The organism is Brevibacillus brevis, from assembly GCF_022026395.1.
Lineage (GTDB): Bacteria > Bacillota > Bacilli > Brevibacillales > Brevibacillaceae > Brevibacillus.
Genome location: NZ_CP041767.1, coordinates 3,354,883 through 3,412,553 on the forward strand (window position 1 = coordinate 3,354,883; position 57,671 = coordinate 3,412,553).

Sequence of the window (57,671 nt, forward strand, 5' to 3'; positions counted from 1 at the left end):
TCCTCCAATGTATCCGTAAGCGTTCGACTGAGCCGAAGATGATAAGAAGAATAGCGCTGCTCTTTGTTACGATCCTCCCGCATATAGGGAAGCGGCGTAGGAGAGCTAATTCCTTGTAAAGAATCTTTCCAATACGATAACGATTGTTCATTCGAAGCTTCTTTGAGAAAACGCAGATACTCCTTGTATTTCGCCTTCTGCTTGATCGCAGGGGACTGTCCCGAGCACAATTGCCCATACGCTGTAAATATCTCTCTTAGGAGAATGCCGGAACTCCATCCGTCCATGAGAATGTGATGAAATGACCATATGACTTCATAACGATACAACTCCATCCTCACTACTTGAATGCGAATGGTATTGCCCAACTCAAGCGTAAAAGGTGTTTGCTTGTCCTGTGACAACAAAGCAGACAGTTTTCTTTCACGCGCTCCAGATGGTAACTCGCTCCAATCGAAATAAGGAATCTCCAATGTCTTTTGCTTGAGAATGAGCTGAACAGGGGCCTGAAGCCCCTCCCAGCGAAAAACCGTACGGAGCATTTCATTGGCCTCAAACGCCATTGTAACGGCCTGCGTAAACAACTCCAGCTGAAACTTGCCACGAAGGGTTAGCCGATGCTGTTCAAAATACAGATTGGAGTCCTTTTGGAGGCGGTAATAAAACAGCATGCCCTCTTGCGTCGGACTTAGCGGCAAAATGTCAGCTATATTGTTTTTGTCGATCTTGTTCATCACAATTTTTCTCTCCTGACTCCCTTACCGAACTGCTTCACTCGGCAGGTTTTCCACGATCTCCCCATCTGCATTCACGTACGGCAAGCCATTGTGTTCGAAGACATGGTCGAGGCAGTACATCTCTCCCTGTTTGTAGTCCAAAATCATCAGGTCTTCTGAACGAGTTGGAATTAATTCCTTCAACCGCGCTGGAAGATAGTCTGGTCCGACTGCTTGATGCCATTTCAAAACGATTTTTTCAGGGCGCTCGGCTGTCGGATAAAAGCCACAAATCTCTAATTTTCCAAAGTCGTGGGAAGTAAGAAGTACCCCTTTTTTCTCCAAGCCACCCAGATTGCGCTTGGACTCGGCCACATTCCGGAAAGCCTCGTCCAACGGAATGGCATACTGCTCGACTCCCCTGACTGGCATAAATACCGTCAAATAATACGAAATGATTCGATTATCCAAAAACTTGCGCTGCAAGTCGATCAAGGTCTCGACAGAATCGTTAACGCCACGAATGATGGCAGGCTGTCCGCGAATCTGGACACCGACGGATAGCAGTGCTTGCGTTGCTTGAATTGAAACGTCGCTTATTTCCCCAGGATGGTTAAACTGAGAAATTACACTTACCTGCTTGCCCGGCGTCTGTCTTACTTGGTCGAAAAACGCCAGCAGCTCTCCATCAAGAAAACGAGCAGGGTCATAGGCCAAAGCCTTGGTTGCAAAGCGAACGAGTCGAATACTCTTCACACTCAATAGCGTGCTGATCAGCTTGATTAAGTCAGAAGTTTTACGGAAGGAAGCAGGGTCTCCACCGGTAAAGAGAACATTATCGATGTACGGATGGGCTTCCAAATACTGCACTGCCCTTTCTGCTTTGTCCATAATATTGGTATATCCAATATCCTCATGGCGGATTTCATTCACTTTATAGCAGAACTGGCAGTTGGCAATACAAAAATCGTCGATGTGAAGCAACAACGTCTTCTTATACTTGTGTTGCAGAAAAGCTGTTTCATCCTGACGGTACGACTTGTTTCCATAGGGATCAAAACGGCCTTTATAGGGCTTTATTCCCGGTGGCGGAAGCACGATATTGATCATCTGGGTACGATAAGGCTCTGATTGACTCGCAATCAACTCGGCATAATAGCGAGTCACCTTGAATGGCATATAAGACTGCTCCAGTAATGCACTGCGTTCTTCCCTCTCAGCTTCTGTAAACCCGACAATTGTTGCGAACTCCTCAAATCCTTTTTTTCCCATTAATACCTTAACACTCAATGTAATCCCTCCTGTCATTCATTAAACACGCATGAGATTCGCTTGCTAACCAAACAGCAGATCCAGCTCTTTTTGCGACAATTCCACATCTTCAAAATCCGATGGAGTGAATTCAGGGACCTCCTGACGGCAACAATGATCAATGAGCTGCTCCAATTCATTGAAAAACAGCGCAAGTATCTTCTCCATGGTCTCCTCGCTATACTTGCGCAAGCTGTACGTAACAGAAACCTGAAGTTCTCCTTGACGAATGAGAGCAGCCACGTCAAGCAGTGCAGTCAAATGATTCCCCACCCCGGCATCAACTGCCAAGTTTCCTCCCATTAGTACCAGATCATCACTTAGTTGATTATCCACCGATCCCAGATAATTGAATCGAACTTGGGACTTTTCCACAGCCGCGAGCAGCTGAGGCTTTAGCCAGCCAAACCCAAGCCCACCCATCGGAATCTGGCGCAACTTCTCCTTTACCCCTTTTAGGTGATCGGTCCGATTGGATAGATTCGTTTCGAACAAAACAGGGTACATGCTGGTGAACCATCCTACTGTTCTGGTTATGTTCATCGTATGGATAGAAGACTCCCGCCCATGAGACTCCATTACCAGTAAGAGACGCTCCCTATCAAATACATCAGATAATGTCCGGGTAAGTGCTGCAACCAATAAGTCTTGGGGACCCGTATTGAACATTCGGTTGGCCGTCGTCAACAGTCGCGATGTCATCTCGGCTGAAAGTGTGCGCGTAGATGTAGCGCTGTATTCTACCAAATCTTCGCCAAAATCGAAGTCAGTCGGTAGTTTGTCTTCCGGGATGGAAAACATGTCCCAATATGCTTTTTCTTTGCTTGCCTGATCCGACTGGTAAAAGGCGGAGACTTCCTTGATCCACGCTTGCATCGAATGTGTTTTATCTGGCAAAACAATCGGCTCATTACGTTTCAGACTGGCCAAGGCACTCATCAAATCTTCCAGGAGAATCCTCCAGGAGACACCGTCCACTACAAGATGATGGGCCGTCAGAAACAATCGCTGAGGTCGATCAGGACCTAATTCAAAGAGACAACCGGTAAACAGCAAAGATTCTTCCAACTTGAAGCTAACAGCGCAAGCTCGCATCGCCTCAAGCATTCTACTCTCCTGTTCTTCTTGCGGTAAGGAATAAAGATCGACGCAAGTCACTGACACGCGATTGGTCAGGTGGCGCTCATTGTAAAAGAGCTTCCCATCTTTTGCAGAGTAATTGAGTCGCAGACAATCATGGTGGTTAACCAGTGCATACAGACTCGCTTCAAACTCTTCCAGCGTTACTTTTTCCTTGCTTTCAAGGAGCAATGACTGGTTCCAATGATCAGCATTGCGGAACTGTTGTGACAAAAACCAAGAAACGATGGGAGATGACGGCAACTCGCCAGTACACGGCTCTTGCGAGATCTGTTCCACTCCCCAGCTCCAGTCACTTCTCGCTTTTAGTTCTGCAATCGTGTCATAAATCAAGATGTCTCTTACGGGAATCTTGATTCCTCGCTGATGCAATCGATAGGAAACCTGAATCGCCTTGATCGAATCCCCGCCTAGTTGGGAAAATGGGTCATGTAGACCAAACGGCGAATGACCAAGCACGTCCTCATACACGTCAACCAATAGCTTGTCAAACTCGTCACGAGGACTGGTTTCATCCCCCACACCTTTTCGCTCCATGACAGGTTCGGGAAGTAGTCTTCGATCTACCTTGCCATTTGAGGTCAAAGGAAACTGTTCAAGCTGCACAATTTGCGAAGGGATCATGTATGCGGGCAATCGACTTGCCAGTTCTTCGCGGAGCTCATTTTCCCGGAAAGATGTTTCCGTGATCAAATAAGCACAAAGGTACTTACGCCCCCACGTATCCATGCGATCAATCACCACGGCCTCACGCACAGAAGAATAACCAAGTAGCTGTTGTTCAATTTCCCCCAATTCAATGCGGTAACCATGAATCTTTACCTGATAGTCAGCCCGCCCCAGATACTCCATGACTCCATTAGGCCGATAGCGAACCAGATCGCCCGTCTTGTACATCACTTTACCTGGCTGAAACGGATCAGGTAGGAAACGCTCTTGCGTCAATTCCTCGCGGTTGAGATACCCCCGTGCCACACTATCTCCCGAGATGAATAGCTCTCCCGTCGATCCGATTGGGATTGGGTTGCCATATGAATCCAAAATGTAGAGCTGCACGTTACTGATCGGATGTCCAATCGGTACAGATCCTTCGGTATCGATCACTGGATCGTATTGATAGATCATGCACCCAACTACTGTTTCGGTAGGGCCATACTCATTGAGAATTTCAATTTGTCCGTTCCATTTCGCATGAATTGCCTCAGCCAGACTCACCTTCAAGTCCTCGCCGCCCACTATCACTCTCTTTACCGTGGTACTAGGCAAAGCGATTTCTTGCAGCAAAAACAGATGGGCAGGTGTCAGCTTTACAACATGGGAGCGTCCATCGCTAAAGATTCGCGATAATACAAACTCTGAATCGGAGTGCGGATAGATAACCATCCGATTTCCCTTTACCAACGGGCAAAAAATGGACGTAACCGTCAAGTCAAATGCTAGGGAGGAATAGAAAGCGAACGCTTCTTCAGGACCGGAGAGATAGCGGTCTTTCGCCCACGAAATATAGTTGACCAGTCCTCGATGAGTAACCATGACTCCCTTCGGATTTCCAGTAGAGCCTGATGTATAAATGACATAGGCCAAATCATCCGGCTGACTAACCAATTCCAGTGTTGCGCCATCCTTTATATACAGGGACGAATCACCAAGCTCTAGGATTTTTTTGGACCACGAAATATCCTCTGTTCGCGAAGTGTGACGAAGCAACAGGTCCGCTCCAGAATCAGACAGCAGATATTCGATGCGCTGAGAAGGGAGTTGAGGATCAATCGGAAGGTAAGCCCCTCCAGCTTTTAGCACTGCCAACAGCCCGATGATCATCTCTGGCGAATGATCTGCCAGCAACGCCACAATTACGCCAGGGCCAACTCCTCGGTTTCGCAATGACTGAGCGAGTCGATTCACTTGATCCTGTAGTTCCTGAAATGTCAGCGTGCGCCCTTCTGACTCCAACGCAACTCCCTGTGGTGAGCGTATTACTTGCTCTTCAAACAACTGGACAACCGTCTTCTCGCTGGGATAGGAAGCAGCAGTATCATTCCACGTATGGAGTTGTAGTGCCAACTCTTCGTCAGCAAGGAAGTTCAAATTGGACAGCGGTACTTCTGGAATCGAGATCATCTGATGGAGAAGCCTTATGAGATGATCCGCTATTCGGTCAATATCCTCTTCCGTGTACTCGGCTATCTTATAGTCCAATTCCATTGTCAATTGTTCATCTGTTGCCCATTCTCTGATAATCACTTGGAGCGAATACAACTGGTGACCGTTGTAAAACTCCTCATTAGTCACGGGGTAGCCACCAAGAGTGAATGGCAACTGCGTGCTGTAATAATTTACACAAATCTGAAACAGGCTGTCATAGCCATGTTTCTTCAGCTCCAGCTCTTGAGCCAGCAAATCGTAAGGATATTTCTGATGAAAATAACAGGAAGTGAGTTCCCTGTTGACATATTTAACATAATCGATAGCATCCATTTCCATCGGAACTGCCAGACGAAATGGCATAGTGCTGGTGAACATCCCGAATATTTTGCGCTCCACTTTGCCTGAACGGTTTAACAGCGGTGTACCGATCACGATTTCTTCTTGCCTCGTACAGCGCTGCAGGTAAAGACTCACGAGAGCCACAAACAAGGAATTTAGCGAGCATTTCATTTGGTCTGCAAACTGGCGTATTCTTGTCGAATCTTCGCGGTTGAATGCAAAAACTTTGCGCTTGCCTTCAGTAGTATCTGTCGCCTTTTGTAATGTCGTGATTACGGGCAAGCTATGAAACTTGTCCCGCCAGTATCGCTTGTCCTTTTCAAATCTGTCAGTCTGAGAATAGGCATGCTCCCTTTCGACAAGAGTTTGATAAGCGTGTTCATCTCCTACATGGACGGTACCGCCTGCCAACAACGTGTCATAATAGTGAGCAATTTGTTCTGTCATGATTGAAATAGACCAACCATCAGCAATCAAATGGTGCAGCTTTACAAAATACCCCGCTTCTTCGTCACTCAGTTGAATCAGACAAAAGTAGAACAGAGGCTCTTGTCCGATCGAAAACGGCTTTGTAAACAAATCTTGCAGAAATTGTCTGCACCGCTCTGGCGCATTCTGTTCCTGTCTGAAATCAAACACCTGCAATGGCTGCGGTTCGTACTCTCCAACAAACTGAAGGACTGTCTCTTCCTCCTGATAGTTGAGTCGCAAGGTATCGTTCTTTTGAATGAACAGGTGAATAGCGGCTTCCAGTACATCCAGCTTCACCTTTCCTTGCACCCTCACCATCCCCCCTAACGTATGGATAGGAAGCTGTGGATGTAATTTTTCCGTATACCAGATACGCTTTTGTGGATGACTTAAAGGATAACCGACCTTCCATTGCTTCTTATCCTGGCGCAAAGCATATCCCCCTTTCTGAATTGTGCAGATGTAACCACAATTCAGACATGGTAAAAAATCAAATCGATTACAAATACTTCCAATTTCAACTATATAGATGACTCTTCTGTAGTGTCAAATGAATTTTCCATAAATTGTTATTTCTGAAAATTACGGGAATTCCATTCCTTGTTCTCCTTCTCTAGCGCTGCATAAAATAGAAAAAAATTTGTGTACTCTATTGATTTTGGCTGTCTTTTCACGTAGGATAAAATGTAATATATTGGCAAAAAGCCCTCGGAAGGATGAATGTGATTAGATGTCTGTGACACTTCGTGAAGTAACTTTGGAAAACTGGGAAGAGTGTATTGAACTGGAACCTACTCCCGAACAGAGCGAGTTTGTTGCCCCGAACCTCTACTCCATCGCTGAATCAAAGTTTCAAACTACATTTGTTCCTTTGGCCATATACCATGATGACACCATGGTTGGCTTTGTCATGTATGGGCTTGACCCTGACGATGGCAACTACTGGATTTACAGACTCTTAATTGATGCGAAGTACCAACGACTAGGCTACGGACGTGCTGCGATTGCGCAAGTCATTGATATCTTGAAGGCAAAGGAAGATTGTCAAAAAATTGTCATTGGTTATGCTCCAGCCAACGTCGCAGCCGAAAACCTTTACTCCTCACTCGGATTTCAAAAAAATGGTATGGTTCTGTTTGGCGAGACGATTGCCGAATTAAATTTTTAGCGAGTTTTCGTTACCCAAAAAGGAAACAGCGGCGACCTAAGACCTGAAAACCAAGTCTTAGACTCGCCGCTGTTTGGATTGTTTCCCGTATGTATATTAAAAAAGCACACCTTCCATGTGTCTGTAAACATCATGGTTAGTGTGCATTCGTTTTGATATGGTGCCGGTGAAGGGACTTGAACCCCCACGGTTTCCCTCACGATTTTGAGTCGCGCGCGTCTGCCATTCCGCCACACCGGCAAGTGAAACTATGAATAAATTAGCACATCTTCGAAAGAAAATCAATGGTGGGGAGAGACGGATTCGAACCGCCGAACCCGGAGGGAGCAGATTTACAGTCTGCCGTGTTTAGCCACTTCACTATCTCCCCACAATATGTGCTGTCTATCTTCTGCGTCTACTCTCTTCAACCAGAAGCGACATTTATTAATTTATCATGAACTTTGTTTGACGTCAATATATTTATTTAAATTGACTATCTTTTTTCGCCAAAATCTCCTGTGCCCACTCGTGAAAGACACGCAATGCTTCGTCTACTTCTTGAAATGTTGCTTCTCCCTCACAGGAGTATTCCGGGAATTCTAGTATGCGGTTTTTGCGAATCTTGACATGCCCTTCTTCACATTTTATCTCCAAGAAGTAGGGAACGGCTTCATCGATCCCATAACTGTTTTCTAAAAACTCGTAGGTACGTACCCACTCCAGGATTCGAACTTCCGATGCTTTTAAGCGAAGCACCTGCTCCAAGGACATAATGGTTTCATTGCCGTAGTAATACATGAATATTCAGCCCTTCTGCATGAAAATGGACGGAGCCGGGACTCCGCCCTGTTTTTGATATGATCGTTAGATCGAGGAAAGTAGCTCTCTCAGTTCTTTGACAATCACTTGTTGATAGCCAGTGCCTTCTCCATACTGCTCAAGCATTTCGGCACGCGCTACCTTGATCTTGTCTTCATAATCCGTTGCGGTTCGGTCCGGGTTATCTTGTTTGAATGCCGTCATGACAGCTTGGACATGCTTTGGTCTCGGTCCCCATTTGGCAAGAACATGACCACCCGTGTCTGCGAAAATAACAACAGGGATCGCCCGACCTCCCATCGTAAGAAACTCATCCATCAGATCGAGGTGTTCTTCCATCACCATAATTTCCACTGGCATGTCCGTTTCTTTCAGGGCATGTAAGACGACTGGCAAGTTGCGAACGACGTCGCCACACCAATCTGCAGCCAAAATCAAACATCTGAGGTCATCACGATGCTGGAGAGAGGCAAAAAAAGCACGTTCTTGTTCATCCTCCCATGAAAATGCATCCGACCAGTTTTGGTATGTATCCTGATTTTTCGTCATGCTTTCCACAAACGCCTGTGGCTTAAGCCCCGTACGGAATTTATGTGCTACGTTTGCCCCCATCTTTTCTCCTCCTTTTGTATCGCTCGCCTATTCTTGGGTTTTATCCGTTGCTTCGTTTGCTTCCTTTTCTTGATTCGCCAGCTCCATCATTTTTTGCAACAAGATGTGCTGCGGCATGTGCATGAGACGCTCCAAGGGTACCTGAAGCGCTTCCGCCAGCTTGACAGCGGTCTCCGGTGATATTTGTAATGGACGCATGTTATTTTGCTCCTTTCCCTTGCTTTTATCAGTCCCTTCAGTATAATACACAGCCGTTAAACCTGCCAGCATACAAGCCTGGCACTTGAGAGCCTTTAACCTTTGTAACATGTTGGCTCTACTGATCCTCTCTTTCACATTTGCTCAGGCCAATTCTTAATGAAAAATTAAAAAAGAGCCACCCATAGGTAGCTCCAAAATGGAGTCAGGCTGTTTGATCCCTGCTCACCGTACGCGAAGGGACTATCTCGTGAACAGAATATCCCGCACAATGGAAAAGGACGAACTATGGCTTTTGCTTAGTAAGGATACATGGTACACCAAAGCCGATCGCGCCGGGCTGGGACATCTGCTCCATATATGCCAAACCTCGTGCACATTGCTGCTTGCATACTTGACATGTATGGGATGTTACGATTTTCATCTGTACTTGATTGGGGTGCTGTCGCGTATTCTTCTTCTTGATCTTTTTGCCCTTGGCCATCTGTTTTCCTCCCTTTGCCCTGGATCACTCCAGTCTATGAAGGAGAGAACCCCCGCTCTTTAGGCAAGCATACAAAATCAAGATATTCACCTGTAAAATGGGCCTTGTCATACATATCACAAATAGAAAAAGCCGCCGGAGAATTCTCTCCCAGCGACTTATGTGACTTCATTATGGCTTTGGACTTAACAACTGGCGCAGTTCCAGCTCCAGTGTAGAAGCATCCACCATGCCAATGATCTTCTTTCGTACGATCCCATCCGCGTCAATCAAGTAAGTCGTTGGGAATGCCATCACCTTGTAACGATTCGACACAGTTCCAGCTACGTCCATCGGTATCGGAAATGTCAGCTTGTAGTTGGTAACGAAGGCCATAGCTGCTTCCGGACTGTCATTGCTCGTGACGTTCACACCATACAGATCAACCTGTCCGCCGTATTTTTCATAGACTTTTTGTAAATCAGGCGCTTCCAGCTTGCATGGTCCACACCAGGAAGCCCAAAAATTCAAGACCAATGGTTTCGCCCTTTTTCCTTCTACCTTGTACGTCTGCTGATCCAGTCCGGTCAGTGTAAAATGAGGAGCCGCAAAGCCAACTTCCGGTTTTTGAACCTCTGCTACGATTGCGGCTGTTTCTTGAGGTTTTTCCCACACAGCAAGTCCGACGCCCAATAATACGATCACCGCGAGCAACAGCTTTTTCATTTTGTCACCTCTGCCCTACTGAGTTAGAATCCCGTAAAGCCTCCGTACATTTGAATGAGAACGCGTGTAATATCCGTCAGTTTATCTGTATACAGAAGAACACCGAACAAAATCATAATGGCTCCTCCGATTTTCATAAACAGGTCGGAATACTTCACAATCGCTTTCACCTTACTGATGAAGAACGTCATGACAAAAAACGGAATGGCGAAACCGAGTGTATACGCCAATGTGTAAGCCAAGGCGCTTGAAGGATTGGATACGCCCATGACGATAATGCCAGAAAGAATCGGTCCCACACAAGGTGTCCATCCAGCTGCATACGTCATTCCCACCAGTATGGACCCAGTATACCCCAATGGTCTCGATTTTAAATCGATTTTAAAAGAACGCATCATCCAATCCATTTTAAACACGCCAAGCATAACGAAACCAATAACAGCAAGCAAAATACCGCCCAATTGACGAATCAAGTCCTGCTGGTCGGTGAACAAGCTTCCGATCCATGATGTAGACAACCCAAGCGCAACGAAAATGATCGAAAACCCGACAATGAAGAAAAAGGTATGCAAGAAGGCTTGCTTTCGAAAAACCGCTCTCCCGTTCCTTACTTCATCAATCGTTACCCCAGTTATGTAAGACAAAAAGGACGGATAAAGCGGCAGGCAGCAAGGAGAAATAAACGAGAGAAAACCTGCTGCAAATGCCAAAAAGACAGTAATATCGCCAGTCATATGTACCTCCGGTGGGTATTTTATCCACTATCTTCTCATTGTATCGAATCTTTTCCCCCTTCAAAAGTAGCAAAGACACTTTGTCTTAAATCCGTGACATTTTCCTTTGTATAATAGCTCATTCAGATCCCCTTCATGAATACTTCCATTGTACACAAAAAAGAGGCGGATGTACTCCGCCCCTTTCCTGCTATTCTTTTTTTTCTTACTGAATCGTAACCTTACCGCCATCTTGAAGCAGTGTTTGCCCTTTTACCACGATCTTATCGCCGGCAGACAAGCCTGTCAAAATTTCGATCTGATCACTAGAAGATTTGCCTGTAGTGACCTCGACTTGTTTTGCAACGTCACCTTCCAGCTTGAATACATACTGTTTACCATCGCGATCAAAAACTGCACCGCGTGTTACAACGATCGATTTCGCTCCGCTTTCCCCAACCGATGGGAAGGTCACATTCACAACCATATCGGACTTCAGCTCATTGGATGGGTTTGGAATTGTAATCTCCACCGGGTATGCCTTGAGCTGTGAATCCATGACTGGACTCATCGCCGTTACTTTGGCATCAATCGTTTTTCCTGATGATTGTACGTTTACTTTTACAGTAGTCCCTACTTTTACTTTTGTGATATCAGCTTCTGACAGATTCGCTTTTACCAGAAGTGGATTCGTGTTAACGACAACCACAACTGGCTGCTGACCTGCCATTTGACCAACTGCGCCATTTACGCTGGAAATATATCCGTTGATCGGAGACGTCACAGTTGCATTCGCCAATTGCTCACGAGCATTTTGCAGACTCACTTGGGCTTGCTGCACAGAGGCTTCGGAAACTTGCACGCTCGTTTTTTGCCCAGCAGATTGTAAAGCCTGCTGTGCGTTATCATAAGAAGTCTGTGCCGTTGTCAGTTGGGAGTTTGCCTGTTCCATCTGCTGTGCGGAAATCGCTCCTTGAGAAAAGAGCTGTTGCATCCGCTGCTGGTTTACTTTGGCATCCTGAAGGGCAGTTTCTGCCTGCTTCAGGCTATTTTTTGCTTGAACCAAGCCTTGATCAGAGCTGCTGCCTGCTTGGTTTAAGCTGGCTTTTGATACGTTGTAAGCTGCTTCTGCTTGCTTGACACCGTTCACGAGATCTTTTTCATCGAGCTTGAACAATACTTGACCTTTTGTCACGTATTGGCCCAGTTTCACTGGCAGGGAAGAAATTTTCCCGCCCATTTTCGGGGAAACTTGCACTTCTTCACTCGGAGCCAGCTTTGCCGTGAGACCAGAATCTGATACTACTGTGCCTAAAGCAACCGTTTCAACCTGTACAGGGGTTGCTGCTTCCACCGTTTCCGTAGGCGGCGTTTCCGCTTGCGGGCTGGAGCACCCTGCCACTAGAGTGATGGCCAGCAATGCCAAAATGACGGGTTTTTTATTTAGTTTCATGTATGTCCCTCCTCTTCCCACAAACGTCTTACGATTCCAAAGCGGGATTGATTTTCTTTTGTTTCTTAGCAAGTTTCTTTTCGAGTTTCAACTGGCGCTTCAAGCGTCTCTTTTTCCCTGCGTCATCAAACCAGGAAGCAACGACAGGAACCAGAACCAGTGTAATCAAGGTAGAGAATCCAAGACCGAAAATAACCGTCACGGCCATTGGTGCGTTCGTTTCAGAACCAGCGCCGCCAGAGAATGCGAGTGGTCCAATCGCCAGAATAGTGGTAAGTGTCGTCATCAAAATCGGACGAAGACGAATCGGGCCAGCATGCAGGATCGCATCATACAGCTCCATACCTTTAGCACGCAATTGGTTCACGTAGTCGATCAATACAATCGCGTTGTTCACGACCAAACCGATCAACAAGATGTACCCGATCAAAACCCCAACGCTGATCGTTGTACCTGTCGCCAAAAGTCCAAGCAGAACACCTGTAACGGTTGGTGGCACGGAGAACATGATGATAAATGGGGTGTATAACGATTCAAACTGCGCTGCCATTACCATATAAAGCAACACGACAGACAGTACAATCGCGAGAGCAAGGCTGCTGAATGATTCCATCATTTCTTCACTTTGCCCGCCAAAATCGACTGTGTAGCCATCCGGGAGATTCAGCTTCGAAATTTTCTCTTGCACTTCCCGTGTGACAGAGCTCAGGTCACGCCCTGCCAAATCACTCGTTACTTGAACTTCACGGCTTGAGTTGGCACGGTTAATCGATACTGGCACATCTACCTTATTGATAGTCGCAACCGAGGTAAGCGCGATCTGTGCCCCACCAGGAGCGGAAATTCGCATATTGTTCAAGAAGTTGATGTCTTCCTGATACGATTTCGGCAGCTTGAGGTTGACGTCAATCTCATCATCCCCTGTGCGATAGTACGTTACCGTTTGACCTTGGAAGGAAGTGCGAACACTGGAGAGAATTTGTCCTGTCGTCAATCCGTACAGGCTCGCTTTCTCAGCATCGATCTTCACTTCCAGCTCTTGTCTTGATTCTTCCAAGCTGGTTGTTACGTTACTCGTACCAGGTACCTTCTCAATTTCACCTTTAATGATACCACTGATGTCTTTCAGTACGGCCAAGTCATCCCCGCTAACCTTCAGTTGAATGGGGGAACCGGTAGACATGCCGGCTGGTGCGCTTACCTTAATTTCCGGGCCAGCAATATGTTTCAGCTTTTCCTGGAGATCCATCACAATTTCATTGGAGGAACGAGTTCGCTCCTTGAGGTCTACCAGCATCAGGGTGATCGTCCCCTGATTGGAAGACAGGGTGCTAGCGATTGGTGAGGCATTGCTACCAACCGAAGTCGCAACAATGTCTTTCTCCGGAATCGTGTTGACAATTTCTTCAACTTGTCTCGTTACTTTTTCTGTTTCAGCCAGAACGGTACCATTTGGCATTTTGATAGAAATATTTACTTGACCTTGGTCCATGGCTGGAATAAACTCTGCCCCGATCATCGGTGTTAATGCGAGAGACCCCACCATCAGGACAACCGAAGAAATCATGACTGTTTTACGATGGCCCAATGACCATTTTAACAGTCTTTGGTAGCCTTTTTCTACTTTGCTAAATCCAATGTTGAACCAAGTAACCGGATTAATTCCACGATAGTTCTCATGATGTGTATGCGACGGAATTTTGTTTAAAATTCTCGAACTCAGCATCGGCACGAGCAAAATAGAGAATACCAGCGCCGCAATATGGGAGTAAACAACCGTCAATGCAAGTGGTCCAAACAACTCAGAAGCAATACCTTCCGTGAGGGCAATCGGCAAGAATACGCAAATTTGCGCCAAAGCCGAAGCCATTACTGCCGTACCTACTTCTTTGGAACCATCCAAGGCGGCTTCCATCATACCTTTTCCCTGTTCTCGATGACGGAAAACATTCTCGAGCATAACAACCGCAAAGTCAATCAATGATCCCAATCCCAATGTCAAACCGGAGAGGGAAATCAGGTTGATCGTTTGTCCAGACATATACATCAGCAAGAATGTAGCAACGATCGATACAGGAAGAACGATGACCGCAATTACCATGGATCGCAAGCTGCCCAAGAAGAAGAACAGCAAGATCATACCGATACCGCCACCCAACAGGGCATGTTCAGCGGTCGTATAAACGGAATCCTTAATGTAAGTGGATGTATCCAGAGTCGTAATGATTTTAACGCCTTCTGGCAGCTCGCCTTTGATTTTCTCCAGCTCAGCTTTTACATCATCTGCTACCTCAATGGTGTTTCCGCCAGAAGCTTTTGTCACTTTAATACCCAAACTCGGTGTTCCGTTGACGTAACTCAATTGCGTTACATCTTGATGCGTGTCTTTTACTTCGGCAATATCGCTGAGCCTGATGGAGTTTCCTCCAACAGAGATTGGTGTCAGCGAGATTTGATCGACATCGGCAAACTCACCTTGTACACGGATGTTGAGCTTGGCATCACCCTCGCGTACCGCTCCACCGGAACCTGACAAGTTGCTGCCCTGTAGAGCCTGCTGAACTTGGTCAAGGGACAATCCATACGCCGCCAGTTTGGCTGGATCGACGGTAACATCGATGATCCGGCTTTGTCCACCGCTGATGGAAGCAGATGCGACCCCATCAATACGCTCCAGGCGTGATTGGATCATATCCTCGGCCATCTTTTTCAATTTGTTGATATCTTGCTCACCCGTCACCGCAAACTCTATGATCGGTGTACTGTTCGGGTCAATGCGCAGTACACGTGGCGCTCTAGCTGAGTCAGGCAAAGAGCCACGAACCTGATCTACCTTCTCCCGCATGTCGAGAGTCGCCTGATCAAGGTCTGTCCCCCAGTTAAACATGAGGATAACCTGCGAAGCGCCTTCCATCGATACCGATTGTATACTATCTAAATCGGATACCGTTGCAAGTGCGTCCTCAATCGGCTTCGTTACCAGTTTTTCTACCTCACTTGGCGATCCGCCGTCAACGGAGGTAACTACGACAGCAACCGGGAAGTTCAGGTCCGGCATGAGATCAATCGCCAAGCGAGGCAGTGAGACGAAACCAAAAATCAGCATGGCCAGAGTCAACATAATCATGGTGACCGGGCGTTTAATCGATAGTTCAGAAAGATTCAATCCACTCACCTCTTCTTTATATATCTGCTAATTTTTTGTGAGAAATAGTTCGCATAACGAAATGAATAAGGTGAATCTCGTCGTGACATTTCGTTTAACGAAATATAAAGGGGTGAAACCGTTTTAAACGGTTTGTGAATTTCCCCATTTCACATCTCGCTGTTGGTATACACGCTCTGTCAGTGACACCCACACAACTCGTCGATCTGCTTGGTCGCGGAATCTTCGTACCAGGTTTTCCTGCTCCAACCGGTTAATGAGACCGGAAGTTGTGCTGTATGAAAGACCGACAGTCTTACTTATGTCCCCCATCGTTTTTGGCCCGTTTCCTAGCTGCTCCAGAATCAAGACCTGTTGCCAGGTTACATCGCTTGTATCCAGCTCTTGCTCAGAAATCGTGCTAAACAAAACACTGGCTTCTTGCAGGAGTTTTGCCAACTGAATCAGTTCTTTCATGAGAACCTCCCTTGCCATCCTTACTTAACCACTTCACACCCATAACTAATCGTTTATTTCCCAAAAATAATTCTACTGAAATCTATATGTAGTGAAGTCTACCCAGGGGTAGATTTCTGACAAGGATTTATCTATCTGGAGATAGACGACAACGCATGCTAGAATGAAGTTAAGTGATTATCCGGCAGAGAAAGAAGGACTTCTCATTGTTGAAGATAATGATGAAAGCCATACAAAAACGTTTGCTGATCATGTGGTTTTCCATCTTACTTGTATTAGCTTTGCTTCCTGATTCATTTAAACGGGAAACTCCATTGCAATTTTCCCTTACCATTGTACTATTTATTTGTTACCTTGTGGTATTTTGGACTTCCAAGAAAAAATGGAAGCCTTTCCAATTCGAATTAGTGGCAGTCGCGCTAGGAATCGTTTCCTTGCTAAAGTCCCTCATCTTGGGTGGAGAGGGCTTCGGCTTGATGCTCCCACTCGCTGTTTTTATCGGTTTTCACATTCATGGACGCCGAGCGTTGGCGTATGCTACTTTTTTTGGTACGTGCAGTACGCTTTTTTTATATTTTGAAGAAAACCTGAGATTCACGCACATCATCTCTTATATTCTTACGTATGTGGGCTGCTATATCGGCGCACGAGGCTATCGGATTCAAACAGAAGCATATGAAACCAACCAACAGCATCTGGAGCAGCTGCAAAAAGCACATACAGAGTTGCAAGAGGCACACTTACAGCTTCAAGAAGCAGCGCTTCATTCCCTTCAAGTAGCTGTTCTTGAGGAACGAACGAGAATTGCCCGTGATATTCACGATGCATTGGGTCATAGTTTGACTTCACTCATTGTCCAGCTACATGCCTTGAAGTATATGTTGCAGGATGGACCTGACAACGCACAAGAAGCCGTGCGCAACATGCTCGGTGTCGCCAAGCAAAGTCTGGAGGATATTCGCACGTCTGTCCATACACTTGCTCTGGATAAAACCTCCTTGGGACTTACGCCTCTGCGAGCTCTTTTGTCGCAGGCCCAAAAGCATACAGGTATTAAAATGGAACTGATATGCTCCGATTTGGACATCCCGCTCTCCCAGGAAATGACGATAACGTTTTATCGAATCTTGCAGGAAGCGATCACCAATTCCCTCCGTCACTCTGACGCAAAAGAAATTCTCGTCATCATTGAACAAAAGAAGGACATCCTTTTGTTGTCAATCCGAGACGATGGAAGCATCACGAGCGACCAAAAAATCAAACCTGGCTTTGGCCTAACTGGCATATCTGAGCGAATTCAATTATTGAACGGAACTCTCGCGTATCGCATTCGAGAGCCCCACGGATTCCAACTCGATTTCAGCTTTCCGATTCACCAGACTGAACCTGAAAGGAGCATGCGAACATGACCGGTAAACAAAAAGAAGGAGCCATTCGCGTGGTCCTAGTAGATGACCAAACCATGATTCGCCAAGGTTTAGGCTATGTCATTCAAATGCAATCCGATATGGAAGTAATCGGGGAAGCTTCCGATGGCGTAGAAGCAGTAGAACTTATTGGCGACCTCGCACCTGATGTCGTTTTAATGGATGTTCAGATGCCCAACAAGTCGGGTATTGAGGCCACAAGAGAAATCATGCTGCAGCATCCTCGCACGAAGGTATTGATTCTTACCACCTTTGATAACCACAATTATGTGGTGGAAGGGATTCGCGCCGGGGCTGTCGGCTATATGCTAAAAGATGCTGACTCTCAGGAAATGCTTGATCTGATTCGCAGAGCCCACCAGGGAGAAGCCCTCTTCCACACCGTGACAGCTGCAAAAGCCCTTGCCGAAGCTCTGCAAGGTCAACGTGAGACACCTGATTCGACGACCACCTCCCAATCAGTTTTGCTAGATGAACTTACGGATCGAGAGTTGGATGTACTCCAACAGATCGCAGATGGCTATCGAAATGATCAGATTGCGCAAAACTTGTTTATATCTGAAGGCACTGTAAAAACACACGTGCATCGGATCTTGCAAAAAATGGGTGTCGAGGATCGTACACAGGCAGTGGCAAAAGCACTGCGGCACAAAATCGTGAAATAAATCAGATAATTTCAGGCAGGAGGATTAAGTGGAATCAAGTTTCCATCCTCCTGCTTTATGCTGATAGAAAATCCTTCTGCCATCTGTGCGCTGGACATCGCTTCAAATACCGCAGCAGCCGCTTTCTTCGTATCGATCACCCGGCAAATCACTGCCAACGTCCTCTCACTGTCTTCCCCACCGTCGCTGTGCCCGTTCCCCGTCTTTCCCAAGCATTCGTCCAACAGCTGTTCGATCAAATAACGCATTTCAATCTCTGACTCACACAAATGGGGAAATCGAATGACCATCGGGTGGAAATCGTTCTCTTTCATGACCTGATATCCTTGTACTTTCATCTCTTCTGCCCAGCTCTGCAAAACCTCATCAGGCCTTCCCTCAATCTGCTCCGCCACTACAGCAAAATAGTCGCCAATTTCCCCTACATTTCCGTAATGAACGGTATAAAGGCGCTCTGATTCCTCATACCAAACCTCCCAGTAGCTCCACCTCGTTTCGTTTTTTTTCAGCATCCGAATCACAGTTGTTCAACTCCGTTCAAATTGTAACCGTTTTGTAAATTATTCCACTGATCGACAGACCTTGACAACAACTTACAAAAAGATTGATTCGAAAGACTTGCAACTTTTTCGCGAATAGGACTTTTCTCTTATGTGAACGTAAAAAAAGACGGATATTCGATCCGTCTACAGTCACAATCCTTTTTTGTTTTTTTAGGAAGTGGAAAGGGGTAAACGAATCTCAAAACGAGCTCCTTTCAATTTCGGAGAGTTTTCCGCATAGAGTTCGCCACCGTGATCCGCGATGATGCGTTGTGTCGTAGACAAACCTAACCCCGTTCCCTCTTGTTTGGTCGTATAAAAAGGAACGAACAAATTTTGCAGGCAAGAATCTGATAGACCAGGTCCGTTGTCTTCCACAACAATGATTACTTGATTGAGAGATGAGTACACTTTCACATGAACGAGGTTTCCTTGGGTCATCAATGCTTCAAGCGCATTTTTCAAGATATTCAAGATGGCTTGCTTGATTCGTGAACGATGACCAAACACATACCACTCGCCTTGTGCAATGTCCAGCTCAAGCTTGATTCCTCTTCGATTCGCTTCTGGCTCCAGTAAACGAATGACGCCATATAACTCGTCCATCACTAAGAAACGTTCCGATACGATTTTATCATCCCTGTACCGGGCCAAAACAAGAACATCGTTCAATAGCCCATCAATGCGTTCAATTTCCGTTAAGATTACAGAAAAATAAGATTCACTACGATTTGCTTCCCCTTGCTCCCGCAGCAACTGAATGAAGCCCTTGATGGCTGTCAGTGGATTCCGAATCTCATGTGCCATCCCAGCAGCCAGTTGCCCAACTGCTGCCAGTGCTTCACGCTTGCTCAACTCTTCTTCATATTTTTTGCTTTCCGTAACATTCCGAAGAACAGCGATCGCTCCCCACATCTCTCCACCGTAGTAAATGGGGCTCGTACTCACTGTCGTCCATTTGCCTCTGTATTCCGCAACATAATGGCCAGACTGCCCACGTTCAATCACCCACTGGACAAAACGCTCGCTTACATGAGGGCGGAGAGCATGATCAATGTTTTTACCAATGAGTTGATGCCGATCTACGCCAAATAAATGACAGACAGCGTAATTCGCTTCAATGACTCTTAACTGGCGGTCGATCATCAAGACGGCAATATCACTGGACTGCAGAACCAATTGGACAAGCTCCTGTTCAGCGAGCATTGAAACATCTTCTCCTTTGGCCGAACTTGTAGGAGAAGTTGTTGTTTTCTCAACCGGAAATGATTGCGAATTTTTGTTAAATACATCGTCCATTTGATGCAAAATGCAGTCCATCGACTGATAGAGGCGAATCTGTGCTTGCAAAAGCTCCACTCGCTCCATTTCCGTCGTGGCTAGAGAAAATGAGTTGTTATTCATTTCTTCAATAATAACGTCTCGACACTTGCGCAAAAATTGCTGCAAATACGTAAGATTCATTCCGAGCAGCGAAAATTTGTATGCAATTTCGCTCCATTCTCGCTCGAATGCATACGTGTCGACTACTTTTACTACTTCAATCCATTTCGTGATTTGCTGAACAAACAAAGCCTCTGTATTTTCGCGGTCTTCTAGAAGCAAAGCAGAGTAATGATGATCTGAAAGAAAGGAAAACGTCTTGGCCACCGCCGCAGGGACCAAATGAGTAAGATACTTACTTATTCGATTTTTCAAAACACTCTGGCTCCTTTTCTCCGTGCTTCATTGAGGCTATTTTTCCAAGTATGTATAGGCTCTATTATGGACGTAAATGAGACAAGATGTAAAGCGGCTTGATGATATCATGGTGCAGAGAATGACACCATCCAATCAGGTTCTCTTCTTATCCTTACAGACAAACAATCTCGGCCAGCATCCTATTATCGCGAGCTTTCACATTGCCTTTTTCGGACACCCTCACCTCCTGAACATGTTTGACTGAAAACGCTTTCCAACATTTTCTATCATATCACGATCGAGCATAAAAAGGTCAAGAATGTTTATTATTCAACCATCCAAAAAGCATTTGCCCCCGCAGAGACAAATGCTTTCGCTTTATGAATGGGATTTGACAGCGTAATTGCGCAAATCCGATTTTACCGGGCTATTCGGGTTGGTTCCTGTATGCGCGCGCTTGAAAGCCTCGCTTTCTGTCCAATTTTTGAACGATTCCTCATCTGTCCATTTCGTAAAAACGATGTATTCGTCACCTTCCGTAGGTGCCAGGAAAAGGAACTCCAAAAAACCAGGAACCTCCTTCATCCGTTCTCCCCCATTTCCAAATGCGCGTTCCAAATGGGATTGATAGTCTGCTGGTACAGTCAGTCTGTTCATGGATACAAACATGATGGTCACACGTCCTTTTCATTAGGTTCATCTACCAATTCCCATTATAAAGCTAAAAAACCGCAAACGCTATTCGCGCCTGCGGTTGATTTGTTGCTCGAGTATGATATCCATCAAGAGTGTATCCTGCAACGGATCTTTCGGGTCTACCGTCAACAGGGCAGCGACAGCAGCCATCGCACATCGAACGGATTGGTAGGAATAAAAGGCATCTCGCTCTGATTCACTGAACAAAGAAATATCTGATCGCTCTTGTGTCGGGTATGGGAAGTCAGTCTCGACACCAGCACGATCCAGAACAATGAGTGCCTGTTTAATCGCTATCAATGCCGCGCTGACACTAATGCCGTATTCTTGGCGTAGATCTTCCCACACCTGAAAAGCTGATTTTTCTACCCTTTCCTGATTGGGGCGGGTAATGATTCCTGTTTTGCGTCCTTCTTTCAATAACCAATCCACAAAAATATCGTTGCGTGGAGGAAAAGCGTATACTTGTAGCTTCATTTCCAATTCTGTCGGGTTATCCTTGGCAAAACGAGCGTGAGCCAACGACATTTCGTAACGTCTGGACGGATGCCCAGGAACCGTGACAAATACCGTATCTTGTCGCACAGCTGCGATTTGCAGCTTGGTTCGCGCTGGTATCCTGCCTTGAGGTGCCTTTTCCCTGCGAATATTACCAGGAATCAATTCTACTCCGAATTGATGGTACTCCAGCGGTGAATCTATCCAGGGAATAGGCTCTCTCGTCTGTATTTCATATAGCCCGTTAAATGTCACCCATTCGCCCGGGCGGCGCTGGCTGCGAACTAAAACAGCGTGAACTTCTTTTTCTGGTGGCAATTCCGTATCTTGATCCTCCGGTGGGGGTTGCATTCGCTTGTGTTCGATAAGAATGCAGTCGGTCATCAACAACCGCTCGAGCAATTCCCGCTTGCTCACCCATTCATATCCGATGCGGTAAATCCGATTTTTCATCGGCTTCACCTCCTTTTGATCGCCATTATTGCATCATCCTGGTTTGTTTCTATTACCCTACCATATGTAATCGTCGCTTTGTCCGTGCTAACGAGATCGTACAATCCGCTGTAACGCTTGCGCTGCTGCTTCAGGTGATTCGGCCTGGCTGATCGCACTGATAATCGCGACGCCATCGGCCCCCGCAGCAAGCACTTCAGAGGCATTTTCCAGTGTGATGCCACCAATACCGACGATAGGCAAATCATTCCCGACTGCCTTACGAATCTCCGCTAGCCCCACTGGTCCGATAGGCTCTCCAGCATCTGCCTTAGAACGGGTAGCGAACATCGCTCCTACACCAATACAATCGACGCCACCGTTTTGGGCAGCGAGCGCCTCTTCGACCGTACCTGCCGAAACCCCGATGTACATCTCGGAGCCAACTTTGGCTCGTACTTCTGACAATGCCATGTCATCTTGCCCGACATGGATGCCGTCTGCCTGCAAGCGAATCGCCAGATCCACATCGTCATTCACAAAAAATACGGTATCATGGTCACGACATAGCTGTTGCAATTCTCTACCCAACTCATATTGTTCCTGAGCAGTTAGCTTGCTTCCTTTATCACGTAGCTGAAGCGTGCCTACTCCTCCGCGTAATGCTGCTTCCACGGTTTGCACGGTCTTTTCGCTGGAATACCCACAGTCCTGCGTACCAATGACAAAGTATACACCCATTTTTTCCCGAAGTCTTTGTATATCACGCATGCTTTATTTTCCCTCCCAACGATCCAATGCCTCTCGATAAGCGCTGGCTGCTGACTTGGCATCAGTTGCATCTGTGATCCCTGATAAGACAGCAATGCCCGCACACCCAGCTTCCAAAACTTGCGCGGTCCGGTCCGGTGTGATACCACCGAGTCCGATAATCGGCACATGCCATCTTGCCGTCATTTGCGCAAGTTCGATTGTTCCTCTTGGTGCAAGACCTGGCTTCGAACCACTCGCAAAAATATGCCCGTAGAGCAAATAATCGACTTGTGCAGCAATGGCTTGCTGTGCTTCTTCCACGGAATGGACAGAACGCCCTATCCTTTGACCAGTCTTCAGTACCATTCTCGCGTCCGCAGGAGACAGGCTATGGTATGCCAGGTGAACACCAGCACAACCCGACGCAGCAGCCACATCCACCCGATCATTCACGATCAAGGACGAAAGGGGGATGACATTCGCCAATGCCTTTACCCAGTCCATGCATTCCTTTGCGGTACGCTGTTTTTCCCGTATGTGTAAAAAGTTCATACCACCTGCATAAGCAGCTTCTGCCATTCGCAATACCTCATCAAGCGAATGCCGTCCGCTTGTAATCACATGCAGCTCACGAGTGCTTGACATTAGGTTGGACACCGCCTCCAGCGAGTGCTGTCACACATTCCTGCAGCCATTGTGTCGTTCGGTCTTCTTTGTCCGTCGGCGACTGAGCCAACAGCTCAATTACAAGTCGACGCAAGAAAAAAGCTTGTTGCACGGTAAGTGGAAAAGTAAGATTTTTCGGCTTGGTTTCCTGTTTCTCCAACGTCTCTACGCCCGCCAGCAAAATATCACCGATGGACTCCACGAGTTCGCGAACCTGCTCATTTTGCTTCAATTCGTCATAGCAGCCATCATATAGTCTACACAAAAGTAAAAACGCCTGTGACGACAAGGTCACCGGCTGTACATTCTGCATCGGTTCCGTCATACGTTTCCCTCCACTCGCTAGAAAAACAAAATCTATTATATCACATCACGACCTGTATCCATGTAAAAAACCGCTGATTGCTCAGCGGTCTTTTGCAGTTCCTTCATTTCGATCATTATGATTCGATTGTCGCAAATTTGTGTTGCGATCATTTTCATCCAGCGTTTTACCACGATTTTTCCCGAGGTCTTTGCTGTTGTTATTCTTCCCCAATTGTTTCACCTCCTACGTCGTTCATAGGATAGCGTAACCAATTCGGGTCACTTTATTAGCTGGTTACGAGTAGTCTCTTGCGTTTGTAGATCGCATAGCCGATGGCAAACGGTACACGCCATCCGAACAAAAATGCCAGCGTAATGAAATAAGTCACACCTGCAAAAATAAGCGTAGTCGGTACACCAGTCCACAAGGAGCGGATCAGTAAGCCAATTGGTGCCGCTACTGTCCAAGTAATCAGTGCCGATAATAATTGTCTGCCCGCAGATTCATACGTTCGTTGTCCGTAGCTCTTGAAAAGTAGAATCGCGATAATCCATCCCACGAGGAAAGGGGCTAATGTTTCGATAATCCCCATGGTCGTGACAGGGTAGTTATGAATGATTTTTCCGTAATAAACAAAAAGCACAAAGGCGATCAGATCCCCGAGCAACAATAAATAGCCCGGCGTAGACAAACGCTGTCTCATGTATACCCTCTTTTCCGGGTCTTGTCAGAGTAAACCCTCTTGGTTCACCCCTATTGTACACATGCTCTGAACGCCCTTCAATCAATCCAAGCCTTTATTCACCAAACAGCAACAATTGCAGCTTTTGCTTGGCTTCTGGCCATTCACGGTCAAGTATGCTGAAGTATACCGAGTCGCGAATGTATCCATCTGGCATCACCATATGATTGCGCAGGACACCTTCTCGAATGCCACCTATTCGGGCAATGGCACGTTGCGAATTCAAATTGCGCGAATCTGTCTTGAGCTGTACGCGAATACATCCTAGCTGTTCAAAGCAGTGGCGCAAGAGAAGCCATTTACACTCTGTATTGACGCCCGTTTTCCAGACAGATGGGGTCAGCCATGTAAACCCGATTTCCAATCCGCGATCCTTTTTCGCTATCCCTAAAAATCTCGTGCTTCCGATGATTTGCTCATCTGCTTTGCGAATGATGGCGAATGGCAATTCTGTTTGGGCTTGTTCATTTTTTAAAGCCTGCAGGATAAAAGCCTGAGCATCCTCTCTTGTTCGAATGGCAATGGACATATGCGGCCAAATCTCTTCGTATGCGCCTGCTTCCCAGATTCCGTCCACATGGGCCATTCTGAGCGGCTCCAATCGGACCAGCTTGCCTTCCAAGATTACAGGTTCAATGGTTAACATGTCTGTCTCTCCTCTACTGTTCTGCTTCAATCATCAAACAGAACAGTTCCCCGAAATTTTTCCAATGATACGGGCTTGCGAGGACGCTGTCAAGATAAAGATTTGAGGTTACGCTTCTTCACTGATAATGACTTGCTTCCCTCTGCGCTTTAAGAAGATAGGGATCAGCAACCACAGAAGCGCACAAACCAGAAAAGCAGCAGAAAGCGGCTTTGTCAAAAAGATGGAAAAGTCACCATTCGAGGTGGTCAATGCTCTTCTCATGTTATTTTCAATCATCGGTCCCAACACAAGGCCGAGGACGAGCGGTGCCAGAGGAAAGTCGTTTTTCGTCAGGTAATAGCCAGCTACCCCACAAATCACAAGCAAAATCAAATCAAACGTACTAATTTGCACAGCGTACACTCCGAAAACGGAAATCGCGATAATGAGGGGAATCAGGAAATGGGACGGTGTTTCAATAATTTTGGCGAATACTTTAACTAAGGGCATATTCAAAACGAGCAGCATTACATTCCCGATAAACATACTCGCAATTAAACCCCAAGCAATTTGCGGATGATCAGCGAATAAGAGGGGTCCCGGTTGTACGTTATACATCAGCAATGCACCCATTAAAATCGCAGTCGTACCAGACCCCGGTATACCCAACGTCAACAGTGGAATCATCGCACCACCAGACGCAGCATTGTTTGCAGACTCCGGCGCTGCTACACCAGCAATCGCTCCTTTTCCAAAACGGCTAGGATCTTTGCTCAGCTTTTTCTCAAAAATATACGAGAAGAACGATGCCAGGGTAGCACCAGCACCAGGCAAAACACCAATGAAAAATCCGAGCAACGAACCGCGTGCAATCGGTCCGGCACTTTCTTTTAGGTCTTGCTTGGAGGGCAGTACCCGCCCCACTTTAATAATTTCCTTTGAGGATTGATCGTCTTCGATAATCGTCTTGAACACTTCTCCAAGGGCAAACAAACCAACTGCTATCGTGAGGAACTCCAAGCCTTGGTACAAATCGGGAATATCGTATGTAAACCGCGCCACACCCGAAACGGTGTCCATCCCAATTGTCGCAAGCAAGAGTCCCATGACTGTCATAATGAGGGCTTTGGTCATCGACTTCCCCCCCAGTCCGCTGACCGCACACAAGCCGAGAAGCATGAGGGAGAAATATTCAGCAGGGCCGAATTTCAAAGCGAGATCGGATAATGGATCAGCCAAAAACACAAGAGCAATCAACGCCACGAGCCCCGCGACAAAAGAACCGATCGCTGCAATCGACAACGCTGCACCAGCACGTCCCTGTTTGGCCATCTGATAGCCGTCCAATGTCGTAACGACAGAGGAGGATTCACCCGGTGTATTTAACAAAATGGATGTTGTGGAACCACCGTACATCGCGCCATAGTAAACGCCTGCCAACAAAATCAGTGCGCTAGCCGCCGCACTTTCAGGAGGTAAGCCAGAGGTCAAGGAAGCCGTAACGGGCATCAATAACGCGACTCCGCTCATTGGACCGATGCCGGGAAGGACCCCTACCGCAGTACCGATCAGAACGCCAATAAAGGCAAAAACAAGATTATGCCACTGTAGGGCAACGAGAAAACCATCCGCCAAAAATTGCAATGCACTCATGCTAATTTATCCCCTCCCTAGACGCCTAGCCAGGCAGGTAGTCCTGGAAGCGTACCTTTTAGCAAATGCACATAGATGACATAAACGCCTACTGAAAACAGCAAGGAAACGATTCCCGATTTCAGAACGCTTTTACTTCCCATCATGGTGAAGGCGAACATAAGGAAAGCAAAGCTCGAGATGACATAACCGAGTTTCTCCAACAACAATACATACAAGACTGTTGCTGCCAAAATCAATAAAAACCGCTTGTATCGCAGTGGACTCTGTGACTCGGATGAGGAAGCAGCCACGCCTTTCTTATAGGTCTCCCACAACAGTCGCAAGCTCAACAAGATCAGGATGATGCCAAGCCCAAATGGAAACATATTCGGCCCAACCTGACTGCCGTATGCACTAGACGAAATATTTTGACTTTCAGCGATAAAGAGTGCACCTACTAGCGCAAAAAACAGGCTGCCGATACGATCAAACATCAGGTTCATGTATACCTCCTAAGGTGTGGAAAAAGGAGGGGATGCCCCTCCTCTCCCTACTTCGACATACCCAGTGATGTCAACAGTTCTTTGACCTGCTTATCTTGTTCGTCCAGGAATGCCGAGAAAGCAGCAGCGTCCTTGTACTCGCTTTCCCAACCGTTTGCCGCCAATTCTTTTGTCCATGCCTCGTGCGTGGAAAGTTCTTTCAGCTTTGCATCCCAGTAGGCTTTTGCGTCTGCTGGCATATCAGCCGGTCCAAAGACCCCGCGCCAAATCGTGAACGTCGCATCTATGCCTTGCTCTTTTAACGTCGGAATCTCTTTCAAATCACCGCCGAGACGTTCATCAGAAGTAACGCCCAGTACACGGATTTTACCTGCTTTCAAATATTCACCCACGCTGGAAGCATCCGTTGCAATGATATCCGCATTACCGCCCAACAAGGCTGCCATTGCTTCTCCGCCGCCATCATAAGAGACGTACTTAACGCTTTTCGGATCAATTCCATACTTAGCTGCTGGCAATACCCCGATCAGATGATCCATCGATCCGGGAGCAGAGCCACCTGCCAGTGTAATTTTGCCTGGATCAGCCTTGATCGCGTCCAGCACGCTCTTGATGTCCTTGTGAGGTGAATCCGCTTTCACAACGAGGGTGCCGAAATCTTTCGTCATTTGCGCCAAGGGTGTGACATCTTTGTAGCCAAATGGGCTATTCCCCTCTTTTTTGTTATTGTTAATCAAGATAGGAGGAGAGCTCACGAATAATTTATAAGGATTGCCTTTGTCTTTGCTTACATACTCAGCCAAGAACACTGTTCCTCCGCCACCCGGCTTGTTTTCAACCGTGATGGTTTCTGTCACCAGTTTGCTTTCCGCCAATACCTTTGCTACCGAGCGAGCTGTCTTATCCCAGCCCCCACCCGCACCGGATGGAGCTACATATACGATCGGCTTTTCCGGGTATTTGGATGTCTCTGTGGCAGGCTGTGCTCCTGGACTTGCTGTTCCCGTATTTCCAGTACCTCCACCACAAGCAGCCAGTGCTAGTGTAAGAAAAGTGGACACTGTGATTAGCACTTTTTTTCTTTTCATCAAGCAAATATCCCCCTTAACCCGCTTATTTGTAAGCGCTATCACGCTTGAACATAATGTACCACCGCGGAAGCTAGGGGAATAGTTTTCGTGCATAAGGTCTATTTTGAAAATTAATCACTTTTTGTTCATATTGTTCATGGTACATTATGGAAGATAGCGATATTTTCTTTCCGGTCTGCCAACGGTGCCATAAATCAAGTCAGCACGCGCCTTTTTTTCCAGGACCAAGTATTCTAAATACCTTCTGGCCGTTGTTCGACTGGTTCCAATCTCGCGACCAATCTCCTCCGCCGAGACCCCCTTGTCTCCCGTCTGTCTGATCGCTTCGATTACTTTTTCCAGCGTTAGGAGGTCAATTCCTTTTGGGACGCTCACATCTCGATTTTTCGGAGTGACAAGTCTTCTGGTCAGCATTTGGTCAATGACTTCCTGATCTACCTCGACAGCTTCTCTCGTTCGAATGACATGCTCACGATAGCTTTCCAGCCGTTCACGAAAACGCTCGAAAACCAGCGGCTTGACAATGTAATCAAATACGCCGCCGCGCAGCGCTTCCTGTACCATTTCCATTTCCTTGGCTGCGGTGATCATAATCACGTCAACTTCGCGGTAATGTTGCCGAATATGCCAGACCAGCTCCGTTCCCAACATATCAGGCAGATACACATCCAACAAAACGAGCTCGGGGCGCGTACAAGACAGCAATTCTTTGGCATCCGTCCCATTCGTTGCTGTAGCAATGACTTCAAAACCTTCTATCTTGCTGACAAACCGCTTGTTGATATCGATAATTCGCATATCGTCCTCGACGATGAGAACCTCCAGCTTTCTCAAGACGCCACCTCCATTCTTTTGCGTAGGGATACTGTGAAAAGTGCGCCTCCTAGCTCGCTTTTGCCAACGAGAATATAGCCGTCCAATTCATTAATGATTCCATGCGCCTTGGCCAGACCAATTCCACGATCTTCACCTTTTTTCGTTGAGAAACCGTGTTCGAATATTTTTTCTCGCAGTTCTTCCCCAACTCCCGGTCCTGAGTCCTCGATTTCAAACATGATCTCATCGCCCGTGTCAGACAAATAACACTCCACTCGTTTATATTCGACACTTGGCTCATTGACGGCTTCCAACGCATTTTGGATCAGCGTCCCCAATAAAACCACGATCTGCTGCCGATTAATCGTCGGCGGGAGCTCCTTCAAGTGACTGTCGTGATGGATGACGAATTGTATTTTCAGCTCCTTGGCTCGATTGTGCATGCCTAACAGCAAAGCCCCTATTAACGGATCGGGAATTTGCTTCGCCAAAAACAAAATCATCTCTTGCTGTGCGGACGTTTCACTCGTAATCAACTCGACCGCTTCCTGAATCGAACCAAGCTGCAACAAACCGGAAATGGTATACAACAAATTGTGAAATTCATGTGTTTGGGCGCGAAGTACATCCGCATAACGCCTCGCCTGGGACAATTCTGAAGCTAGCTGGTCAATTTCCGATTTGGGACGAAAGCTGCTGACTACTCCTACCACCTTCCCACCGAACTTGATTGGAAGTCGATTCACAATGATTTCTTTTCCGCCCATAATCGACTCGCGATCTAATTGATGCTCGCCGGATTCCAGAACTTCTGGCATGCGACTGTCTGGTAGCACTTCCACTATTTCTTTGCGATGAAACCCTTCTTCCGGTAAGTTCAAAATACGAATGGCAGCCTTATTCATCATCGTGATGCGATTATTGCGGTCAATCGCCACGATGCCTTCGCGGACTGACTCTAGGACAGCATTTCGCTCTACGTACAAGGATGCGATCTCCTCCGGCTCCAATCCTAAAATTAAGCGCTTTAAATAGCGGCTGAGTGCAATGGCACCAGCAACACCGCACAACAAGGCGAGAAGAGTCAAAATCAATATGCGGTCTTGATAGAGGTCAATGGCCTCCTCGATATCTTCCAGCAGAAACCCAACGGATACGATCCCGATGATTTCCCCTTGATCATTTTTGATCGGCACCTTCCCTCGTAATGAAGGGCCCATACTGCCAACAGCTTTCGATATGTAAGATTGACCTTGCGAAAGTCCTGGCTCGTTATCTCCACCCACCATTTCCTTTCCAATCCGTTCCGGAATCGGATGCGCATACCGAATTCCCTCATGGTTTCCCACGACCACAAACTCTGCTCCGGTTTGCACACGGACGTTTTCAGCGATGGGTTGAATGAGTGAAGGAGGGTAATCGCTCGAAAATGCATTACGCAGCTCTGGATCGCTGGCAACAATCTTCGCCACACTCAATGCTTTTTTGCCTACTTGCTCTTCGATCGAAGACGCAACAATGGAAGAACACACCGCACCAACTGACGAAACAATCAGAATAATGACAATAGTAATCAATAAGATCATTCTGGTTTGCAAAGATATTCGGATTTTTCTTGTCGTCACAGCTTGCTCCCCCCTTGCTTCATCTTACCATCCCCATTAGGTAAAAAGGTAGAATCATTCCCATCGTCAATGACGAATCTTGTCGTTGTAGGCTGCGTTTTTACGACAAAAAATCAGGTATTAGGCCTTCTTTCCCCCAATATAATGTTACAACTTGTATTCAAGACAAACTAGGGCGCTTGTCCGAATACGAGACATCTTGAAAAGCAAAGGAGGGAAAGAAGTGAAGACGCAAACGGTATCAAATGGAATCGTTACCCTGACAAAAGAAGGCGAAGATGCAATCAAGAACAGTCCGCTTTATAATGAAGGGCTGCGGCCGACGAGGACAGCAGAGCACACATGGACATCTTACAACTTCGCCAGCTTGTGGATTGGTATGTCGATCTGTTTGCCGACGTATGCAATGGCGGCAGGGTTAATTTCCTTGGGTATGAACTGGTGGCAGGCCATTTTGACGATCATTCTCGGTAACTGTATTGTCCTTATTCCTATTCTTCTCAATTCTCATGCCGGGACGAAATTCGGCATTCCGTATCCTGTTTTTGCGCGCCTCTGGTTCGGCTCCAAAGGAGCGCACATCCCTGCTGTTGCACGCGGTTTGATTGGTGCTGGCTGGTTTGGCATCAACTGTTGGTTCGGAGGTGCTGCCATCGATACACTCCTCATGTCGATGACAGGCTGGGCAAATGTTCCCGGACATCTCTGGATATCCTTCTTTGGCTTTTGGCTGTTAAACGTATGGGTCGCGTATCGAGGTCCCGAAGCGATCAAAAAAATGGAGGCTTGGGCTGCTCCCGTCCTGATCATTATGAGTTTGGCTCTCCTCGTCTGGGCGCTTACGAAAGCAGGCGGATGGGGACCGATGCTCTCTGCCCCTTCGAAATTCACTACCACTGCAGAATTCCTGAAGGTTTTCTTCCCAGCATTGACGGGAGCGATTGCTTTTTGGGCAACAATGGCCCTCAACATTCCGGATTTCTGTCGGTATGCCAAAAGTCAAAAAGCCCAAGTCATCGGACAATCCTCTTCGTTGCCGACCACGATGGGTTTCTTCTCGTTCATCGGAGTTGCTGTCGCTTCTGCTACTGTCGTTATTTACGGAGAAGCGTTGTGGGATCCTGCTGCCGTGTTGGCTAAATTCTCGCCTTTCGCCATTTTCCTCGGAACAATTGGAATTATTCTTGCCACATTGACGACCAACGTAGCGGCCAATATCGTTGCTCCCGCCCGGGCAGTGGAGAATCTGGCCCCTCGCCGTCTCTCGTATGAAGCCGGTGCCGTCATCGCCGGGGTCGTGTCACTCTTGATGCAGCCTTGGTACATTTTAGAGAACTTCGGCAACTACATCTTTTTATGGCTCGGAACGTATGGAGCCTTGTTAGGCCCGATTGATGGAATAGCCATCGCCGACTATTGGCTCGTGCGCAAGCGGCGCATTCATTTAACAGAGTTGTACAAAACAAACGGGATCTACAACTACAAAACAGGCTTTAATGGCAGAGCCATCTGGGCAATGCTAATCGGGATTGCGATTCCTTTTATAAGTAAATACATTCCGGGCTTAACCATTATTTGGGACAATGCTTGGACTGTCGGACTACTGATCTCACTCATGATTTACACGTGGATAATGAAAAATGATGCTTCGATCTTGAGTGCCAACGATTACGAGAAAATCACGGCAAACAACAAACAAACGATTGCTTCCTAATAGCAAGCTACCAAAAAAGACTGGCTGCCCTCGTTGGGTTTGCCAGTCTTTCGTTTTCCTTACTTACATAAGTCGATAGTCACCGTCTCTTTCTCACACATCAAGCACAGATAGAATCGCAATCTCTTCAATTTGAACATCAGGCTCATAGCAAATATAATACGTTAGCTCCGGGCTGATCCGGTACCGAATCCCCCGGTATCCACAGGCAATCAAATACGCACGCACCTTATCCCCTGTCCATTTCAGCCACTCTTCATAGCCCATTCCGTTTTGTCTCTGTTCGAGTTCCTCTTCTGAAAAAGCAGCACGCAATGCATCGATGCGCAGTTCATTTTCCCCATAGCGCTCGTCCAAACAAACGAGACCCTGCAAATGAAGCCGCTGGCTCAGCACCACTGCCTTCTCCCCATTGGTTTCTGCATGACAAATCGCATACTGTGCGGCGATTTCGGGATTGCTCACCAAGTAAACACCTGCCCCAAACACTGCCTTTGCACTCGCACCGTTTGTAAAATGACGCCGTTCTGCCCTCTCATACTTTTGCGCTTTCACGACGCGAAGTCCCTCGCCATATTCGACCCCTCGATATACAGTCTGCCTCATCCCTGAACGCTCCTTTTGACTCTGATGGAATCCTTCCAATGATGTGAAAAGGAGGAAGGCGCGTTTCCAGCACCTCCCTCACTCTTTTATTAAGGTAATAGCTTTACCATATCTTCGTAAGTCTCCGGTCTGCGATCCCGGTAAAATTGCCACGTATCCCGCACCTCATGAATTTTGTTGCGATCCATTTCAGCGACAATAACCTCATCCTGATCCCTGCTCCCCATAGCGACAAATTGTCCGCGCGGATCGACCAAGTACGATTGTCCGTAAAACTCGCCCATGTTCCACGGTGCTTCAGTCCCTACCCGATTGATCGCAGCCACATAATAACCGTTGGCTACCGCATGAGCAGGCTGCTCGAGCTTCCACAAGTATTCGGATAAGCCCGCTACCGTCGCGGACGGATTAAAGACAATCTCTGCTCCGTTCAAGCCAAGCAATCGTGCGCCTTCTGGAAAATGACGGTCATAGCATATATAGACCCCGACCTTGGCAAAAGCGGTTTCAAAAACGGGATACCCGAGATTGCCGGGCTTAAAGTAATATTTCTCCCAAAATCCGCAGCCACTGCTGCCCACTCCGACATGCGGAATATGCTGCTTGCGATATTTGCCCAAATACGTGCCGTCCGCATCAATCACTGCGGCGGTGTTGTAATACGTACCGATCCCGACGCGTTCGTACACAGGTAAAATGAGTACGGTTCCTAACTCGCGAGCTAGGGAAGAGAAATGTTGCACAGTCGGCCCATTTGGGACTTCTTCTGCTGACTCATACCATTTCGGTTGCTGTTCGGCACAAAAATACGGGCCGTAGAAGATTTCTTGCAGACAGATGATTTGTGCCCCCTTGGCCGCAGCCTCCCGCACCATCCTCTCATGCTTCTCAATGGCTTTTTCTTTGTGCAAATGAACCGGTTCGTCTCCGTCGACATCGTTTTTCGATTGAATCAAGCCGATACGAATGATATCTGCCATAAACGCCCTCCTCGCCTTTTTACACTCTCCCTTATTACGGTCTTGCAAAGGTCGATCGTTTTACAAAGCGTCCAGCCCCGGCTTGCCCGACGAATTGCTGATCGCGAATGACAAAAGAGCCCCGCGAAAGTACCGAAATAATATCGCCGTTCACCACCATTCCTTCAAATGGATTGTAGTCGACATTCATGTGGTGAGTTTCAACGGAGATCGTTCGTTTCAAAGTTGGATCAAACAATACGATATCCGCGTCTGAGCCTACCGCAATCGTTCCTTTCTGCGGGAACATCCCGAACAGTTTGGCTACTTTTGTAGAGGTCATATCGACGAATTGATTGAGGCTGATCTTGTCCTTCGCTACCCCTTCCGAGAAAAGGAGGCGCATCCGATCCTCAATGATTGGTCCACCGTTCGGGATTTTCGTGAAATCCCCTAGCCCCAGCTCTTTTTGACCGGAGAAATTAAAGGCGCAATGGTCAGAGCCAACCGTTTGCAAGATGCCGTTTTTCAACGCGCTCCACAAGACGTCTTGATTCCACTTTTCCCGGAGCGGAGGGGACCAGACGTACTTCGCTCCTTCAAAGCCCGGCTTCTGTAGATCTGTAATATCGAGCACCAAATATTGCGGGCATGTCTCCCCGTACACATTCCACCCCTTTTCGCGAGCCTCTGCGATCCGGCGCACCGCTTCTGCACACGATACATGCACGACATACAGCTGGGCATCTGCCAGTGCAGTCAATGCAATCGCACGTCCTGTCGCTTCTCCTTCTGCTTCAGGTGGACGAGTGTAGGCGTGGTACACGGGGTCTGTCTGCCCTTTTGCAATCGCCTGCTTGATCAAATAATCCAGAACGTCTCCATTTTCTGCATGAACCTGTACCAGGGCACCTAGCTCCTTAGCCCGAACCAGCGTTTTAAATAGCGTCTCATCATCGGCCATCAGCACATTTTTGTAGGCCATGAATACCTTGAGCGAAGTTATCCCTTCATTTCGTACGACTGCTCCCAATTCCTCGAGCACTTGATCGTTCGCATCTGAAACCATCAAGTGGAAGCCATAGTCGATAACCGCTTTGCCCCTTGCTTTTTCGTGCCAGGTCGAAATAGATGAATGCAACGGCTCTCCTTTATTCGTCAGGCAAAAATCGATGATGCTCGTTGTCCCTCCAAATGCCGCTGCCTTCGTGCCTGTATAAAAATTGTCGGAAGTAACCGTTCCGCCAAAAGGCATATCAAGATGGGTATGTGGGTCAATCCCTCCTGGGAAAACATAGTATCCGGTAGCATCGATCATTTCGGCATCTTTCCCATCCAGATTGGAGCCGATTGCAACTATTTTTTCCCCTTCGATCAAAATGTCCGCCTGATACGTGTCTGACGCTGTCACGACTGTGCCATTTCGAATCCATTTTTTCATCCGATGATCATCTCCCCTTCAACCCGTCACCGAGTAGACATGCCTTCTCTTGTACACGCTATGCACCCCACGCCGAAAACATGACTACACTACAGCTCACAACTGCCACCCGCAGCCAAAGCAGCCTGTCGCTGATTCCAGCTAAGAGGGGCTTTGTCGCTCGGGATTTCGACCATCTCGATCGTTCCTTCCACTGGGCAAACGATGGAGCACAAATTACAGCCTACACAATCCTCTTCTCGTACAACCAAACGCTCTTTGCCAGTCGATGGATCAGGAACAATGTCAATGCATTGATGCGAGGTGTCCTCACAAGCGATATGACACTTGTTGCAATTGATACAGGTCTCTTCATGAATGCGCGCCACGACCTTGTAATTCAGATTCAGATGTCCCCAATCCGAGTACGTATGCACGGCTTTTCCGACAATGTCCATCACGGAGGCAATTCCGCGCTGATCCAGGTAATTATTAAGCCCATCAATCATGTCTTCCACGATCCGGAATCCATGATGCATGGCGGCTGTACATACTTGAACACCCGTTGCACCCATCAGCAAAAATTCAACGGTATCGTGCCAATCCGAGATACCTCCAATGCCAGAGATCGGGATACCAACCTTGGGATCGCGTGCACATTCTGCGACCATGTTCAGAGCGATTGGTTTGACTGCTGGTCCACAATAGCCGCCGTGTGCCCCTTTTCCATCCACATGTGGGATCGGCAGCCATTTGTCGAGATCAACCCCCATCAAGCTGTTAATTGTGTTGATCATGCTAATGGCATCGGCTCCTCCCTGACTCGCGGCCCGTGCAGTAAAGCGAATGTCCGTAATATTTGGGGTGAGCTTGACGATGACAGGGGTTTGGGCGACTTCTTTTACCCATTCGACCTGTTGCCTGATCAAATCTGGATGCTGACCGACCGCAGAGCCCATCCCGCGTTCTGCCATGCCGTGCGGACAGCCGAAATTCAGCTCCAGACCGTCTACACCAATTGCCTCCACCTTTTTGACAATCTCGTGCCATGCTTCCTGTTTATGTTCAACCATGAGCGAAGCAATCAACGTGTGCTTCGGAAAGCGACGCTTCGTTTCATCCATTTCCTTCAAATTGACCTCAAGCGGTTTGTCCGTAATCAGTTCAATGTTGTTGAAACCAAAGACGCGCTGTCCCCCGAAGTTCAGACCGGCAAAGCGAGAAGTGACGTTGATGATCGGCTCTCCGAGTGTCTTCCAGACCGCGCCACCCCAGCCCGCTTCAAAGGCACGCTGTACTTGGTAGCCTGAATTGGTCGGTGGTGCAGAGGCCAACCAGAATGGATTCGGGGACTGGATTCCCGCCAGATTAATGCTGAGATCTGCCATGATAGGTCTCCTCCTTTATACTGGCTGTTTTTGATCACGGAGCGATTGGTGGATGGCATAAGCCGCTCGTTTCCCGTGATTGGCTGCATCGACTACCATCGCATCTGTTTTGCCTCCACCAAAAATGACATCGCCCGCTGCGTAAACTTTGACATGGGAGGTTCGATAGGTGCCTTCCTCGACCTCAACAATCCCATTGCGATGCTGGAGCCCGAATGCTTCAATCAATGACAAATGTCTGTTTTGTCCGATCGCCTTCACGACATAATCTACTTCGATGACAAAATGACTGCCCGGAATTTCTACTGGACGCTTTCTACCTTTCTCATCCGGCTCACCTAGCTCCATTCGCACGAGTTCCAGTCCCTTCACTCGGCCGTTTTCCTCGATTACACGGGTTGGGGCAACGAGCCAGCGGAATTCTACGCCATCCTGCTTGGCGAATTCGTATTCAAACTGATAACAGGACATCTCTTGAACGGTCCGCCGATACAAAATCTGAACATTGTCTGCACCCAGCCGTTTGGAACAGGTGGCAGCGTCAATCGCCGTATTGCCCGCACCAATAATGACGACTTTTTTGCCGAGCATCTCGTCTGACAGTGGTTTAGTCTTGGTCTCCTCCACGAGTGCAATGGCATCGAGGACACCTTCCACTTCTTCTCCCGGGATATGAAGCTGAGGGACATTGCCCATACCGACTGCCAACAGAATAGAATCATACTGGTCCAATAGCTCCTCTGTCCCTACATCCACGCCGATTCGCGTATTCGTACGTATCTCTACCCCCAATGCCTCTACTTGCTCTACTTCCCATAGCGAAATTTCCTGTGGCAGCCGGAACGACACGATGCCGTACGTGTTCAATCCTCCCGCTTTTTCCTTTGCTTCAAAAACCGTAACCGTGTAGCCGAGACGCGCAAGCTCACGCGCTGCTGATAATCCCGCCGGGCCTGCTCCGACGATGGCTACCCGTTTACCATTTGTTTCGCCTTTTGAAAAAAGCGTTGCTTGATTTTCGATTGCCCAGTCTGTCGCATGACGCTGGAGAAGGCCGATCATGATGGGCTTGGAGGCCGAATTGAGTACACAGGCCCCTTCACACAGCTCCTCTGTTGGACATACGCGCGCGCAGCTCGCCCCGACGGGATTCGATTCCATGATCGTCCGGGCTGATCCGAACAAATTTCCGGTCGCAATTTTTTTGATGAAGGAAGGGATGTCAATCGACGTGGGACAAGCCTTGATACAGGGTGCGTCGTAGCAATACAGGCAGCGATTCGCCTCATGGATGGCTTCCATCGGTTTTAGGGCAGGCACGACTTCCGCGAAATTTTTCGCGAGCTCATTCGATATGCTCATCGGTCCACAACCTCCTCACCAGATCTAAACATGCTTGCTATTAATCAATGTGCGAAATCGCTTTTTTATGATTGTTACATTTCGTATTTGCCTAGTGAGGAAACGAAATCAATCTGCTGGAATTGACATGAATGATTTCATGATCGAATAGGATAAAAACAAACAAGGAAGAAAGGGCCGTCCCGTATGAAGGATTACGATCTGGAGATCAAGGTAGTGAAACAAAAAATCGCGGAAGCACAAGCGCTTCTCAGCCACTTGGAAACCGAGCGCCAAAACTACCTGATGCAACTCGAAAGGCGCAGAGCGTTTCTCTCTTCACGCGAAATACTCGACATCCTGGAGACAAAGACTGGCCGTATCGGCAGTATGGCTACCGTCAAACGCTGGGCAGATCAAGGCTATTTAGGGGATTGTATAGACGAACGGGAGACCTTCCCCCTTTTGGTCAGTAAACAAGGAAACAAACGATTTCTTTTTCCTCGTGAATCCGTGCTCAATTATCTATATAAAAAAGGGTATCTTCGCCCGAGCTATGAAGTTTTGGATCGTGTCCAGCTCACAAAAGATAGCACTTGCTGCTGGGGAATCATCACCTCCGTCGAGCGAAGCGATCAGCACTTCACCTACCAAGTCCAATTGGAAAAAACGGGAGAAGTATTGTTGTCGGTACCGGAAGAAGAACTGCTCATCCCGTAAGGAGGCACTATGGAACTGGCCGTAATCACGCTGGAAAATACAGTTGCCAATCAAGAGAGATCACGACAAATCCGCGACTTGCATAAAAAAAAGGGCCAGACCCTCGCTATTCGATTTAGCGAAGAACTGACCCATATTATTTTAGAAGCACCATGCTTGTTTATACCCGACCAGGAATGGTTGGACGAAGCTGTTGTCTTCGAAGGAATCGTAAAAAAATCAACGGAGTACTACGAGCTGCACCCACGAACCAAAGGGAAAACTGTCAACCTTCACCTTGATTCAGAATTGGTAGCTGAGCTGGAGCTCATTCGCTCTCTCGTCAGCAGCAAAACGCAGCAGGAAATCCTTCGTGAGTTGTTTGTTCGAGGCATGCGCTCGTATTTGGCTGAAAAGGAAGCAGCCAGCTCACCCATCAGCGCAAAAAAAGAACGCTAATCCCTATTCTCTACCAGGAGAACGTGATTTTGTCACCCGTGATTTGATAGCGAACCGTGAAAGTCTGTTTCTTCTCTTTCATGCTGACCTCAAACACAATTGCTTTTTTCGTCAGATCAGGCTTGACTGCATTGACATCCAGCATATCAAAAGGCTCGTTTGCCTTTTTCTCCATCCCTACAATTTCTATCTTTTCATGTGTTGTGACATGATAAACTCCCACACCCATCATTGTCTGATACAAGACCCAGTTGTTGTCCAACCATGTTACTTCATCGATAAAATAACCTGGAAACAGTTGAGCTTGCGGTGTGTAATCCGGCTGGTAGAAACGAATATTCGCGGTATTGTACAAATTGTCTGAATCAATCACTGCGATTTTTTTCTTGTCTGGTGAAGGGATTCCAGCTTTTTTCGCCAATTCGATTTTTTCTTTTTCCGTTTCGATTCTCAGTTTTTCGATCAAGAACAGGGAATCTTCTTTGGAAAAGACGATGTTCTTTACGTTTTTCAAATCTGCGAGCGTGTCTTTGCTCGAAAAATTACTGTAGATGGTTAGCGTTGCATCCTCTGGCATACCATCGTAGGCGATGCCTCTGGATGGATACTCCCACGCATATGTACCGATTCCCCTGAGATGATACGTAAAATCCGGCTTACCCCAAGCACCAAAGATAGAAAAATCAGCATATTCGGCGGGTGCCCCTAATTTCTCACCATCGTCTTGTAAATTTTTTGCCATATCAACAAGCGCTTTCGTATCGGTGATCTGATCACGCCGATAAATAGAAATGGCTTTTACTTTATCCTGCGCAAACGTGAAAAACAAGTAATAGCCCTGTTCTGCATAGCCAATCAACGCAAGCTTTTCATCGGAAAAATGTGGTTTACCCAAGACTCGGACGATCTCGTCTTTTCTTTTGGAGGTCGTAATCCCTTTGACAACTTCGCCTTTATAGGAAGGTTCAACGAGAACGGCAAACGCTTGCTTGTTTTCGTCCCACTTCATGCTGATTCCTTGTGGATAATACACATAATCATCAAATTCTTTCACGGATTTTCCCAGTAGCTTCGTAAGCGAATCTTGTTTCCACTGATGGGAAGTGAAGGTATTCACGAGCAGCCCTTTTGACAAATCTGCTGGTGCCTGCACGGATGTTCCAGTACCGCTTTGCGGTGTGATTGGCATTGTCGTTGATGCGCTTGCTGCGAATGCTGTCGAAGCGAACAAACAGCAGGACAACAGTAGCATTATCGCTTTCTTTTCCACTTCATTCCCTCCCAAACTATCAGCATGACTATACAACCATCGCCATAAAACAACGGTTATCCCTAAATTATACCAGAAATAGACAAAATCCGCTAAAAAGTTTTTTATCCATTATCAATGTAACAGAATAAAGCGTCCTTTCCCCCATTTTTTGAAGGGAAGGACGCTTTTCAATGCACTTGATTTACTTCGATTCACCGTTGAGATAATTGAAGAACGGTTGATCTACCCAAAACTTGTATGTCTCTACCTTTACCTTGTCATTCAGCTTATGGAAGCCTTCCACAACTTTTGGAGATTCTTCATTCAGCGAGAAAGACTGCACGACATAACGACTATCTTTTAACACGTTGTTCGTAATGACAGCATAATCTGCCAGCTCTGTACGGGAATGATAAAGCGGCTGCCACCAAGAAGCCTTGAGCAATCCAGTCATGTCCTCTTGATCCCGTTTGGCATATTTCAAAACAAGTGGCTGGAATTTCTTCTTCGCTTCTACGCTGTCGAATTCCAGGCTGAGATCGTACTCCTTGGCATACGCAATGTAGTTGCCGTTTTCAATCTGAACCACTTCATAATCGGCTGTTTGAACGGGCTCTCCCCATTCCTTCAAGTAAATGAAGGCAGATGTTTTTGGTTCAAATTGAACCTTGGCATTGACGCCTTCACTTTTTAACAGGCCGATTAATTGAATGGCGTGAGCGATATCACTATGCCCATACGTAATTGTGCGCTGCGGATCAAAATGAGGATCGAATGCGGCATCCTTCAAATTGTAGCCAGTAATCAGATTTTGCTTCAAGCCTTTGTCTACGAGCTCTTGTAATTCACCTGCTTTAATGATTTGCGATTCATTCCACGCCTGTGCGAGCTTGCCAAAAATCTCTTCATCGGCGATTGTTCCCAGAAAGTTTTTGGCAGAGCCATGGAACTCTGCTACTTTTGCTAGCAATTGACTAGCAAGCTCTGCGGATACTGCTCCTTCTATAGAAGCTGACTTCAACGCATTGGCGGACACAAGCCCCGTGTCAATGGCTACAGCCAGCTCTTGTGCAGCCTGCAAAGTAAGCGTGCTGCCTTTTTTATACGAAATCCCTGCTTTTTTCAAGGCAGCCGCTGCTTTTTCCTCGCTATATGTATACCCGAGCTCTTTTAACTCTGCAGCTTTTACGGCAGCACTGACTGCTTCCCATACAACCAGCTTGGAGGCATCTTTGGATGCAGGCAAGAAAGTTTTGGCTGACAAGTCTTTTTCCGATATACTTGTGGTAGTAGATACGATCTTGAGCAATGCTTTCTCGAATTGCTCGCGAGTTACCGTCTTGTCAAATTTCACACCGTATTGCTGCTGCAAAAAGCTGTTCCACTCTACGTGTGCTTCTACCGTTGTTTTCGTTGTTGCACCGACTGCAGTTGGAAAAACGAGCGCCGCCGAGAGTACGGCTGCCGAAGTGGAGAGTTGTAGCCATTTCGCTGATCTGTTCATGAAGTATCCTCCTGACGTATGAAGAAGAATCATATTGATATTATTCCTATATGTTTACTAGGGATATAATCAACTACATTAACACTTCTGCATTCATCCTGTCAATAACTAGAATAACCCGAATTCCTCCCACACATGGAAGGCTTCGGGTTATTTTTTCACGTTCTATTTATCCAGCTCCGACCACTTGTTCACTTTCACTGGCGGTGTGTAATCTCGCATCCGATCTAGCAAGACAGCGGGATCACTCTCGCACAGGATCAATTCACCCTGCATAGCGGGAATAAATCCGGCTTCAGTTGCATGCTCTACCATTTGCATCAACGGCGTATAGTAGCCATCCACGTTCAGCAGTCCAATTGGCTTTTGGTGAATGCCAATTTGACCCCAGCTCACCACTTCAAAAATTTCTTCAAAGGTACCCAATCCACCTGGCAAAGCAATGAAGCCATCAGACAGATCGATCATTTTCGCTTTGCGCTCGTGCATCGTCAAGACCTCATGCAATTCTGTCAGCCCTTTATGTACGATTTCTCCGCGGAACAGTCCTGTAGGCATGACGCCGATCGCTTTTCCATCGCTTTCCAGTACTGCATTTGCAACGCGCCCCATCAGTCCCATGCTGGAACCACCATAGACCAATTCAAGACCACGAGCGACCAGTTCTTTTCCCAACTCCTGTGCGGACCGCTCAAAAAGTGGATTTACACCCGGATTGGAACCTGCATAAACACAAATACGTTTCATGTCATCCTCCCAAAACTTGTTGAAGTAGAATGGCTTTTCCTAAATTTCTTTGCGTGTCATATAATTATACTAAAATCAGGAAGGGACAGATATATATGAATATAACTGAGTTCCAAAAATGGGTAGGAGATTTTTATCAAGAACGAGGTTGGACAGGGTATGGTCCGTTTATTCGAGTAGGTTTTCTGATGGAAGAGGCTGGCGAGCTGGCAAGAGCTGTACGCGCCATTGAAATTGGTCGAGATCGTCCAGATGAAGGGGAGAAACCCGCAGCGGAAGCGCGGCAGGAGCTGGTGGAAGAGCTGGGCGATGTACTTGGGAATTTAATCTTGCTGGCAAACCAATACGAGGTTCCTTTTGAGGAGATTTTGGAAGCACATCGAGCAAAGCTGCAAAAGCGCTATCAGCTCCATCGTTGAATACATACAGCGGCAGTCTAGGATTTTCGCATCTCCTAGTCTACCGCTGCTTTCGTCTAATCGTCTTTTCGTTCTAGCTACTCCTACTCCAGTGTATCAAAGGCTTCCTTCATAACCTGCGCAATAAAATCGAGATCATCGCTCGTCGTGGTAAATGGTGGTGAGAGTGTCAGCACATTGTTGAAGCTCGGAATGGTGTCGCCATTGCGCCCGATAATTAATCCCCGCTTCTTGCACTCGGCAATGACCTGTGTCAATTTCGCCGGCGCCGCAGGTTCCTTTGTTTTACGATCCTCTACCATCTCGATCCCCATCAGGAAACCGAAGCTGCGAATGTCTCCAACGTATGGATGATCTGCGAGAAAAGCCAGCTTGGCACGTAATTCTGCTCCGAGTTCCTCCGCTCTCTCCACCAGTTTTTCCTCTTCCAAAATTTCGAGATTTTTCAGGGCAAGCGCACATGCCGCCGGATTGCCGCCGAACGTATTGACATGTCGGAAATGCAGATTATTCCCCTGCTCATTGAATTTGTCTGCGATTTCGGCCCGTACTGCTGTTGCAGAAAGTGGCAAGTATGCACTTGTGATACCTTTGGCCATGGTCACGATGTCTGGTTTGATTCCGAAGTTTTGGTGGCCGAACTTTTGACCAGAGCGACCAAATCCACAGATGACCTCATCCACGATCATCAACACACCGTACTTATCGCAGATTTCACGCACTTTTGGCATGTATTCCGGCGAAGGAACGAGGACGCCTCCCCCGGTAATAGTCGGCTCCATGATGACGGCAGCCACGGTCTTTTCTCCTTCCCAATTGATCACTTGATCGTAATATTGGGCGCACTCCAGATTGCATTTGCCGTACGATTTTCCTGCCGGACAGCGATAGCAGTAAGGCGGCGGTACATGCAGGAAGCCAGGCGCTAATGGCTCGTATTTTTCCTTGCGTATGGATTGACCAGTTGCAGCGAGGGCCCCCATCGTATTCCCGTGGTAGGCGCGATGGCGCGAAATGAATTTGTAACGGCCCGGCTCCCCGTTCTGATGATGATATTGACGGGCAATCTTGAATGCGACCTCGTTCGCTTCCGAGCCGCTGTTGGAAAAGAAAACGCGATACTCCTCTCCAAGCCATTCGCTGATCTTCTCGGATAGACGAATAGCAGGTACGTGGCTTTGTGTGAGTGGAAAATACGCCAATTGCTTCAGTTGCTCGTAAGCAGCGTCTGCGAGCTCCTGTCGGCCATAGCCAACATTGACGCACCACAAGCCAGACATCCCATCTAGATATCGGTTCCCGTCGATATCGGTGATCCACGATCCGCTCGCTTCCGTTACGATCATCGGATTGGGGTTGTACGGGGACATATGGTGCCACATATGCGAACGGTCGGCATCCAGCAAGCTCTCTTTATCAAAATCTTTTGTCACTTGTCCTTGCTCCATCGCGCAATCCTCCTTCTTTTTTCGTAAGAGGTTATTTTACAAACACTTTTTGCGAGCCAATGCTGGTATCGCCATCTTCGAACCATCTGGATGTGACCGTTTTTTTCTTCGTGAAAAAGAGGACGCCGTCTTTTCCATTTGCATGCAAATCACCGTAAAAAGACTGTTTCCAGCCCGAGAAGGCAAAGAAGCCCATCGGAGCAGGCACCCCTACATTGACACCGACCATCCCCGCTTCCACTTGCTGAACGAATTCTCTTCCCCATTTTCCGTTGTTCGTGTAGATGGTCGCCCCATTGCCAAAACGCGAGCGGCTAATGGTCTCCAAGCCCTCTTCAAAGTCCTTCACACGCATCACACTCAGGACAGGCGCGAAAATCTCGTCACGTACAATGACCATCTCGGCATCTGCCTTGTCAAAAATCGTTGGCCCGAGGAAGTAGCCATCCGGCAGCTTTTCCGCATCCTGGCGACCATCACGTACCAGTGCGGCACCAGACTCGACACCTTTTTCAATATAGTCATGTACTTTAGACAAGTGCGAATCACGGATGACAGGACCGAGATCGATACCTTCCTCCAAACCATTTCCCATCGCGAGAGCATTCGCTTCCTCGATTAGATGCGCGATCAGCTCATCGGCAATCTCCTCGACAGCTACGACAGCGCTGGCTGCCATACACCGCTCTCCTGCACAGCCGAATGCGGAGCTTGTAATTGTTTTTGCCGCGCGCTTCAAATCCGTGTCAGGCATGACTAAATGATGATTCTTCGCTCCAGCCAGTGCTTGCACACGCTTCCCGTTCGCCGCTGCTGTCTTGTACACGTATTCTGCTACCGGCTGTGAGCCGACGAAAGAGATCGCTTTCACATCCGGATGCTCCAACAGACCATTGACGACATCATGCGCTCCGTTTACCACATTGAATACACCGTCTGGGAGCCCTGCTTCCTTTAGCAGTTCGGCAATCCGAATCGAAGACAGCGGCGTGCGCTCCGAGGGCTTTAAGACAAACGTATTTCCTGCGGTTATCGCAATCGGGTACATCCACATCGGGACCATCACAGGGAAATTAAACGGTGTAATCCCGCCGACTACCCCTAACGGAAAACGGATCACCTGACTGTCGATGCTGTTTGCGATATTAGGCAACGTTTCTCCCATCATCAGTGTCGGCATCCCACAGGCGAACTCTACCATTTCCAACCCACGCAATAGCTCTGCCTGTGCCTCAGGCAGATTTTTGCCGTTCTCCATGGTGATCATCCGGGCAAGTTCATCCTCGTGCTTGACGAGAAGGCTATGAAAACGAAACATAATGCGCGCACGATCCACGACAGGGGTAGTACTCCAGCTCAAAAACGCTTCCTTTGCAGCAGCAACAGCCTTGTCCACATCTTCTCTCGTCGACAGTGGTACGCGTGACAACAATTCTCCTGTTGCCGGATTGGGTACATCTTCAAAACGTGTCGTCAGTGAATCTACCCACTGGCCCCCGATGTAGTTTTGCAACGGATTTCCAACGATAGCTGTGTTCATCCCTTCAACTCCTCACGTTCAATTGATTGACAATTCCATTTTATCCAAAAATAATGCCTGTCAGCACTAGACAAAGTGTAACGCATTACGTAGGGTTAATCTTACAGAGTGTAACTGGAGGAGGTGATCCTATTGAGCAACGATTTGCGCCTGACCATTGCAGAAATCATCAAGCGTCCATTGTTTCAACATGCTCAAGTGGTGGCAGGGCATCGTGGCCTGTCCCGTCCTGTTCGCTGGGTTCACGTCTTGGAGACTGCCGATACGGGACAGTTTTTAAATGGCGGCGAACTGATCCTATCAACCGGGCTAGGATTTGGCGAAGAAAAGGAAAAGCGACTTGCGTATTTAACAGAGCTCATTCGGCGAAAAGCAGTCGGGCTGTGCATCGAGCTGGGACGTTACATCCCCTCCATCCCGGAAGATATGCTAGAGCTGGCGAACCACCACCAGTTTCCGTTGCTCGTTTTCCATCAGCCTGTCCGCTTTGTGGACATCACGCAAGATTTGCACGAGCATTTGATCCAATCGCAGATGCAAGCACTCCGGAATCTCGAAGCCTACTCTCGCAGTTTGCAACAGCTCAGCCTGCAGGCAGCGGGCATACTCAAGCTATTGCAGCATTTTCAGGTGGCGGTTCAGACGCAGGTCTTCTATTACGCACCAGATGGCTCGACACAATTTGCTCCGGTGGTACCACATGATGTTGCAGTGGAGATGAGCGATTTGATGCGGTCTCATTTTTCCGGACTGGATAGTAGTGGAGCTGGTGTCCGCTTCCTTTCTCTATCTGCGACCAGACAGCTTGCCTATCAACCCGTGATGGCAATGGGGCACGTGCTCGCCTATGTCGGCATTGTTTTGTATGAACGCAGTCCGGATGAGTATTTGCTCCTGACCTTAGACAATACGGTCAGCGCGATGGCACAAATTTTAATGCGGAAAATGTTTGTGGAAGAACAGGCGCTTGCTACCGAAAACCGACTGTTTGATGATTTGATTGCCAACCGCTCCATTCCAGAGGAACAAATGCGTTCCTTGCTTGGTATCACGGGCAGCGGTAAAGCCTCGGCCTATCACATGATTATTTTATCGTTTGAGAAGCCGAAGAACCTGGCCCAGGACTCCCTTCCGCCGCACGATCTGACTGCTATTTTCCGTTCACTTTTGACCCGTCATCACTTTCGGCCTTTCATACGATGCATGGGCCATCGCTTTTACTTTTTGCTGATCGAGCAGCGTCCGCTTGCAGATTCCCGGCGTACCCTGGAAAAAGCCTTTCGCGATGTCAAAAGGATCATGACGCAAATGCTAGGAGCAGATATTCAAATACGGATGGGCGTCAGTCGAGCCGGAAAACGGTTGTCAGATGCTGGACGGCACCTCGCGGAAGCGGAACAGGCACTGGCTTTTTGTCAGGAATCATCCAGTCCGTTTTTCGCTGATCTCGGATTGTTCCGACTCCTGTTCCACGTCCCTAGTGAGCCTGTATTAAAGGCCTTCATAAGCGATTACCTCGGTCCGCTGCTAGCCCATGACCAAGCACACGGCTCCTCGCTCGTTCATACGCTGCGTGTCTATTTGGATGGTAACCTCTCCAAACAGGAAGCTGCGGAAAAACTGTTCATTCATCGTCAAACGCTCTATCATCGCTTGGAAAAAATCGAAGAAATTCTCGGAAAGGATTACACAGCAACGCAAAACCGGATTTGCTTGGAAATCGCCATGCGAGCGAGAGACTGGTTAAACAAGGAAGAGCAGCACTAAAAAAAGACACAACCTTTCATCTGTTCAGAAGATGGAGGTTGTGTCTTAGATTTATTTCCCCGGCTTATTCATATAAAGGCGATACTTCGCTTCTTTGCCTTCCGTCAGCACGACACGAATTTTGTACAAGCCGGTTTGTTCGATATTCACGGTTAGCTGCTCAGGATTGCTGGACGTTGTAGCAGACGCAAGCTCTTTGGAACGACTGTTATACACGTACAAATCAACATCTGCATCCTCTTTCCAGTCTACGGACAATTCCAAATCCCCTGGCTCACTGATGCGAATGGAATAGTCCATGTATTTCTGCTTTTTCGCCAGCTTTCCTGTTCGGAATGGCTCTTGTTCAACCGATGGCTTCTCCTCTTCCTCGTCATCGGCCTTTTGCCATTTTCCCGTAGTTGCTAGCGCATACGGCTGAGGCCCTTTCGGGATGTTATAGCCTTCGACCGTCACGGTGTAGATTCCCTCTTCCGGTTCAGTAATCCATACTTGCTCGACGTTGTTCAGGTTGTCCACTTCGTCGTTGTAAGGGGCCTCAAAAAAGTCGTTGCCGTTCAGTTTTTCTCCACTCGGTGTCGTTACTTTCAGATTCAAATCGTTGACGAGTGCACGCTTTGCGACAATGGCAGCAGGATAATCCGTCCACGCAAGCGTAATTGCCAAAGGCTTGGAATCATCCGAGACCTTGACCTTATACGTAACTTTTTCACGCGTGCGAATGCCGTCCTTCTCGTCCTTGTAGTTCGTTTCAACCGCATTCGCCAGATTGGCTCGTCCGAAGCCTTGCTCTCGCATGTCTTCATCCAAGTTGTCTGCACTCGTCAACAGCATGGCTTTTACTAATGCACCGCTCGGATTTTTTTCCCCTTCTTCCTGCAAAAATTCCCGGATTTGTGCCACACCGCCCGCTAAAATCGGCGTCGCCATGCTCGTGCCGTTCATATACGCGTAATGTTCATTAAAACGCTTGTAGAAATTTTTGCTCGGTGCCAGTGAAGAGCGCGTGGATAAGATCGCTGTACCAGGCGCGACAATATCCGGCTTCAAACGCCCGTCGCCTGTTAAGCCGCGACTGCTCGATACCCACACGTCATCCGCTTTATCGGAGTTCTTCCCCAAGTTCGGACGAACATTTTCTGTAGCGCCAACGGCGATGACGTTTTTAGCGGTGGCTGGGCTCCCGATCGTTTTAAAACCTTTCTCTCCTTCGTTTCCAGCCGCAACAAGCACCGTCATATCTGGATGCTCCCATAAAAAGCGATCAAACAGCATCGATGACAAGCTGTACTCTCCCTTATCATTCGCCCCCCATGAATTGGAGTGAATGCGGGCTCCCTCTTCGTATGCTTCCTGCAAAATGGTCTCGACATCCGTAACGAGCTTCCCTTTCCCGTTCTCTATGGAATGAAATACGAGCTTGGCACCCGGTGCCGTTCCTTTATACTGTCCATCTGATGCTTCACCTGTGCCTACAATGGAGCCAGCTACATGCGTACCATGACCGTGGACATCGCTCGCATCATTCGGTCGGCCAAGTGAAATGAGCTTCTCAATTTGGCCTTTAAAATCTGAATGCATCGTTTGGAGCTTCCCTGTATCAAGTCCGGTATCGGCGACTCCGACAATTTGTCCCTTGCCTGTGTACCCTGTCGAGGCCAGCTTGTCCGAATGAATGATGGTAGCTGCCACATCATTGTGCAGCTTGTTTTCTGGCACGGGGACAACCGCAATGACATCATCTGATTCGATCACTTGTTCAATCGTTTCCTGATCCATCTTAGCGATTGATATATGCGGAGCATCCTCAGGTGATTGAATGTCTCCTATATCTTGATCCTCCGTCAATTTTGTCATCGCTCGATACATGTCCACCCGTTGATTGAAACCGACGACGGCAACCTCGACCCGCTCTCTTTTGCCTCCTTCAAAACGAAGCTCGGACGATACCTTCGACTTCGGTGTAAAGGACATTACATCTTCGACAAAGGACAGCTTCTCGACTTCCTTTCTTACCTGTTCATCCTCCATTTTTGCGATGAATGCAAAATCCGGTATGTAATCACCAAGCGTGACGCCGATTTCTTCCAGTTCTTCTTTCCACTCCTCACGAACAGGACCGGATAACTGAATAACGACGAGCTCAGACTCTCTCTTTTTCGACGAAAGCTTGTCCAGGGCCAGACCCTCATCCGCTTCGATCTGGATATTGCCCCGACGCTCTCCCTCTTGTTTGGCATCCGCCGGAATGCCTTCCAGCGAAAGTGTCAGAACAAGTGTCGCGCATAAAGCTGCCTGCCATTTTTTTCGCAAACCAAACACCCTTCCCCCCATGGCATAATAAAACCATTTCTATCCATTATAAGAGAAAGGGTGAATTGTCAAAAGAGTAAGAAGGCATAGACATGGGACAAAAACTAATTTTTTGTCCCATCCTCTTCTGCCGTCCACTGTAATAGCGGTTGAAAATCGACCCATGCCAACTGCATGAGCATTTCCTGATTCCATTCCTGCTTCGGAATATCTATCAGTCGCACAGCCTGGTTTTGGATCGCCTCTTGCAACAGGTTATGGCTAAAACGACCGTTGCCATTCAATCGATGATCACTGTCTGCTTTATCCAAGGACTGTGCGATCATTTCCAACACGTTCTTCTCAATCACATACCCCACATCACATGCAGCCTGTTCAAGAATGTGTACGAGTTCCTGCACCGTGTAGTCGGGGAACGCAATATATTTTTTAAACCGTGACAATAGTCCAGGGTTGCTCATTAGTAATGCATTCATTTCGAGTGGGTAGCCTGCGAGGACCACGACGAGATTCTCTTCGTGTTTGGTCATCTCCTCTACGAGCGTATCAACCGCTTCCTGCCCAAAATCCCGCTCTCCTCCGCCGAGCAGCGAATACGCTTCATCGATAAACAAGACGCCACCCAAGGCTTCGCGAACTTTTCTGCGAGTAAGCGCTGCGGTCTGACCGACATACCCTGCTACCAAGTCGGCTCTACTCGCCGTAACTAGATGACCGCGTTTCAAATAGCCGATTTCTTGCAAAATCTGTGCATACAGCTGGGCGACCGTCGTCTTCCCTGTACCTGGATTTCCAGTAAAGACGGCATGCAGCTCAATCGGACTTTTCGGCAGGCCTCTCGCTGCGCGTTCTTGCTGGATGGACACATATGCCGCGATTTTTTTCAACTCCGTTTTCACTTGAGCAAGACCAATCAACGCTTGTAGTCGAGCTTCCGCATTTCTTTCTTTTTGCGGCGGATCGAAGCCACGTACATCCTCGGGCTTCAGAATCGTAAAGTCATCCCATTTCAGTTCTTTACCGTCTGTTTCGCGTCCTTTGGCAAAGATAGCATCGAGCACGATATTGGTGACTGTCCTTGCATTGCCAAACGTCTCGTCTACTTGTGCTTTTTCAATGCGCTGCCGCAGCGTAACTTTTGCCGCCTCTGTCAGAGTAAAATCGTTCCGTACGGCTACTTCTTCTGCAATATGCACCAGTTCGTCCGCCTGATAGTCCGGCAGCAAAAAGTGGCCCGTCTCTGGAAAACGACTATTTAGCCCAGGGTTGGCGTACAAAAAGTGACGCATTTCTTCGGGATAGCCCGCCAGCATCACGACGAAGCGTCCTGCATACTCGCCACTCGTCATAGCGGATACAAGCGTGTCTATTGCGACTTGTCCATAATCACTGCCAGAGCTATCTGGACGCTTCAAGCTGTATGCCTCATCGATAAACAGGACGCCGCCGTCTGCCTGCTTTATCGCCTCCATGACGCGCTGCTCTGTCTGTCCCACGTAAGCGCCGACCAACTGAGAACGATCCACCTCGATGAGCTGTCCTTTTTCCAACAACCCAAGCTCTTGATACAGCTTGGCGATCAAGCGAGCCAAAGTCGTCTTCCCCGTGCCTGGGTTTCCCATCAGCACAAGATGAAGGGGGAGCTGATCTTTCATATGCCAGCCCTTTTCTTCGCGTAGCTGGCGATACTGCAGAAATTGCGCCAGCTGCCGAACCCGATGCTTGATCTCGTCCAAGCCGATCAACTGCTCCAATTGCTCTAAAGCACCCCTATCTTGCTGAGGAGCTTTTTCGCGATCTTCTACCCTTTCGTTCCTTTGCGGCAGAAGCTTTTCTTTCTGTTCTTGCTGGTTCGTTAAAGCGCGAATCGTCTCTTGCAATTGGACGAGCATTTCACTGGAGTAAAAGACCCCGGATAAAGACGCTTCATACGCTTGAACACGTTCTTGCAATTGTACTAATAAATTTTGTCGTTCCGTGTATAACAGCACGAGGCCAGCAGCTGTAGCTTCCGCCTCCGAATCGCTCCACTTTTGCGCTGCCAGTAGCGTCTCCTCCGCAAGAGAGCGCCATTTCGTGATGTCAGCGAGCTCATTGGTTGCCTGATCTTCCAGTACCTCAACTGTTCTCCTGCGCATGACGACGTTATCCGTTTCACGCACTGACTTGAATTCAGTGAGAAAGGCATGGGATCGCAACTGTGTAAAGTACAGCTCAAGCTTAACTTCTCCAGCGTAGCGATAATCAGGGGCTAGTTGAAGCGCACGATCTACCCATTCAGTCGCAAGTGTATGGCCTCCTGTTTTGTGCATCCGCAAAGCAGACATCCGTGTCAGCACCATCGCTTCCGTCAAATCAAGCTCTTCGTCTGGATGTTCTTGGCGATACTGTTCGAGCATTTGCAGGAATGTCAGGCATTCGCCTTCGGTTAGCGACTGGATGCTAGACGGATTTTCGCTAAAGCTTGCAATCAGTAACCTCGGGTCCCGTTCTTCTTGATGCTGCATCTTTTGATAGCTCCTCCCGCTCCATTGTTTCATCCCTGTTGTAGCATATTTAGCCGAACATGAAAAGTCTGTCCGAACATTAGAGCTCCCCTTGAATGTTCACAGCGGTTCTTTTCACCTTTTGTCGTGCGAATAAGGTCGCGCAAGCAATGAGGATACCGGCCATACCAAATTCAAACCAGACCCCTCCCCATTCTAACAGCATCGCACCTACAACCGGACCTGCAGCCATGCCCGTATAGCGGATGAAATTGTACACACCAATGGACGTTGCACGCTCTGCTTCAAATACTTCGGATAGCAAAATCGTGTGTGCAGGCATACCTACACCCAAGGTTAAGGCAAACAGCGTACTTGTTAGCACAAGCAGGAGAAAAGAAACATCAGCCGCAGTCATAAAAAGAAACATCGCCAAAGCATTTGCACCTGTCGTCACCAGTAATGTTTTCCGTGCTCCCCATCGATTTTGCAACACAGCAGACAGCTTGCTACTGATAATAAAGACAACTGACACGAGCAAGAAAACCAAACCGATTATTTCAACGGTGACTGCGTAGTGGTTCGTCAATTGGACTGGGAGAAACAGCAGAAAGCAATAATACGCGTACATTTGGCTAAAACCGATTAAAATGACAGATGCTCCGACTGGGTGGAGCAAAATATTACGGAAGGACCCTCGTGTAAAACCGCCTGATGATGTAGCTTGAGCCTTTTTCGTTTCAGGTAACCATACAGCATTGATGCAGACAAGAAAGACTGCGCAGATCGCCAAAAACAAAAAGACCGCAGAATGTCCGCCGATGCCGCCAATCCAGCCTCCTAACAGTGGACCAAGGGCCGGACTAAGCGCAAGCAGCATCTGATAAGTACCCATCGCAGATGCACGTTGGACTCCTGTAAATATGTCTCCAATAATCGTTGCGGCTACGATCGGAATGGCAGCAAATCCCGCCCCTTGTAAAGCCCGGAAAAATAGTAGCCCATAAATCGAATCGACCAGATAGCATCCGATTGACGCGATCGTAAATAGGATCAGGGCAGGTATCATAACACGCTTTCGACCGAACCTATCGATAAATGGTCCGTAGATGATTTGCATAATCGCGAGCATGACGGTAAAGATTGAAACAGTCCAGTTAATCATGGTTGCACTCGTCTGAAATTCTTTTTGCATGGCTGGTAAAATAGGCATGAACAAATTTTGCGCGAACATACCTAGCATTAGCGTTATCCCAAGTAGGTACAGTACTTTTTTTGGATTCATGGTTGCTCTCCTCTTATCTCTCTAATATTGTGTCCTTGGAAACAATTTCGCAAAAAAAATAATGAACACCCGTAGTATGTTTCCCCTAATCTTCTGTTGCTTCTCTTATGACCTTTTCCAAAAATGCCAATTCAGTAGGCGTATACCTATCCAAGAATCGGTACATGTCATTTTCCAGGCGTTGATGATAGTGTTCATGAATCTCGTTTACCATCTCTCCTGCTGATGTCAGCCTGAAAAAAACTTCCTTCTGATTGTCTTCGAGCTGATACCGCTCGAGTAATCCTTTCTTCAAAAGTTTGACTGTTATTTTGGATATCGCGCTCTTTGTTACCCCAATATGCTGTGCAATTGTTGTAACATTGACTCGATCTTTTCTCCCTACCTCTTGAAGGACGTGGAGCTCTGTTACGGATAACCTTCCAACCTTATCGTAATCTGGTACGCTAATTTTGATCTGGCGCAATAGCATTTCTTCACGTAGCTTGCTGCGCTGCTCCTGTTTATGTAGAAAGGTGATCCATCGATTCCAAAGCTTCTTTTTAGGGTCCAATGCAGCATCAGCTCCTTATCTGTTCTACCTTTGTTTCCACGGAAACAAAATAACCTTATCATGAGACTTCCTTTTACGCAAGAAAAAACCGCAGCCCTGCATTCGCAAGCTGCGTTCCGAGACCAATCTCTATCCATTTAGATTGCCCAATTCCTTATCTGCACTAAAATGAGCACGGGCTGCCTCAAACACTTCACTTTCCGATCCGGCCGAGATTTTGAAACTCGATACCACTTTTTTGCCACATCGTACTTGTACGTTGTACTGTGAATCCCCATCATATGTTGACTCGAAATGATAATCCTCACCATTGACCTGAATAGTTCGTTCCATGGTTACACCTCCCACCTTAGTGTGACCAAGCAACATGGCAATCATCCAATATTTTGTTGCAAAGAAATCGTTGTGTTTCACCCTTGGTCGACTCACCTGTCGTCATGCTATTCGGCTCTATGAAATGGTTAGAGGGCACAACGCTGGTTCGCCAGCGCCGTGCCCCGTTTTCCTTTTTACATATCAGCAATGCGAGTTGCTTTTTTTCGCGCTACTCTCTTCTCGCGAATCCCCTCAAAGATCGAATAAAGAACAGGAACCAATACAAGCGTTACGAGCGTGTGAAAAATCAACCCCGCAATTACCCCGGTAGCAAGCGGCGCCTCTAGTTCCGCTCCTTCCGCAACAGCGAGTCCCATCGGCAGCATACCGAGTATCGCTGTCAGTTTGGTCATAATCACCGGACGAACACGATCCCGCGTGCCCTGTACAATTGCTTCTTCCAACCCCATCCCCCGTGAGCGGAGCAGATTGATTCTGTCAATTAACAGGATTGCATTGGATACAACGATTCCTACCAGCATGATGAGCCCAATCATCGCCATCTCACCAAACGTTCGCTGTGTGACTACGAATCCAAGAATAACTCCCACCAAGGCCATTGGCAACGACAGCATGATAATAAACGGCTGAGACAACCTCCCAAACTGTGCCACCATAATCACATAGATGAGGGAGACAACCGCTACCAGGACAATAATTCCTTGCGTAAAGGTGTTATTTTGTTCCTTCAAATCACCAGCGATCTCGATCTTGTACCCGGCAGGCAATTCCACTGTACCCAGCTTCTCATTTACTTGTCTGCCCGCCGTACCAATATCCGTGCCCAACAGTTCTGCGGATACCGTGATGATTTGTTCTCCTTTTTCATGTTTGATCGTAATCGGAGATTTGCTGAAATGAAAATCAACCAGCTCATGTAACGGCACATGCGAGCCTGTTTCTGTTCGTATCATGATCTGCTGGAGTTGGTCAGGATGTGTCACCCATGTCTCTGGAAATCTGGCAACAATCGAGGTTTCGATACTATTTTGACTGATTGTGGATAGGGGCTGCTCCCCAAGCAGCATGCTGATTTGGCTGTCCAACGAATCTGAGTCAACCTGCAATTGAGACATTGCCTCCTGATTGGGTATTAGCGTTACTTTTTCCTTCCCTCTTTCGAAATCATTCCGAATATTGACTACACCGGGTATGCTCGCCAGCATTTCTTCTACCTTTGCGGAAATCGACCGCGAGACCTCTAAATCTTCGCCGGCGACCTGCAACTCAATAGGAGCCGATTTACCCGAGAATCCAAATGTCATACTCGTTTGTTCCACGCCGTCAATGGCATTCAAGCGACCGTTTACTTCTTGCATAAATTCTTCTTTCTCTTGCGTTCGTTGCGACTTGGTCACTAATGTAATATTTAACTCCACTGTCTCTTTCTTTGCCGTAAAAAAGACTTGATTCACGTCGGACAGCTCTCTTAACGCTTTTTCCGCTTCAACCGCTGCGGTTTGCGCCTGTTCCAAGCTAGTGCCATCAGGCATCGTTAACGTGGCAAAAATCTGATTCTCATTGGCATTCAAGCCATTTCCTATTTTAATCAACGGGAAGAGACTCAAGGCCCCTACAAACATTGCAAGAGCCACCAGCAATGTGAGAACGCGATGACGAAGGGTTAACAACAGTAATCGCTGAAAGAGAGAAACAATCCCTTTTTTCCCTTTTTCGCTACGGGGCTGCAATTGTTTATCATGTTGGAGAAAACGCTCGGAAAAAATCGGAACAAACAGAAAAGCTGCAATCGTCGACGCAATAATGGTAGAAGTAACGGTAAACGCAATGGTATGAAGAATAGGCTTCAGCCACTGTTCAAAATCCGCGACCACTAGCGGTAAAAACACAACAATCAAAGTTAATTGGGAAGCAAATACAGGTGCTATCACCTCTTTTGAGCCCTGTACGATGGCCTGCTTCAGCTGCATTCCCTTTTCTCTCAAATGATAAATACTCTCCAGAACAACGATCGCCGCATCAACAATCAATCCAATTGACAAGCTCAGTGATATTAATACCACCATGTCAATGTTGTAACCGGCAGCTTTCAGCGCGATGAAAGTCATCAGGATGGAGAGAGGTAGCGTCGTGGCAATGACCATCGTCACACGCCAGTTTCGCAGGAATACCCAGAGTACGAGGATTGCCAATATGCCCCCGATGACAACATCTCGACTCAAATTGGTGATCGCTTTTTTAATAAAGGAGACGGATTCAAACATGACTCTCAGCTCGTAGTTTCCACCTGCCTCCTCATTGATTTGCCTCACAACTTCCTCGACTTTTTTCTGTGTAGTGATCAGGTCACTCCCCGGAGCACGCTTTACACTGATTTGCACAAAGAGGTTGCCTTCTGTCATGGAAATAGCGTCCTTCACGCTTCCGCGCAGGTCACTCACCGTTGCCAGTTGTTCGAGTGCAACCTTGCCCTTGGGTGTCTTGATCAAAATGTTTTTGAACTCTTCTACATTCTTTAAGCTGTTGTCAATCATCACAACGGTGTCGAATCCAGGATTTTCCAATATCCCCACAGCTTTTTTCCAATTGGTCCCCTGTAGCTGACCAACAACATCTGCTGCTGTCGTTCGATAGGCAGTAAGCCGTTCAGGACGAAATGTTATCGCAACCTTATTTTCAAAACCGTCCTCGGATACGACCACTTCCTTCACACCCGGGACGGATTCTATTCGATCCTTAATGGTCGTCTTCAGCAAGGTGAGCATGGTCTGTGTATCGGCACCCACCATTGCGTAGTCGATTAAGTCCTCATCACCTAAATTCGTTTGAGTGACGGTTACGGTATCCA

The 57,671-nt window shown here is 47.5% G+C and carries 51 protein-coding genes and 2 tRNA genes (2 of these 53 only partly in view); 8 read left to right on the forward strand and 45 right to left on the reverse strand.

Annotation, left to right across the window (positions count from 1 at the left end; genetic code table 11):
- The 3 genes in view from edeN to edeP are tightly spaced (at most 45 nt apart) and all read right to left on the reverse strand, a layout consistent with a single transcriptional unit that may run on beyond the window.
- Window positions 1-734 carry the beginning of an edeine non-ribosomal peptide synthetase EdeN gene (gene edeN, locus FO446_RS15945; RefSeq protein ID WP_237901070.1) on the reverse strand. The gene continues 5,785 nt to the left of window position 1, outside the view, so only the first 734 of its 6,519 coding nucleotides appear in the window; it begins with the start codon at window positions 732-734; its stop codon lies beyond the left edge, outside the window.
- A 24-nt stretch (window positions 735-758) separates the two neighbouring features.
- Complete coding sequence (locus tag FO446_RS15950; RefSeq protein ID WP_237898503.1) at window positions 759-2,006, reverse strand: lysine 2,3-aminomutase; 1,248 nt, start codon at window positions 2,004-2,006, stop codon at window positions 759-761.
- Window positions 2,007-2,051: 45 nt separating this feature from the next.
- Window positions 2,052-6,557 carry an edeine non-ribosomal peptide synthetase EdeP gene (gene edeP, locus FO446_RS15955; protein WP_269137303.1) on the reverse strand — a complete coding sequence of 1,502 codons (4,506 nt, stop codon included), beginning with the start codon at window positions 6,555-6,557 and terminating at the stop codon, window positions 2,052-2,054.
- 298 nt (window positions 6,558-6,855) lie between these two features.
- Between edeP and edeQ the strand changes: the two genes are divergently transcribed.
- A complete protein-coding gene (gene edeQ / locus FO446_RS15960; protein ID WP_173607821.1) occupies window positions 6,856-7,293 on the forward strand; it encodes an edeine self-resistance N-acetyltransferase EdeQ in 438 nt (145 codons plus the stop codon).
- Window positions 7,294-7,451: 158 nt separating this feature from the next.
- Here edeQ and FO446_RS15965 read toward each other — a convergent pair.
- From FO446_RS15965 to FO446_RS16015, 11 genes are all read right to left on the reverse strand, one after another.
- Window positions 7,452-7,533 (reverse strand) — tRNA-Leu (locus FO446_RS15965).
- 45 nt (window positions 7,534-7,578) lie between these two features.
- Window positions 7,579-7,663: transfer RNA gene (locus FO446_RS15970), tRNA-Tyr, on the reverse strand.
- A gap of 92 nt (window positions 7,664-7,755) precedes the next feature.
- The gene (locus FO446_RS15975; RefSeq protein WP_173607822.1) at window positions 7,756-8,073 is read right to left on the reverse strand and encodes a hypothetical protein; all 318 of its coding nucleotides are present in this window, start codon (window positions 8,071-8,073) and stop codon (window positions 7,756-7,758) included.
- Between the two features lie 66 nt (window positions 8,074-8,139).
- On the reverse strand, window positions 8,140-8,706 hold the full coding sequence (locus FO446_RS15980) for a thioredoxin family protein (protein WP_173607823.1): 567 nt from the start codon (window positions 8,704-8,706) through the stop codon (window positions 8,140-8,142).
- Between the two features lie 27 nt (window positions 8,707-8,733).
- The gene (locus tag FO446_RS15985; protein WP_173607824.1) at window positions 8,734-8,904 is read right to left on the reverse strand and encodes a YycC family protein; all 171 of its coding nucleotides are present in this window, start codon (window positions 8,902-8,904) and stop codon (window positions 8,734-8,736) included.
- 286 nt (window positions 8,905-9,190) lie between these two features.
- Entirely contained in the window at window positions 9,191-9,388 is a 198-nt protein-coding gene (locus FO446_RS15990; RefSeq protein ID WP_173607825.1) for a hypothetical protein, read from the reverse strand.
- Window positions 9,389-9,559: 171 nt separating this feature from the next.
- Entirely contained in the window at window positions 9,560-10,093 is a 534-nt protein-coding gene (locus FO446_RS15995; RefSeq protein WP_188068512.1) for a TlpA family protein disulfide reductase, read from the reverse strand.
- Between the two features lie 23 nt (window positions 10,094-10,116).
- The gene (locus tag FO446_RS16000; RefSeq protein ID WP_173607827.1) at window positions 10,117-10,827 is read right to left on the reverse strand and encodes a cytochrome c biogenesis CcdA family protein; all 711 of its coding nucleotides are present in this window, start codon (window positions 10,825-10,827) and stop codon (window positions 10,117-10,119) included.
- Between the two features lie 205 nt (window positions 10,828-11,032).
- The gene (locus FO446_RS16005; RefSeq protein WP_173607828.1) at window positions 11,033-12,259 is read right to left on the reverse strand and encodes an efflux RND transporter periplasmic adaptor subunit; all 1,227 of its coding nucleotides are present in this window, start codon (window positions 12,257-12,259) and stop codon (window positions 11,033-11,035) included.
- 28 nt (window positions 12,260-12,287) lie between these two features.
- Window positions 12,288-15,425 carry an efflux RND transporter permease subunit gene (locus tag FO446_RS16010; RefSeq protein WP_237898504.1) on the reverse strand — a complete coding sequence of 1,046 codons (3,138 nt, stop codon included), beginning with the start codon at window positions 15,423-15,425 and terminating at the stop codon, window positions 12,288-12,290.
- Between the two features lie 123 nt (window positions 15,426-15,548).
- Window positions 15,549-15,881 carry a MarR family winged helix-turn-helix transcriptional regulator gene (locus FO446_RS16015; protein ID WP_173607830.1) on the reverse strand — a complete coding sequence of 111 codons (333 nt, stop codon included), beginning with the start codon at window positions 15,879-15,881 and terminating at the stop codon, window positions 15,549-15,551.
- Window positions 15,882-16,054: 173 nt separating this feature from the next.
- Here FO446_RS16015 and FO446_RS16020 point away from each other — a divergent pair, with 173 nt between their 5' ends.
- Complete coding sequence (locus FO446_RS16020; RefSeq protein ID WP_173607831.1) at window positions 16,055-17,290, forward strand: sensor histidine kinase; 1,236 nt, start codon at window positions 16,055-16,057, stop codon at window positions 17,288-17,290.
- A complete protein-coding gene (locus FO446_RS16025) occupies window positions 17,287-17,973 on the forward strand; it encodes a response regulator (protein ID WP_173607832.1) in 687 nt (228 codons plus the stop codon). Before FO446_RS16020 ends, FO446_RS16025 begins: the two co-directional genes overlap by 4 nt.
- Window positions 17,974-17,984: 11 nt before the next feature.
- On the opposite strand, the gene FO446_RS16030 is transcribed toward FO446_RS16025, so the two are convergent.
- From FO446_RS16030 to FO446_RS16095, 15 genes are all read right to left on the reverse strand, one after another.
- A complete protein-coding gene (locus FO446_RS16030; RefSeq protein WP_173607833.1) occupies window positions 17,985-18,494 on the reverse strand; it encodes a hypothetical protein in 510 nt (169 codons plus the stop codon).
- A gap of 192 nt (window positions 18,495-18,686) precedes the next feature.
- Window positions 18,687-20,213 (reverse strand): two-component system sensor histidine kinase NtrB, encoded by a 1,527-nt coding sequence (locus FO446_RS16035; protein WP_232773008.1) that lies wholly within the window; start codon window positions 20,211-20,213, stop codon window positions 18,687-18,689.
- Window positions 20,214-20,573: 360 nt separating this feature from the next.
- A complete protein-coding gene (locus FO446_RS16040; RefSeq protein WP_173607835.1) occupies window positions 20,574-20,864 on the reverse strand; it encodes an antibiotic biosynthesis monooxygenase family protein in 291 nt (96 codons plus the stop codon).
- A 69-nt stretch (window positions 20,865-20,933) separates the two neighbouring features.
- On the reverse strand, window positions 20,934-21,842 hold the full coding sequence (locus FO446_RS16045; RefSeq protein WP_232773009.1) for a hypothetical protein: 909 nt from the start codon (window positions 21,840-21,842) through the stop codon (window positions 20,934-20,936).
- Window positions 21,843-21,929: 87 nt separating this feature from the next.
- Window positions 21,930-22,592, reverse strand: coding sequence for a thiamine phosphate synthase (thiE, locus tag FO446_RS16050; protein WP_232773010.1), 663 nt, complete (start codon window positions 22,590-22,592; stop codon window positions 21,930-21,932).
- A gap of 3 nt (window positions 22,593-22,595) precedes the next feature.
- A complete protein-coding gene (locus FO446_RS16055; protein WP_232773011.1) occupies window positions 22,596-23,219 on the reverse strand; it encodes a thiamine phosphate synthase in 624 nt (207 codons plus the stop codon).
- Window positions 23,203-23,565: a hypothetical protein gene (locus FO446_RS16060; protein ID WP_232773012.1), complete on the reverse strand. Its 363-nt coding sequence runs from the start codon at window positions 23,563-23,565 to the stop codon at window positions 23,203-23,205. Before FO446_RS16060 ends, FO446_RS16055 begins: the two co-directional genes overlap by 17 nt.
- Before the next feature lie 81 nt (window positions 23,566-23,646).
- On the reverse strand, window positions 23,647-23,778 hold the full coding sequence (locus tag FO446_RS28950) for a hypothetical protein (protein WP_255413062.1): 132 nt from the start codon (window positions 23,776-23,778) through the stop codon (window positions 23,647-23,649).
- Window positions 23,779-23,833: 55 nt separating this feature from the next.
- Window positions 23,834-24,250 (reverse strand): DUF3054 domain-containing protein, encoded by a 417-nt coding sequence (locus FO446_RS16065; protein ID WP_237898505.1) that lies wholly within the window; start codon window positions 24,248-24,250, stop codon window positions 23,834-23,836.
- Between the two features lie 94 nt (window positions 24,251-24,344).
- Entirely contained in the window at window positions 24,345-24,935 is a 591-nt protein-coding gene (locus FO446_RS16070; protein WP_232773014.1) for a GNAT family N-acetyltransferase, read from the reverse strand.
- Window positions 24,936-25,043: 108 nt separating this feature from the next.
- Window positions 25,044-26,570 carry a tripartite tricarboxylate transporter permease gene (locus tag FO446_RS16075; RefSeq protein ID WP_232773015.1) on the reverse strand — a complete coding sequence of 509 codons (1,527 nt, stop codon included), beginning with the start codon at window positions 26,568-26,570 and terminating at the stop codon, window positions 25,044-25,046.
- 17 nt (window positions 26,571-26,587) lie between these two features.
- Window positions 26,588-27,055 (reverse strand): tripartite tricarboxylate transporter TctB family protein, encoded by a 468-nt coding sequence (locus FO446_RS16080; RefSeq protein ID WP_221868595.1) that lies wholly within the window; start codon window positions 27,053-27,055, stop codon window positions 26,588-26,590.
- Between the two features lie 47 nt (window positions 27,056-27,102).
- The gene (locus tag FO446_RS16085) at window positions 27,103-28,143 is read right to left on the reverse strand and encodes a tripartite tricarboxylate transporter substrate binding protein (protein ID WP_221868655.1); all 1,041 of its coding nucleotides are present in this window, start codon (window positions 28,141-28,143) and stop codon (window positions 27,103-27,105) included.
- A 147-nt stretch (window positions 28,144-28,290) separates the two neighbouring features.
- Complete coding sequence (locus FO446_RS16090; protein WP_229088232.1) at window positions 28,291-28,944, reverse strand: response regulator; 654 nt, start codon at window positions 28,942-28,944, stop codon at window positions 28,291-28,293.
- 32 nt (window positions 28,945-28,976) lie between these two features.
- Entirely contained in the window at window positions 28,977-30,587 is a 1,611-nt protein-coding gene (locus tag FO446_RS16095; RefSeq protein ID WP_232773017.1) for an ATP-binding protein, read from the reverse strand.
- Window positions 30,588-30,810: 223 nt separating this feature from the next.
- Between FO446_RS16095 and FO446_RS16100 the strand changes: the two genes are divergently transcribed.
- A complete protein-coding gene (locus tag FO446_RS16100) occupies window positions 30,811-32,301 on the forward strand; it encodes an NCS1 family nucleobase:cation symporter-1 (RefSeq protein WP_237898507.1) in 1,491 nt (496 codons plus the stop codon).
- A gap of 93 nt (window positions 32,302-32,394) precedes the next feature.
- Here FO446_RS16100 and FO446_RS16105 read toward each other — a convergent pair whose 3' ends face one another.
- The 5 genes from FO446_RS16105 to FO446_RS16125 all read right to left on the reverse strand — a co-directional run bounded on the left by FO446_RS16105 (window position 32,395) and on the right by FO446_RS16125 (window position 38,036).
- Window positions 32,395-32,907, reverse strand: coding sequence for a hypothetical protein (locus FO446_RS16105; protein WP_173607847.1), 513 nt, complete (start codon window positions 32,905-32,907; stop codon window positions 32,395-32,397).
- A gap of 89 nt (window positions 32,908-32,996) precedes the next feature.
- Complete coding sequence (locus FO446_RS16110; RefSeq protein ID WP_237898508.1) at window positions 32,997-33,887, reverse strand: nitrilase-related carbon-nitrogen hydrolase; 891 nt, start codon at window positions 33,885-33,887, stop codon at window positions 32,997-32,999.
- A 34-nt stretch (window positions 33,888-33,921) separates the two neighbouring features.
- Window positions 33,922-35,307: a dihydropyrimidinase gene (hydA, locus tag FO446_RS16115; RefSeq protein WP_221868601.1), complete on the reverse strand. Its 1,386-nt coding sequence runs from the start codon at window positions 35,305-35,307 to the stop codon at window positions 33,922-33,924.
- Window positions 35,308-35,396: 89 nt separating this feature from the next.
- Window positions 35,397-36,674 (reverse strand): NAD-dependent dihydropyrimidine dehydrogenase subunit PreA, encoded by a 1,278-nt coding sequence (gene preA / locus FO446_RS16120; protein WP_232773020.1) that lies wholly within the window; start codon window positions 36,672-36,674, stop codon window positions 35,397-35,399.
- A gap of 15 nt (window positions 36,675-36,689) precedes the next feature.
- Window positions 36,690-38,036: an NAD(P)-dependent oxidoreductase gene (locus tag FO446_RS16125; RefSeq protein ID WP_237898510.1), complete on the reverse strand. Its 1,347-nt coding sequence runs from the start codon at window positions 38,034-38,036 to the stop codon at window positions 36,690-36,692.
- Between the two features lie 186 nt (window positions 38,037-38,222).
- Here FO446_RS16125 and FO446_RS16130 point away from each other — a divergent pair, with 186 nt between their 5' ends.
- On the forward strand, window positions 38,223-38,735 hold the full coding sequence (locus tag FO446_RS16130) for a hypothetical protein (RefSeq protein WP_237898512.1): 513 nt from the start codon (window positions 38,223-38,225) through the stop codon (window positions 38,733-38,735).
- 9 nt (window positions 38,736-38,744) lie between these two features.
- Window positions 38,745-39,173, forward strand: a complete 429-nt coding sequence (locus FO446_RS16135) for a hypothetical protein (protein WP_237898514.1) — start codon at window positions 38,745-38,747, stop codon at window positions 39,171-39,173.
- Window positions 39,174-39,183: 10 nt separating this feature from the next.
- Here the strand turns inward: FO446_RS16135 and FO446_RS16140 are convergent, their stop codons facing one another.
- The 3 genes from FO446_RS16140 to FO446_RS16150 all read right to left on the reverse strand — a co-directional run bounded on the left by FO446_RS16140 (window position 39,184) and on the right by FO446_RS16150 (window position 42,676).
- Entirely contained in the window at window positions 39,184-40,443 is a 1,260-nt protein-coding gene (locus FO446_RS16140; RefSeq protein ID WP_173607854.1) for a hypothetical protein, read from the reverse strand.
- A 184-nt stretch (window positions 40,444-40,627) separates the two neighbouring features.
- Entirely contained in the window at window positions 40,628-41,929 is a 1,302-nt protein-coding gene (locus FO446_RS16145; RefSeq protein WP_221868607.1) for a hypothetical protein, read from the reverse strand.
- A gap of 165 nt (window positions 41,930-42,094) precedes the next feature.
- Window positions 42,095-42,676 (reverse strand): LOG family protein, encoded by a 582-nt coding sequence (locus FO446_RS16150; protein ID WP_173607856.1) that lies wholly within the window; start codon window positions 42,674-42,676, stop codon window positions 42,095-42,097.
- A 95-nt stretch (window positions 42,677-42,771) separates the two neighbouring features.
- Here FO446_RS16150 and FO446_RS16155 point away from each other — a divergent pair, with 95 nt between their 5' ends.
- Entirely contained in the window at window positions 42,772-43,095 is a 324-nt protein-coding gene (locus FO446_RS16155) for a MazG nucleotide pyrophosphohydrolase domain-containing protein (RefSeq protein WP_173605206.1), read from the forward strand.
- Between the two features lie 83 nt (window positions 43,096-43,178).
- Here FO446_RS16155 and FO446_RS16160 read toward each other — a convergent pair whose 3' ends face one another.
- Both FO446_RS16160 and FO446_RS16165 read right to left on the reverse strand, forming a co-directional pair.
- Window positions 43,179-44,543, reverse strand: a complete 1,365-nt coding sequence (locus FO446_RS16160; RefSeq protein ID WP_173607857.1) for an aspartate aminotransferase family protein — start codon at window positions 44,541-44,543, stop codon at window positions 43,179-43,181.
- Window positions 44,544-44,574: 31 nt separating this feature from the next.
- Entirely contained in the window at window positions 44,575-46,083 is a 1,509-nt protein-coding gene (locus FO446_RS16165; RefSeq protein WP_237898515.1) for a CoA-acylating methylmalonate-semialdehyde dehydrogenase, read from the reverse strand.
- A gap of 132 nt (window positions 46,084-46,215) precedes the next feature.
- Between FO446_RS16165 and FO446_RS16170 the strand changes: the two genes are divergently transcribed.
- Window positions 46,216-47,850 (forward strand): PucR family transcriptional regulator, encoded by a 1,635-nt coding sequence (locus FO446_RS16170; RefSeq protein ID WP_173607859.1) that lies wholly within the window; start codon window positions 46,216-46,218, stop codon window positions 47,848-47,850.
- Window positions 47,851-47,901: 51 nt separating this feature from the next.
- Here FO446_RS16170 and FO446_RS16175 read toward each other — a convergent pair whose 3' ends face one another.
- The 6 genes from FO446_RS16175 to FO446_RS16200 form a co-directional block, all read right to left on the reverse strand.
- Window positions 47,902-50,172: a S8 family serine peptidase gene (locus FO446_RS16175; RefSeq protein ID WP_173607860.1), complete on the reverse strand. Its 2,271-nt coding sequence runs from the start codon at window positions 50,170-50,172 to the stop codon at window positions 47,902-47,904.
- Window positions 50,173-50,267: 95 nt separating this feature from the next.
- Window positions 50,268-52,670 carry an AAA family ATPase gene (locus FO446_RS16180; protein WP_237898518.1) on the reverse strand — a complete coding sequence of 801 codons (2,403 nt, stop codon included), beginning with the start codon at window positions 52,668-52,670 and terminating at the stop codon, window positions 50,268-50,270.
- Between the two features lie 79 nt (window positions 52,671-52,749).
- The gene (locus tag FO446_RS16185) at window positions 52,750-53,934 is read right to left on the reverse strand and encodes an MFS transporter (protein WP_232773027.1); all 1,185 of its coding nucleotides are present in this window, start codon (window positions 53,932-53,934) and stop codon (window positions 52,750-52,752) included.
- An 85-nt stretch (window positions 53,935-54,019) separates the two neighbouring features.
- Window positions 54,020-54,487 carry a MarR family transcriptional regulator gene (locus FO446_RS16190; protein WP_237898520.1) on the reverse strand — a complete coding sequence of 156 codons (468 nt, stop codon included), beginning with the start codon at window positions 54,485-54,487 and terminating at the stop codon, window positions 54,020-54,022.
- A gap of 129 nt (window positions 54,488-54,616) precedes the next feature.
- Window positions 54,617-54,820: a hypothetical protein gene (locus FO446_RS16195; RefSeq protein ID WP_026043127.1), complete on the reverse strand. Its 204-nt coding sequence runs from the start codon at window positions 54,818-54,820 to the stop codon at window positions 54,617-54,619.
- A gap of 176 nt (window positions 54,821-54,996) precedes the next feature.
- Window positions 54,997-57,671: the 3' portion of an efflux RND transporter permease subunit gene (locus tag FO446_RS16200; RefSeq protein WP_237898522.1), read on the reverse strand. Its footprint extends 367 nt past the window's final position; only the last 2,675 of its 3,042 coding nucleotides appear in the window; the start codon falls outside the window, past its right edge — the gene reads right to left on this strand; the stop codon is at window positions 54,997-54,999.

Bases quoted from the DNA above. Each gene is read 5' to 3' on its own strand.
- edeQ (WP_173607821.1), top strand. From the start codon at position 6,856: ATGTCTGTGACACTTCGTGAAGTAACTTTGGAAAACTGGGAAGAGTGT.
- FO446_RS15975 (WP_173607822.1), bottom strand. From the start codon at position 8,073: ATGTATTACTACGGCAATGAAACCATTATGTCCTTGGAGCAGGTGCTT.
- FO446_RS15980 (WP_173607823.1), bottom strand. From the start codon at position 8,706: ATGGGGGCAAACGTAGCACATAAATTCCGTACGGGGCTTAAGCCACAG.
- FO446_RS15985 (WP_173607824.1), bottom strand. From the start codon at position 8,904: ATGCGTCCATTACAAATATCACCGGAGACCGCTGTCAAGCTGGCGGAA.
- FO446_RS15990 (WP_173607825.1), bottom strand. From the start codon at position 9,388: ATGGCCAAGGGCAAAAAGATCAAGAAGAAGAATACGCGACAGCACCCC.
- FO446_RS15995 (WP_188068512.1), bottom strand. From the start codon at position 10,093: ATGAAAAAGCTGTTGCTCGCGGTGATCGTATTATTGGGCGTCGGACTT.
- FO446_RS16000 (WP_173607827.1), bottom strand. From the start codon at position 10,827: ATGACTGGCGATATTACTGTCTTTTTGGCATTTGCAGCAGGTTTTCTC.
- FO446_RS16005 (WP_173607828.1), bottom strand. From the start codon at position 12,259: ATGAAACTAAATAAAAAACCCGTCATTTTGGCATTGCTGGCCATCACT.
- FO446_RS16015 (WP_173607830.1), bottom strand. From the start codon at position 15,881: ATGAAAGAACTGATTCAGTTGGCAAAACTCCTGCAAGAAGCCAGTGTT.
- FO446_RS16025 (WP_173607832.1), top strand. From the start codon at position 17,287: ATGACCGGTAAACAAAAAGAAGGAGCCATTCGCGTGGTCCTAGTAGAT.
- FO446_RS16040 (WP_173607835.1), bottom strand. From the start codon at position 20,864: ATGTTTGTATCCATGAACAGACTGACTGTACCAGCAGACTATCAATCC.
- FO446_RS16045 (WP_232773009.1), bottom strand. From the start codon at position 21,842: ATGAAAAATCGGATTTACCGCATCGGATATGAATGGGTGAGCAAGCGG.
- thiE (WP_232773010.1), bottom strand. From the start codon at position 22,592: ATGCGTGATATACAAAGACTTCGGGAAAAAATGGGTGTATACTTTGTC.
- FO446_RS16055 (WP_232773011.1), bottom strand. From the start codon at position 23,219: ATGTCAAGCACTCGTGAGCTGCATGTGATTACAAGCGGACGGCATTCG.
- FO446_RS16060 (WP_232773012.1), bottom strand. From the start codon at position 23,565: ATGACGGAACCGATGCAGAATGTACAGCCGGTGACCTTGTCGTCACAG.
- FO446_RS16065 (WP_237898505.1), bottom strand. From the start codon at position 24,250: ATGAGACAGCGTTTGTCTACGCCGGGCTATTTATTGTTGCTCGGGGAT.
- FO446_RS16070 (WP_232773014.1), bottom strand. From the start codon at position 24,935: ATGTTAACCATTGAACCTGTAATCTTGGAAGGCAAGCTGGTCCGATTG.
- FO446_RS16075 (WP_232773015.1), bottom strand. From the start codon at position 26,570: ATGAGTGCATTGCAATTTTTGGCGGATGGTTTTCTCGTTGCCCTACAG.
- FO446_RS16080 (WP_221868595.1), bottom strand. From the start codon at position 27,055: ATGAACCTGATGTTTGATCGTATCGGCAGCCTGTTTTTTGCGCTAGTA.
- FO446_RS16085 (WP_221868655.1), bottom strand. From the start codon at position 28,143: ATGAAAAGAAAAAAAGTGCTAATCACAGTGTCCACTTTTCTTACACTA.
- FO446_RS16090 (WP_229088232.1), bottom strand. From the start codon at position 28,944: ATGCGAATTATCGATATCAACAAGCGGTTTGTCAGCAAGATAGAAGGT.
- FO446_RS16105 (WP_173607847.1), bottom strand. From the start codon at position 32,907: ATGAGGCAGACTGTATATCGAGGGGTCGAATATGGCGAGGGACTTCGC.
- FO446_RS16110 (WP_237898508.1), bottom strand. From the start codon at position 33,887: ATGGCAGATATCATTCGTATCGGCTTGATTCAATCGAAAAACGATGTC.
- hydA (WP_221868601.1), bottom strand. From the start codon at position 35,307: ATGAAAAAATGGATTCGAAATGGCACAGTCGTGACAGCGTCAGACACG.
- preA (WP_232773020.1), bottom strand. From the start codon at position 36,674: ATGGCAGATCTCAGCATTAATCTGGCGGGAATCCAGTCCCCGAATCCA.
- FO446_RS16125 (WP_237898510.1), bottom strand. From the start codon at position 38,036: ATGAGCATATCGAATGAGCTCGCGAAAAATTTCGCGGAAGTCGTGCCT.
- FO446_RS16130 (WP_237898512.1), top strand. From the start codon at position 38,223: ATGAAGGATTACGATCTGGAGATCAAGGTAGTGAAACAAAAAATCGCG.
- FO446_RS16135 (WP_237898514.1), top strand. From the start codon at position 38,745: ATGGAACTGGCCGTAATCACGCTGGAAAATACAGTTGCCAATCAAGAG.
- FO446_RS16145 (WP_221868607.1), bottom strand. From the start codon at position 41,929: ATGAACAGATCAGCGAAATGGCTACAACTCTCCACTTCGGCAGCCGTA.
- FO446_RS16150 (WP_173607856.1), bottom strand. From the start codon at position 42,676: ATGAAACGTATTTGTGTTTATGCAGGTTCCAATCCGGGTGTAAATCCA.
- FO446_RS16155 (WP_173605206.1), top strand. From the start codon at position 42,772: ATGAATATAACTGAGTTCCAAAAATGGGTAGGAGATTTTTATCAAGAA.
- FO446_RS16160 (WP_173607857.1), bottom strand. From the start codon at position 44,543: ATGGAGCAAGGACAAGTGACAAAAGATTTTGATAAAGAGAGCTTGCTG.
- FO446_RS16165 (WP_237898515.1), bottom strand. From the start codon at position 46,083: ATGAACACAGCTATCGTTGGAAATCCGTTGCAAAACTACATCGGGGGC.
- FO446_RS16180 (WP_237898518.1), bottom strand. From the start codon at position 52,670: ATGCAGCATCAAGAAGAACGGGACCCGAGGTTACTGATTGCAAGCTTT.
- FO446_RS16185 (WP_232773027.1), bottom strand. From the start codon at position 53,934: ATGAATCCAAAAAAAGTACTGTACCTACTTGGGATAACGCTAATGCTA.
- FO446_RS16195 (WP_026043127.1), bottom strand. From the start codon at position 54,820: ATGGAACGAACTATTCAGGTCAATGGTGAGGATTATCATTTCGAGTCA.